We start from the raw sequence: 56,112 nt of genomic DNA on the forward strand, positions 1-56,112 counted from the left end.
TGGGGCGACCGTGCCCGGCGTAGGGATCAAGCCTGACCGCCCGAAGCCGGGCACGATCGCCCCAGCCCCACCGCAACCGCCCCACAAAAACAAGTGGGAGTGAGCCGACAGCAAGTGGGAACAAGAACGGGCGTGGGTCGGTTGTACCGAGCGTCGGTGTGATCCAGTGTCCCCGGGCCTCACCTAATTTGCCTTCGCGGAATACCGTCCGGCTGGAGCCGCGTCGCGCCACTCGCCGAGAGGCGACCTGCACACCGACACCCACGCACCGCCCCCGGCCCCGTCAACGGGCCGGGGGCGGTGTGCTGTTTCCCGAGTTCTGTCGGCCCGCCTGTCCGACCGCGCCCCGCTGCCCTAAGGTCAGGGGGAAGGATCAAGGGCGGAGGTGACGAGCGTGGGTCTGCGGGACGTGTTGTTGGGCTGGCCGGTGTACCGGCAGCTCACGGGCACCGATCCGCTGGGCCGGGGCGCGGCGGCGCAGTCCGCTCGTTCGGCCGGGCTCACTGCGCGCACCGAGGACGCCGACCGGGTGGCCCGCTCCGTCTGCCCGTACTGTGCGGTCGGTTGTGGGCAGCGGGTCTTCGTCTCCGACAACCGGGTGACCCAGATCGAGGGCGACCCGGACAGCCCCATCTCCCGTGGTCGGCTCTGCCCGAAGGGGTCGGCGAGCAAGAGTCTGGTGACCAGTCCGCTGCGGCAGACGACGGTGCGGTATCGGCGGCCGTACGCCACCGAGTGGGAGGACCTGGACCTCGACACGGCGCTGGACATGATCGCCGACCGGATTCTCGCCGCGCGTGCCGAGACCTGGGAGGACGTCGACGCCGAGGGTCGCCCGCTGAACCGTACGTTGGGCATCTCCAGCCTCGGCGGGGCGACGCTGGACAACGAGGAGAACTACCTCATCAAGAAGTTGTTCACCGCGATGGGGGCACTTCAGATCGAGAACCAGGCGCGGATTTGACACTCCGCCACCGTCCCCGGTCTGGGGGCCAGCTTCGGTCGCGGCGGCGCGACGGTTTTCCAACAGGACGTGGCGAACGCTGACGTCATCGTCATCCAGGGCTCGAACATGGCCGAGGCCCACCCGGTGGGCTTCCAGTGGGTGATGGAGGCGCGTAAGCGCGGGGCGAAGGTGTTCCATGTCGATCCCCGGTTCACCCGGACCAGCGCGTCGGCTGACACGTACCTGCCGATCCGGGCGGGCTCGGACATCGCGTTGCTCGGTGGGGTGGTCAACTACATCCTGAGCAACGAGTTGGACTTCCGGGAGTACGTGCTGGCGTACACAAACGCGGCGACGATCGTCAGCGAGGACTACGTCGACGCCGAGGACGCCGACGGTCTGTTCTCCGGGTTCGATCCGGAGACCGGCAGCTACGTGCAGGACAGCTGGCAGTACGCCGGGCACGAGCGGGATTCCGGCAGCGGCCACACGGCGACGGAGCGGGACACGGCCGCCGGGTTGCGGCACGAGTCGCATGGTGCGCCGATCGCCGGGCAGGTCGAGCGGGACGACACGTTGCAGCATCCGCGCTGCGTGTACCAGATCCTCAAGCGGCACTTCGCCCGCTACACGCCGGAGATGGTGGAGCGGGTCTGTGGTCTGCCGCAGGAGAAGTTCCTGGAGTTGGCCCGCGCGTGGACGCAGAATTCGGGTCGGGAGCGGACCGGTTGCCTGATCTACTCGGTGGGCTGGACGCAGCACAGCGTCGGCGTGCAGTACATCCGTACCGGCGCGATCATCCAGTTGTTGCTGGGTAACGTGGGTCGCCCCGGTGGTGGGGTGTTGGCGCTGCGTGGGCATGCCAGCATCCAGGGGTCCACCGACATCCCGACCCTGTTCAACCTGCTGCCGGGCTATCTGCCGATGCCGCACCACGCCCAACATCCGACCTTCGACGACTGGGTGGACGCCATCCGGCACCCCGGCCAGAAGGGTTTCTGGGGCAATGCGCGGGCGTACGCGGCGAGTCTGCTCAAGGCGTACTGGGGGGACGCGGCGACCCCGGACAACGACTTCTGTTACGGCTATCTGCCTCGGATGACCGGTGACCACGGCACCTATCAGCAGGTCCTGGACATGATCGACGGGAAGATCAAGGGCTATTTCCTGCTCGGTCAGAACCCGGCGGTCGGTTCGGCGCACGGTCGGGCGCAGCGGCTCGGCATGGCGAATCTGGACTGGCTTGTGGTCCGGGACCTGTTCATGATCGAGAGTGCGACGTTCTGGCAGCGTGGCCCCGAGGTGGCCACCGGTGAGATCGTGCCGCAGGAGTGCCGTACCGAGGTGTTCTTCCTGCCGGCGGCCTCGCATGTGGAGAAGGAGGGCACCTTCACCCAGACGCAGCGGTTGGTGCAGTGGCGGGAGAAGGCCGTGGACCCGCCGGGTGACGCCCGTTCGGAGTTGTGGTTCTTCTACCACCTGGGCCGCAGGCTGCGGGAGAAGCTGGCCGGGTCGGCGTTGCCGCGCGACCGGGCGCTGCTGGACCTGGCCTGGGACTATCCCACCCACGGTCCGCACGACGAGCCGGACGCCGAGGCGGTGCTGCGGGAGATCAACGGGTACGAGGTGGCGACCGGCCGTCCCCTCGCCAGCTTCGCCGAGGCCCGTGACGACGGTACGACCGCGGTGGGCTGCTGGATCTACGCCGGGGTGTACGCCGACGGGGTGAACCAGGCGGCGCGTCGGCGGCCCGGTCGTGAGCAGGACTGGGTGGCGGCCGAGTGGGGTTGGGCGTGGCCGGCGAACCGGCGCATGCTCTACAACCGGGCGTCGGCCGATCCGCAGGGCCGGCCGTGGAGCGAACGTAAACGGTACGTGTGGTGGGACGAGTCGGCGGGCCGGTGGACCGGTTACGACGTGCCGGATTTCGAGGTGACGAAGGCGCCGACGTACCGGCCGCCGGAGGGTGCCACGGGTCCGGCCGCGTTGGCCGGCGACGATCCGTTCGTCATGCAGTCCGACGGCAAGGGCTGGTTGTTCGCGCCCAGTGGCGTGGTCGACGGCCCGCTGCCCACGCATTACGAGCCGGCCGAGTCGCCGGTGCGCAACTCGTTCTACGGTCAGCAGGACAACCCGACCCGCAAGACGTACCGGCATCCGGTGAACTCGATAAATCCGAGTCCGCCGCAGGAACACAGCCAGGTGTTCCCGTACGTGTTCACGGTCAGCCGGTTGACCGAGCATCACACCGCCGGCGGGATGAGCCGTACGGTGGCGCCGTTGGCGGAGTTGCAGCCGGAGATGTTCGTCGAGGTGTCCCCGGCGTTGGCGGCGGTGGCCGGGCTGACTCATCTCGGCTGGGCGCACCTGATCAGCGCCCGTGCGGTGATCGAGGCGAAGGTGCTGGTCACCGACCGGCTGGTGCCGTTGCGGGTGGACGGTCGGGTGATTCACCAGCTGTGGTTGCCGTACCACTTCGGGTTCGAGGGGTTGGTGACCGGCGACTCGGCCAACGACCTGTTCGGCATCACCCTGGACCCGAACGTGCTGATCCAGGAAAGCAAGATCGGCACCTGTGACGTGCGGCCGGGGCGCCGCCCCACCGGGCCGGCGTTGCGGGACCTGGTGGACGATTACCGCACCCGGGCCGGCATCGTGGCCGGTGCCGTGCCGCCGGCGGTCACCCCCGGCGTGCCGATCGACAAACCTGGCGAGACAGCGGGCGAGCGGGAAACCGGCGCTGACGAAAGAGGGGACCGGTGATGGTCGACACGGATGACCGGTCGACGCCACGGGACCCGGCGACGGGTGCCGGTTGGGTCGACGCGCCGCCACGGATGGGGTTCTTCACCGACACCAGCGTCTGCATCGGCTGCAAGGCGTGCGAGGTGGCCTGCAAGGAGTGGAACGGCGTACCCACCTCCGGGCTGGACCTGCTCGGCATGTCGTACGACAACACCGGGGCGTTGACCGCGAACTCGTGGCGGCACGTCGCGTTCATCGAGCAACCCCGGCCGGCCGCCGCATCGGAGCAGGCCGACACCACCACCCAGTTCCTGGGAATGCCGCAGTCCGGGCCGCCGGGGCGTACCGGCACGGCCGAGGGGCGCAGCGATTTCCGCTGGCTGATGATGTCGGACGTGTGCAAGCACTGCACCCGGGCCGGTTGCCTGGACGTCTGCCCGACCGGGGCGCTGTTCCGCACCGAGTTCGGCACCGTGGTGGTGCAGGAGGACATCTGCAACGGCTGCGGCTACTGCGTGTCGGCCTGCCCGTACGGGGTCATCGACCGGCGGGTCGACGACGGCCGGGTGTGGAAGTGCACCCTGTGCTACGACCGGATCGGTGCGGGCATGACGCCGGCCTGCGCGCAGGCCTGCCCCACCGAGTCGATCCAGTACGGCCCGCTCGACGAGTTGCGGGAGCGGGCCGCCGCCCGGGTCGCCACCCTGCACGAGCGGGGGGTGCCCGAGGCCCGGCTCTACGGCCACGACCCCAGCGACGGCGTCGGTGGTGACGGTGCGTTCTTCCTCCTGCTCGACGAGCCGGAGGTGTACGGTCTGCCGCCCGACCCGCAGGTGCCCACCCACGACCTGCCGAAGATGTGGAAACGTGCGGGGGTGGCGGCGCTGGCCATGGCGGCGGGCGCGGTCGTGGCGTTCCTCGGAGGGAAACGGTGAGCAGTCAGCAACCGCCGGTGGGGGAGCGGTTCCGCCGGTCCCGCCAGCGGCGCGACGCCGGGTTGGCGGTGCCGCCGGCCGAGTTCAGCTCCTACTACGGGCGGCCCATCCTCAAACCGCCGGTGTGGACCTGGGAGATCGCCGCCTACCTGTTCACCGGCGGGGTGGCCGCCGGTTCGTCGCTGCTGGCCGCCGGTGGGCAGTTGACCGGCCGGCCGGCGATGCGGCGTGCCGGGCGGGTCGCCGCGTTGGCTGCCGTGACCGCCAGCGCCGGGCTGCTGGTCAAGGATCTGGGTCGGCCGGAGCGCTTCCACCACATGCTGCGGGTGGCCAAGCCGACCTCCCCGATGTCGGTGGGGACGTGGATCCTCGCCGCCTACGGGCCGGCCGCCGGGCTGGCCGCGATCGCCGAGGCGGCGCCCCTGCTGCCGCGCCGGGGTCCGCTGGGGCTGGTCCGCCGGGTGTTGCCGCCGGTGGGGCGGGTCGCCGGGTTGGCGGCGGCGGCGACCGCGCCGGCTCTGGGCACGTACACGGGGGTGTTGCTGGCCGACACGGCCGTGCCGTCGTGGCATGAGGCGTACCCCCATCTGCCTGTGGTGTTCGCGGGCAGCGCGTTGGCCAGCGGCGCCGGTGTGGGTCTGATCGCCGTGCCACCGGCGCAGGCGGGGCCGGCCCGGCGGATGGCGGTGGCCGGTGCCGCGCTGGAGTTGTACGGCGCGCATCAGGTGGAGAGCCGGCTCGGGCTGCTCAGCGAGCCGTACCGGACCGGTCGCGCCGGTCAGCTGTTGCGGGCCGGGCGGACGTTGACCGCCGTCGGGGTGGCCGGTGCGGTGCTGGGTGGTCGCAGCCGGGTGGTGGCGGCGTTGTCCGGTGCGGCGTTGCTGGCGGCGTCGGTGGCCACCCGGTTCGGGGTGTTCCGTGCCGGTGTCGCCTCCGCCCGCGACCCCCGGTACACGGTGCTGCCGCAGCGGGAGCGGCTTGCGCGGCGGCGCGCCGCCGCGACCCCGTAGCGTCAGCGTTCGGCCACCTCCCGGCCTGATCACCAGCTGGCTGTGATCAAATGCTGGGTGGAGGCGTTCAGGTGGCTGGTGCCCCTCCCGGTCTTCAAAACCGGTGTGGTCCGGGACCCGGGCCAGGCGGGTTCGATTCCCGTCCGTCTCCGCCAACGCTGCCGAGGAGATGACCCGATGGGCGACGGTTGCGCCGACCCACGGCGTCGGGTGCCGCGCACCGACGCGCTGCTGGCCGAGCCCCGGTTGGCCGCGGCCGTCGTCAGCCTGGGCCGGGACCGGGTGAAGGCCGCCGTGCGGCAGGCCCAGGACCGGGCCCGCCGCGGCGAGATCGACCCCGATCAGGTACGCGACGCCGCCCTGGCCGCGTTGCCGCCGGCCGCGCCGCGTGCCGTGCTCAACGCCACCGGGGTGGTGCTGCACACCAACCTGGGTCGGGCCGCGTTGTCGGACGCGGCGGTGACCGCGATGGTCGCCGCCGCCGGGCACACCGACGTCGAACTGGACCTTCAGACCGGGCGGCGGGCCCGCCGTGGCCGTGACGCGCTGGACGCCCTGGCCGCCGCCGTGCCGCAGGCCGAGGCGGTGCACGTGGTGAACAACGGTGCCGCCGCCCTGGTCCTGGCGGCCACCGCGTTGGCCGCCGGCGCCGAGATCGTGGTCAGCCGAGGTGAACTGGTGGAGATCGGTGACGGGTTCCGGCTACCCGACCTGATCGTCAGCACCGGGGCGCGGCTGCGGGAGGTCGGCACCACCAACCGGAGCACCCTTGCCGACTACGCCGACGCGATCGGCCCGGACACCGGGTTCGTGCTGAAGGTGCACCCGTCGAACTTTCAGGTCAGCGGCTTCACCTCGGCGGTGCCGGTGCGACGGTTGGCCGACCTCGGGGTGCCGGTGGTCGTCGACATCGGCTCCGGGCTGCTCGCTCCCGATGCGTTGCTGCCCGACGAGCCGGACGCGGCGAGCACCCTGACCGCCGGGGCGGCGCTTGTCACCGCCAGCGGCGACAAGCTGCTCGGTGGGCCGCAGGCCGGGCTGCTGCTCGGCCGCGCCGAGCTGGTGGATCGGCTGCGCCGCCATCCGCTGGCCCGGGCGTTGCGGGTGGACAAACTGACCCTGGCGGCGCTGGCGGCCACCCTCGGTGATCCGGCCACACCCACCCGGGCCGCGCTGCACACCGACCCGGCGAGTCTGCGGGAGCGCACCGAGCGGCTGCGCGAGGCCATCGCGGCCGACGGGCACAAGGTCGAGGTGGTGCCGTCGGTGGCGGTCGTCGGTGGCGGCGGCGCTCCCGGGGTGGAGTTGGACTCGTGGGCGTTGAGCCTGCCGGAGCACTACGCCCGTCCGCTGCGCACCGGCGAGCCGCCGGTGCTGGGTCGGGTCACGCACGGGCGGCTGCTGCTGGACCTGCGGTGCGTGCCGCCGCACGCCGACGACGCCATACGCGCCGCCGTGCTGGCCGTGCCGGGAGAACACTGACCATGCTGGTGGTGGCCACCGCCGGGCACGTCGACCACGGCAAGTCCACCCTGGTGCGGGCACTGACCGGGATGGAACCGGACCGGTGGGCGGAGGAACGCCGCCGGGGCATGACCATCGACCTCGGGTTCGCCTGGACGACGCTGCCCTCCGGCGCCACTGTCGCGTTCGTCGACGTGCCGGGACACGAACGGTTCGTACCGAACATGCTCGCCGGTGTCGGTCCGGTGCCCGCCGCCATGGTGGTGGTCGCCGCCGACGAGGGCTGGATGCCGCAGTCCGCGGAGCACCTGGCCGCGTTGGACGCGCTCGGGGTCGCGTACGGGCTGCTGGTGGTGACCCGCGCGGACCTGGCCGACCCGGGGCCGGTCCTGGAGCGCGCCGGTGCGCACCTGGCGGCGACCTCGCTGCGCGACGTGGAGGCGGTGGCGGTCAGCGCGGTCACCGGTGCCGGGCTGCCGCAGGTGCAGGCGGCGCTGGACCGGCTGGCCGCCCGGCTGCCCACCGCACCGACCGACGGCCCGGTACGGCTCTGGGTGGACCGCAGCTTCACCATGCGCGGCAGCGGCACCGTGGTCACCGGCACCCTGGGCGCCGGTGAGCTGCGGGTCGGCACCGAACTGGTGGTGGCCGGCAGCGGCGAGCCGGTGCGGGTACGTGGCCTGCACCGGCTCGGTCAGCCGTGCGAGCAGGTGGGGCCGGTCGCCCGGGTGGCGGTCAACCTGCGCGGGATGCCCCGGGACCGGATCGCCCGGGGCGACGCCCTGCTCACCCCCGACGGGTTCGCCGGCACCGACCTGATCGACGTGCGGCTGGCCGGTGATCCGGCGGCCGACCTGCCCGCAACACTGACCCTGCACATCGGGTCGGCGGCGGTGCCGGTGCGGGTACGCCCCCTGGGTGTCGACACCCTGCGGCTGCGGCTGGCCCGGCCGCTGCCGCTGCTCATCGGTGACCGGGCGTTGCTGCGTGACCCCGGCCGCCATCACGTGGCCGGTGGACTCACCGTGCTGGACGTCGCGCCGCCGCCGCTGCGTCGCCGTGGTGCCGCGGCGGCCCGGGCAGCCGTGTTGGCGAGCATGGACGGCCGTCCCGACCTGGCCGGCGAGCTACGCCGTCGGGGCCTGATGCGCGCCGCCGACCTGCGTCGGGCGGGGGTGCCGGTGACCGGGTCACCGGTGTGCGGGGACTGGTTGGTCGACCCGGAGCACTGGCGGCAGCTGGGTCGCCGCCTCGCCGACGCGGTCGCCGAGCATGCCCGCCGGCATCCGCTGGAGCCGGGGGCGCCGGTGGAGGTGCTGCGTCAGCGGCTGGAGCTGCCGGACCGGGCGCTGGTGGAGGCGCTGGTGCGGGAGCCGCTGCGGTTGGTGGCCGGCCGGGTCGGCACCGCCGACACCGACGCGGTGCCCGAGCCGGTGGCTCGCGCGTTGGCGCTGCTGCACGAGGAGTTGACGACCCGACCGTTCCGCGCACCCGAAGCCGACCGGCTCGCCGCCGTCGGGCTGGGCACCCGCGAGATCGGTGCCGCGGTACGCGCCGGTGTGCTGCTGCGGCTGACCGGCAACGTGCTGCTGCCCTCGGATGCGCCGCAGCAGGCCGTACGGGTGCTGGCCACCCTGCCGCAACCGTTCACGCTCAGCGCGGCCCGGCAGGCCCTGGACACCACCCGTCGGGTGGCGGTGCCGCTGCTGGAGTTGCTGGACCGGCAGGGCGCCACCCGTCGGCTGCCCGACGACACCCGGATGGTGGTGGACAGTTGAGTTGGCGGCATCCGTCGGCCGGCGGGCCGGTGCAGCGCCTACCGTGACGGCATGGACCCGAGCGCGGTCTGGCGGGACCGGCAGCACCGGTGGCGGATCGAGGCGTACCGGGCACCGGATCTGCGGTTCGCCATCTTCGCCACGAACGGCACCACCGAGTCGGCGCCGCTGTGGCTGTTCGGCATGTCCGCGTTGGCCCGCTGGCTGATGAGCCACAAGATCTCCCTCGACGACCTGGAGACCGACTGAGCTCATCGCCCGGTCGAGGGACCTGCGGCGAAATGCCCACAACCGCCCGGTGTGCGCCTTTACCGTGCCAGCTGTGAAGGACCGAGGTATCCGCAAGCTGTTCGCGGTGCTGGCCGGCCTGGCGGTGATCTACTTCGGCACGACCGGCCGTTCCCCGGAGGAGGGCAGTGGGCTCTCCGGTGGGCTGGTGGTGCTGGCGTTGCTCGCGTCGCTGCTGGTGTGGCACCTGACCAAGCCCGGCGGCAACGCCGCCAAGTGAGTGTCGGTGGGCTCAGCCGGCGGCGACACTGCGGGTGATCTGCCCCGCCGACTCCTCGCCGAGGGCCACCCGCACCAGCGCCGAGGCCAACCGGCCGAACTCGCCCTCGTCGACCAGACCGGCCAGCCGGTCCGTGGCGGCCGGCAGACCGAGCCGCTTGGCCCCGGCGACCGCGCGTCGGTCGGCGTACGGTCGCAGTTGCGGCCAGACCGTCTGCACCTCGCGCAGGAAGATGTCCGCGCCGGTGGGGCCGATGCCGGGGAACTCGACGAGCAGGCGGCGCAGCTGGTCCTGGTCACCGTCGGCCTGCCGGCGCAGCCGCCGCAGGTCACCGTGCCAGCGGTCCAGGCAGAGCCGGGCGCCGGTGCCGAGCATCGTCGCGGTCCGCTCGTCGTAGCGGCGGTAGTGGCCACGACCGAGCGCGTCGACCCGCTGCTGCCAGCTCGCCGCCTCCATCGCCGCCGGGGTGCGGTATCCGGCGGCGAACAGTTCCCGGGTGGCGGCCACCGCCACCTGTGCCCTGATCCGGGTACTGAGCAGCGTCACCAGCACCAGCAGTTGATAGAGCGGTGCAGGCCGGTCGGCGAGGGAGATCCCCGCCTCCTCGGCGTACGTGCGGCGAGTCAGCAGGGCCCGCGCGACAGCCCGTTGGTCACCCATCGCAGGGAGATACCCGCTGCGCGGCCAAGCAGTCCCGGGCCGCAGCGCCGGCTACGGAATGCGGTCGACGGCGATGGGTAAGCCGCTCGTGGACGTGGTCGACTGTCGCGTCCCGCCACTTGGCGAAGGGAGACGACCATGACGAACCCGCAGCAGCAGGAGTTGCGCCGCAACGCCCTGGGCGCCACCAGTCAGGACAGCAAGGGACCGGCTCCGACCGGTCATCCGCGTAACCGTGGCACCTCGCGGGCCGACGCCGGACGTCCGGTGCCCCGGGGACAGGTGTCGCCGTACGGGCCGACCGGGCAGCCGGTCGCGCAGGACGAGAGCGACCGGGACTAACCTCCGGTCGCCGTTGACGGCCGCAGCCGGTTCCAGGTGGCTGCGGCCGTCAGCCCGTACGCGAGGTGCGGCAGCAGGTCGGCGAGCCAGTCGCTGCGCCGCCAGGTCCGCGGGTCGGTGACGCCGAGCAGGGTCAGCGTCCCGTCGGCGAGGGTCATCGCCCCGCCGCCGAGCAGCGCCGCGGCCCGCAGCACGGGTTGCCGCCGACCCCGTGTCAACGCCGCGAAGCCGACGGCGGCGGCCACGCCGAGCCCGTACCCCATCAACGCGCCGAGACCGGAGAGCCGGTTCTCGGCCCGTCGTGGTGACCCGAGGTCCAGGTGAGCCACGTCGGCCACCCGACCAGCGCTCTCCTGCGGGCTCTGGCTGGCCGGTCGGGCCCGTACCGTCATGTCCACGTAGGTGGCGACGTTGAGGGCGGTGGTGCCCACCGCCCCCGCGATCAGCCCGTCGGTGAGCGCGCTGCGGCTCACTTCGGGTCACCCGGTTCACGGTTGCCCTTCGGGCCGTAGGTGCGCTCGCCCCGGGCGATGCCGCGCTGACCCCGTTCGTCCTGCAGGATCCGGTTGGCGGCCTCGTCGGCCCGTTCGTCCGTGACGCCCCGACCGGAGTTGTCGAGGGCGTTGCGCAGGCGGGCGCGTTGCTTGTCGTAGGCGTTACTACCAGGCCTCGGTCCAGGCATCGCTGTCTCCTCTGGTGCTCGCCGGTCACGTACGCGCCCCGTCTACCCGCCTGGAGGGGGGCCAACCCCGTCCCCCCGGACCACCGCGACCGGGCAGTGGCTGTGGTGCAGCATCGACCGGCTCACCGACCCCAGCAGCAACCCGGTCAGCTCGCCGCGCCCCTGACCGCCCACCACCAGCAGTTGCGCCGTACGGGAGGCCTCGGTGAGCACCTTCGGGGCGCGTCCCCGCACCGATTCACGGCGAATCGTCACGTCCGGGTAGCGGTCGTTCAGCCCGGTGATGGACTCCGCGAGTGCCCGCTGCTCCTCGGCCTGCAGCTGCGACTCGTCGTACACCAGGGGTTGCATGTCGCCCGGGCCGGTCGAGGCGGGATGCCGGTAGGCGTGGGTCGCCACCACCGTGGCGCCGCGGAACGCCGCGGTCTGCACCGCGAACTCCACGGCCCGCCGCGACACGTCGGAGCCGTCGACCCCGACCACGATCGGTCCCTGCGGGTCGGCGGCACCGCGGGCCACCAGGACCGGGCAGCGGGCGTGCGCGGCGACGGTCACCGCGACCGAGCCGACCACCAGGGCGGTGAAGCCACCCAGCCCACGGTCGCCGAGGACCACCAGCGCCGCGTCGTCGGAGGCCTGCAGCAGGACGGCTGTCGGCGCACCGTCGACGATCTCACCGGTCACCCGTAGGCCCGGCGCGGTGGTCTGCGCCTCGTCGACGGCGGCGGTGACGAGTTGGTGGGCCTGACCGCGCAGCCCTCCGTCGGCCGGGCCCTCGGTGCCCGGGGTGAAGGGGGAGTGCAGCGACGGCCAGATGAAGGCGTGCACCACCCGCAACGGTCGATGCCTGCGCGCCGCCTCCGCCGCGGCGAGCCGTACCGCGGCGAGTGCCGCCTCGGAGCCGTCCACGCCGACCACCACCGCCGAGTCCACCGCCACCCCCGTCTGCCGGTTTGCGTCAGTATCGCGGGCCGCCGCAGGTCAGCGGGGCTATACCGGCCAGGGGACCGATGTCGGTACGCTGACCCCGACCGCCGGGGGAGGGAGCGTCGTCGATGGTGGAGCCCGACCAGCCGAGCACGGCACGGATGATCGACTTCTGGCTCGGCGGGACGCACCACTACCCGGTCGACGTGGCCGCGGCACACGCCTTCGAGCAGGCGTACGGGCCGTGCGCGCCGGTTTTCCGGGCGCTGCGGGCCTTCCTCGGCCGGGCCGTACGCGCGATCACCGCGACCGGTGTGGACAGCTTCCTGGTCTTCGGCGCGGGGGTGCCGACGATGGGCAACGTGCACGAGGTGGCTCCGGAGGCGACAGTGCTCTACACCGACGTGGACCCGGTCACCATCCGCCTCGGGCAACGCCTGCTGGCCGGCAGCGACCGCGCTGGCTACGGCTACGGTGACGCCACCGACATCGGCACGATCGATCCGGCGTTGCTGCACCGCTTCGTGCCGGGCTGGGGTCGACGGCCGGTGGGTGTGGTGTTCCTCGGTCTGGCCGCCTTTCTCGACGACGAGACCCTCGCCCGTACGCTCGACGAGTTGTACCGGGCGTCGGCTGTGGGCAGTCACCTGGCCATCGACTTCGACACCGAGGAACTGGCCGGCCACCCCGAGGCGCTGGCCATGATGGGGCCGGCGTTCCGGATGCGGTCACCGGCGGCGTTCGCGCCGCTGCTGGGGCGGTGGACGCCCACATCGGAGGGAATCGTCGCGGTGTCGCACTGGCGGCCGGACGGGGCGCCGGAGGAGGTGCCGGACGCCTTCCACGGCGTGGTGGCGGTGCGGTCGGCCGGGTGACCCGGGGTCGCCCCACCTCCGTATGATGCTTGCCCCAGGGCAAGTATTTTTCGGAGGATGGTCATGGCGGATGCGCTCACGGGGATCTCCCGCGCCCTGCGCGAGGCCCCGCCCGACCGGGTGGTCGAGGCCGCCGACCAGGCCATTCGTTCCGTACTCGGTGCCTTGGGCACCGCCGTGTTCGTCGCCGACTACCGGATCAACGGTCTGTGGCCGGTGCTCGACGCCCGCCAGCCGCAGGTCGCCGGTCAGGCGGTGCAGAGCATGGTGCAGCGCTGCTTCAGCAGTCAGCAGTCGGTGCGCGGCAGTGAGCCGCAGGGCCGCTGCCGGCTCTACCTGCCGCTGACGGTGTGGGGGGAGCGGCTGGGTGTGCTGATGGTCGAGTTGCCGCAGGCCCCGTCGGAGGAGATCGTCGCCGCGGCGACGGACATCGCCGGTGAGGTGGCCATGGCGTTGCGCGCCGCGGACCGGGAGACCGACAGGTACCGGCGGGCCCGCCGCCGGGAGCGGCTGAGCATGGCGGCCGAGTTGCAGTGGGAGTTGCTGCCCGGACGCGGCATCAGCCACGAGGCCTTCCAGGTGGCGGGCCAGCTCGAACCGGCGTACACGGTCAGCGGTGACCACTTCGACTGGTCGTTGAACGACGACCGGCTGACCGTGACCGTGCTCAACGGCGACACCATCGGGCTCGCCGCGGCCTTGCTGACCGCGGTGACGGTCAACGCGATGCGCAACGCCCGCCGCTCCGGCGGCGGACTCGTGGAACAGGCCGAACTGGCCTCCGACACGGTCTACTACCAGCATCGTGGGCACCGGCACGTGGCCACCGTGCTGCTCGAACTGGACTGCACGACCGGGCGGGTGCGGGCCGTCGACGCGGGCTCGCCGCACCTGATGCGGTTGCGGGGTGGCGCGGTCACCCGCCTGGTGCTGGAGCAGCAGTTGCCGTTGGGCATGTTCGCCGAGACCCGGTACGACCTTCAGGAGTTCGACCTGGATCCGGGGGACCGGTTGTTCGTCGTCTCCGACGGTGTGTGGGGGGCCGATCCGAGCGGCAAGGAGGCGTACGGCCAGCGGGCGATGGCCCGGTCCATGCGGGCCACGCGGTTGCAGCCGCCGAGCGAGGCGGTCGGTACGGTGATGCGCGAGTTGCAGGCCTTCCACGCCGACGCCGACCTGCGCGACGACGCGGTGGTGGTGTGCCTGGACTGGCACGGCGGGGGCGACCGGGCGGACGGTTGACGAGTAGGCAGCAACCCACACCCCACAGCATTCATCCTAGGACGCTCTACGCATGGTGACCACCATCACCTCGACACCAGACATCCCACCTGGCGCTGCTGCAAGGCGGGTCCCGCACCGAGGCCCGATATAGTGGCAGCGCATTCCGCCGGTTCGCGATCTTCGACAGCGGACGGCAGGGCCAGGGACGATCCCGGATCGGGATCACAGGGGGAGTCGGCGTCAGCCGACGGGACAGCGCGTACGACCGCCGGCGGACCAGGGGCCCGCGGCGGACCGGCGTGCCGCGAAGGAGGTTCGGTGTCGCGTCGGCCCGCTCGAACGGAGCCACCCCAGGGCGCCGACGCCGGTGGAGAGCACCGCGTACTGACCGTGCCGAACGTGATCAGCTTCGTGCGGCTGGCCGGTGTCCCGTTGTTCCTCTACCTGTTCCTCGTCGCCCGCGCGGACGTGGCCGCGGTCGTGGTGCTGGCCGTCGGCGGCACCAGCGACTGGGTCGACGGTTGGATCGCCCGTCGCCTGCGCCAGGTCAGCCGCCTCGGTGAGCTGCTCGACCCGCTCGCCGACCGGCTGTACATCCTCGCCGTCCTGATCGCCTTCACCGCCCGGGACGTGGTGCCCTGGCAGTTCACCGCGGCCCTGCTGGCCCGGGAGGCGCTGCTGCTGGTGTCGCTGGCGGTGCTGCGCCGGCACGGCTACGGTCCGCCGCCGGTGCACTACGTCGGTAAGACCGCCACGTTCCTGCTGCTCGCGGCCTTTCCGCTGCTGCTGCTGGCCGCGACGGTGTCGGCCACCACGGCGGTCGCGCACCCGATGGGCTGGGCCCTGGCCTGGTGGGGTCTGGTGCTCTACTGGGTGGCCGGCGCGTTCTACGTGATCCAGGCCCGCCAGCTGGTGCGGGCGGTACGGGGACGGGGAGAGGCATGAGCGAGCGCGTGGGTGACGACGACGAGCGTCGCGGCGTACGGACCTTCACTCCGGACTTCCTGACCGAGTTGTTCCGTAACCCGTTGGATCCGGGTTACGCCGACGCGGCGCAGGCGCGGGCGCGTCGCGGGCGATCGCCTCGACCCGGCTGGACGGTGAGTCCGGTGAGCCTGGTGTTGATCGTGCTGCTGGGTTTTCTCTGCGCGGTGGCGTACCGGCAGACCACGGCCGAGGAGTCGGGGCGGGCGCAGGCCCGCTCGGGTCTGGTGGCGCAGATCAAGCAGCGGCAGGCCGACACGGACGCGATGTCGGAGCGCGCCGACCAGCTGCGCGATGAGGTGAACCGGCAGCGGGAGGCGCAGCTGAGCGGTTCGCAGGCGTCGCGGCTGCGCAATCTTGCGGCAAGCACCGGTCTCGGTCGGGTGCGCGGTGACGGTGTGGTGGTCCGGTTGGAGGACGGCCCGAGTGGTCAGGATGGCCTCGGTGGGGCCAACGTCGGCCCGTCGCAGGTGCTCTACAGCGACCTTCAGGGGGTGGCCAACGACCTGTGGGGTGCGGGGGCGGAGGCGATCGCGATCAACGGGCAGCGGTTGACGGCGACCTCGACGATCCGCAACGCGGGTCAGGCGATCCTGGTGGACTTCCGGCCGGTGACCGGGCCGTACGAGGTGTCGGCGATCGGTCCGAGGTCGATGCGTGAGCGGTACGAGGCCAGTCGGAGCGCATTGACGATGCGCAAGGTGGCGCAGGACACCGGGTTGTCGTTCGGTGTGCGGCAGGTCGATGACCTCACGTTGCCGGCGGCGCCGGAGCCGCGGCTACGCTACGCGGAGCCTGCGGTGAGTCCGAGTGTGTCGCCGTCGGGTAGCGGGTCCCCCAGTCCCTCCGGAGGTGGTCGATGATCGCGGTGCTGGCTCTGCTGGCCGGTGTGGTGCTCGGTCTGTGGTTGGATCCCACGGTGCCGGCGGCGTTGCAGCCGTACCTGCCGATCGCGGTGGTGGCGGCGCTGGACGCGGTGTTCGGTGGGGTCCGGGCGAAGTTGGACCGCATCTTCGATGACAAGCAGTTCGTGGTGTCGTTCATCTCCAACGTGCTGGTGGCGGCGTTGATCGTGTATCTGGGTGACCAGTTGGGTGTGGGTGGGCAGTTGTCCACCGGTGTGGTGGTCGTGTTGGGTGTGCGTATCTTCGGAAACGTGGCGGCGATCCGCCGGCACCTGTTCCGGGCGTAGGTTTGTGGCGTGACTGACGAGCACACCGAGACGGGTACGGGGTGGCCGCAGCCGGCGGGTCCGGTGCGGCCGGATGGTCCGGCGGGTGAGCCGGATCCGCGGCCGGAGGCGCCGGATCCGGACGAGCTGAGTCCGTTGTCGCCGCAGGGGCGCCCGCCGCAGGACGATGCGCCGGCCAAGGGTGGGGACGAGTCGGCGGCGGGGTCGTTCGCGGCGGCGGTGGCGGCGGGTTGGCGGCGGTTCGGTTCCGCGACGGTGATGATCAGCGTGTTGCTGGTGTTGTTGGGGTTCACGCTGGCGGTGCAGTTGAAGACCACGTCGACGGATTCGTCGTTGGCGGCGGCGCGCCAGGAGGACCTGGTGCGGATTCTGTACGACCTGGAGGCGCGGGACGTTCGGCTGCGGCAGGACATCTCGACGTTGGAGGAGAGTCAGCGGCAGTTGCGTTCGGGTGAGCAGGGGCGTCAGGCGGCGTTGCAGGAGGCGACGCGGCGGGCGGACGAGTTGGGGATTCTGGCGGGTACGTTGCCGGCGCGGGGTCCGGGTCTGGCGGTGCGGTTCCAGGCGGGTGCGAAGCCGATTTCGGCGATCCGGGTGTTGGATGCGGTGCAGGAGTTGCGGGGTGCCGGCGCGGAGGCGATGCAGATTTCCGGTGGTGACCGGGCGTCGGTGCGGATCGTGGCGTCGACGTACTTCCTGGACGGGGAGAACGGCTCGTTGATCGTGGATGGGCGTCCGTTGTCGGGTCCGTTCACGATCACGGTGATCGGTGATCCGGCGACGATGCGTACGGGGTTGAACATTCCCGGTGGGGTGGTGGCGTCGGTGGCGCAGGACGGCGGTAACGTGATCGTTGAGGATCGTGAGGTTGCCGAGGTTTCGGCGCTGCACGTGCCCAGAACACTGGAACACGCCCGTCCGGTCGGTTAGGCCTGGTGGGCCGGCATCGGTGAGGTCCGGTGTCGCGATGGATGAGGACGCTGGTGATTCCTGAGGATCTGCGTTACACCGCTGAGCATGAGTGGGTGGCGGCCGCTGACGGCGGGGCCGTGCGGGTCGGCATCACTCATTTCGCGCAGGATGCTCTCGGCGACATCGTGTACGTGCAGTTGCCGGAGGCCGGTGCGGTGGTGGCGGCCGGTGAGCCGTTGGGTGAGATCGAGTCGACCAAGAGCGTGTCGGAGTTGTACGCCCCGGTGGCGGGTACGGTGTCGGCGCGTAACGAGGTGTTGGCCGACACGCCCGAGGTGATCAACACGGATCCGTACGGGTCGGGTTGGTTGGTGGAGATCGCTGTGGCGGATCCGGCGGCGGTCGACGGGCTGCTCACCGCGGACGCGTATCGCGAGTTGACGGAGAGCTGAGCGTTTTGCTGTGTCGGCGCGTTGGTGTCTGTGCCGCGCGTCCGGTTGCCCTGTTTTTCGGCGCTGGCTAGGCTCGCCCAGTCGACCGAGAACCCATTTGTTGAGCGTCGCGGACAGCCTTTCGAGGCACGGAGAGCCAGCCGCCGGGGGGATGTGCGCCCCGGCGGCCAGACCCGCCGTCACCCGACGCCGACCGAAACAGATCCGTGAGGTGGTCCCATGACTCGCCCAGGCGACGAGTTCCCCCCGCTCGACGTCACGTCGACGCTCAATCTCGGTTCGCTCGAAGAAGCGTTGGAGGGGCCGGACACCGATGTGGTGCCGAGCCGGATGTCCGGTTCGTTGCCGCCGGGGATGGCGCTGCTGGTGGTTCGTCGGGGTCCGAACGCGGGTGCGCGGTTCCTGCTGGATCACGATGTGACGACCAGTGGCCGGCACCCGGACAGTGACATTTTTCTCGACGATGTGACGGTGTCGCGTCGGCATGCGGAGTTCCACCGTGATGGTGGGACGTTCACGGTGCGGGACGTGGGCAGTTTGAACGGCACGTACGTGAACCGGGAGCGGGTCGAGGCGGCGACGTTGACCAACGGTGACGAGGTGCAGATCGGCAAGTTCCGGGTGGTGTTCATCGCCGGTCCGCGCCCTGAGGGCGAGGCCGGCCGGGGGTGAACGAGCCTGCGGCCTCGACGCCGTCCGGGGCGGGTCGCGCCCAGCCGTTGATGAGCATCGGCGAGGTGCTGGCCCAGCTGCGGGTGGATTTTCCCGACGTGACCATTTCGAAGCTGCGGTTCCTTGAGGCCGAGGGCCTGGTGGAGCCGCAGCGCACGGCGGCGGGTTACCGGAAGTACGGCTGGGACGATGTTGCGCGGTTGCGGTTCGTGTTGACCGCGCAGCGGGATCAGTATCTGCCGTTGCGGGTGATTCGTGAGCAGTTGGCGGGGTGGGAAGCCACGGGTGAGGTGCCGGAGCGGTCCCGGCCGGCGTTGGTGGCGGTGGGTCCCGATGGTGAGGTGCCGGGGCGGGGCGCTGGTCCGGAGTCGGCTCAGGTGCGGCTGGGTCGCTCGGAGTTGGTGTCGCGCAGCGGGATCGACGAGTCGACGTTGGGGGAGTTGGAGCGGCTCGGGCTGGTGGTGTCGGATCCGCCGGGTTGGTACGACGGCGATGCGTTGATCATCGCGAAGGCGGTGGCGGGGCTTTCGGCGTACGGGTTCCAGCCGCGGCATCTGCGGGGTTATCGGACGGCGGCTGACCGGGAGGTCGGTTTGTTCGCGCAGTTGGTGGCGCCGTTGGTGCGGCAGAGTGATCCGGCGGCGCGGGCGCGGGCGGCGGAGACGGCGCGGGAGCTGGTGGGCTTGTCGCAGCAGTTGCATGCGGCGCTGGTGCGGGTGGGGTTGCGCTCGACGTTGGGGCGCTGAGGCGGCTGTGTGTGGTCGGATCTGCCCGGCCGTGCGTGGCGTAGGCTTGCGGGGGTAACCCCTCTTCTGGCGCGGTTGTTGGTGCGGGAAGCGCATGGGACGGCCGTGTCGCGGTCCGTGTACCGTGCAGAGAAGGGCGCGGTGCGGCGTAGGTGACAACGACACGGAGGCGGCGGTGCGCGAGCTGAGCGTGGTCGGGGTTCGGGTTGAGTTGCCCAGTAACCAGCCGATCGTCCTGCTCAGGGAGGTCGAGGGGGACCGCTATCTGCCGATCTGGATCGGCGCGGTGGAGGCGACGGCGATCGCTTACGAGCAGCAGGGTGTCAAGCCGGCCCGGCCGTTGACTCACGATCTTCTGCGGGATGTGTTGGCGGCGTTGAAGGCGCCGTTGCGGGCGGTGGAGATCACTGAGCTGAAGGAGAACGTGTTCTTCGCTGATCTGTTGATCGGTGACGGGCTGCGGGTCTCGGCGCGGCCCAGTGATTCGATCGCTTTGGCGTTGCGGGTCGGTGCGCCGATTCGTTGTGCCGAGCAGGTCCTCAGTGAGGCGGGGATCGTGATCCCTGACGAGCAGGAGGACGAGGTGGAGAAGTTCCGGGAGTTCCTGGAGCAGGTGCGTCCGGAGGATTTCGCCGGCTGAGCTGGTGGGCCCGGGTCGCGGGCTGGTTGCTGCTCGCCCCACACTGGCGGTCACTGTCGGTGAGGGTGATGCTCGTCGCTGTCGATGCGCGGCGTGTCGCGATGGTTTCTCCGTGGTAACGCTCGACGGTCGCTATAGGGTTGCCCGTGTCGAGGGGTGCGCGTCTCAGAGACGACGTGTCACCGCACTGACGGGGAGGTTGTCCAGATGCACGAGCCGCGGGATTCCGATCCGGTGAGCGGGCTGGACGAGTCGGGTGGGACACCCGGGTCGGCGACTGACAGTGACGGTGCGGTGGGGTACCGGGGTGTGACGGCGTGCCACGCGGTGGGCATCAGTTACCGGCAGTTGGACTACTGGGCGCGTACGGCGTTGGTGGTGCCGAGTGTGCGGGATGCGTCGGGTTCGGGGACGCAGCGGTTGTACTCGTTCCGCGACCTGGTGGTGTTGAAGGTCGTGAAGCGGTTGTTGGACGCCGGGGTGTCGTTGCAGAACATCCGTAAGGCGATCGAGGCGTTGCGTTCGCGTGGTGTGGCGGATCTGGCGGGCATCACGCTGATCTCCGATGGGACGACGGTGTACGAGTGTCGGTCTCCGGAGGAGGTGGTCGACCTGTTGCAGGGCGGCCAGGGGGTGTTCGGCATCGCGATCGGTGGTGCGTTCAAGGAGATCCAGGGGTCGTTGTCGCATCTGCCGGCGGAGCCGGCGGGGGTGGCGGTGGAGCCGGACGAGCCGCAGGAGCCGGCGGTGGGTGACGAGTTGGCGGCGCGTCGGGCGCGGCGTCGGGCGGGCTGACTGCTCGGTCGGTCGGCTGAGTCGCGACCGTCATGTGGTGGTGCCACCCGTGGGTGTGCCGGTGAGGGTTTCCATTCTTTGGTTTTTTCTCGATCACGTTGAGTGTTGTTCTGGTCGCCGGTGTCGGTCCGGTGTGGTGGGTCGCGGGCCGGCGGGTCGGTTTGTCGGTGCTGGCCAGTGCCGGTGGTCGGGGTGTGGGCCCAGTGGACGGTGACCGCTTTGCGTGTCCGTCCGATGACGACCAGTTTTCGGCGGTCACTCTTCGTGATTCTGTGTTGTCGGTCAGCTGACAGGTTGGTTCTGACGTGGGCGGCGCGGCACGCTATCGTCCGTCACGGTCTGCATGGCGTCGCTGTCGTAGCGTCGCGGCACGGTCGATGTCGGCAGATCGTCGTCGGTGCGCGTCGACGCGCCCACCCCTGCTGGACGGACGGAAGGAATGACCTGTGACGGTTACCGAGGAGCCCACGCCGGTTTCGCATTTCGAGCGCATCGGTGGGACCGGTTCGGTCAAGGCCGCTGTCGAGTTGTTCTACGACCGGGTGCTGGCCGACCCGGAGTTGGCCGGCTACTTCACCGAGGTGGACATGGCCGGGCAGCGTCGGCACATGGCGCAGATGTTGACCGTGGTGCTGGGTGGCCCGAACGAGTACCGGGGTCGTGATCTGGCCACGGCGCATCAGCCGTTGCAGATTCCGGTGGCGCACTACCAGCAGGTGGGCGGGCATCTGACGGCGGTGTTGACGCAGTTGAACGTGCCGGGTGACGTGATCACCGATGTGCAGGCGGTGTTGGCGCAGGTGCAGGACCAGGTGGTGGCCGGCGGGCGTCAGGCGGACGCCTGAGCGTGGACGTTTCCCGACTCAAGCGCAGCTGGTCGGCGGTTGCCGCGCACGGTGACCAGGTGCCGCTGTACTTCTATTCGACGCTGTTCCTGACCCATCCGCAGACCCGGCAGATGTTCCCGACGAACATGGCGGGTCAGCGGGATCGGCTGGTCGCCGCGCTCGGTCACATCGTGTCGCAGGTGGATCAGGTCGACCGGCTGGCCGGTTACCTGCAGGAGCTGGGCGCCGACCACCGCAAGTTCGCGGTGCGGGCGGAGCACTATCCGGCGGTCGGTCAGGCGTTGCTGGCGACGTTGCGGCATTTCCTCGCCGAGGCGTGGACCGACGAGCTGGCGCAGGACTGGTCGGCGGCGTACGGGCTGGTGGCGAAGGTGATGACGGAGGCCGCGCAGGCCGCCGAGGCGGTGCAGCCACCGTGGTGGGTGGCGGAGGTGGTCGGTCATGAGCGGCGGGGTTTCGACGTGGCGGTGCTGACGGTACGACCGCAGTACCTGTTGCCGTTCACGCCGGGCCAGTCGATCGGGCTGTCGCATCCGGCGTTGCGGTCGTGGCGGTACTACTCGCCGGCGAATGCTCCCCGCGCGGACGGCACGCTGGAGTTGCATGTGCGGGCCGTGCCGGGTGGTGCGGTGTCGTCGCGGCTGGTGTACGGGTGCGCGGTGGGTGACCAGGTGCATCTGGCGGCGCCGGTGGGGGACGGGTTGACGTTGTCCTCGGCCGGGTCGGCGAATCTGTTGCTGCTGGCGGCCGGTACCGGCTGGGCGCCGTTGAAGGCGTTGGTGGAGCAGGTGGCGGCCGAGGAGTCGCCGCGCCGCGTGGACCTGTACGTCGGGTTCCGTTCCCCCGGCGAGTGTTACGACGCCGAGGGGCTCGACAAGCTGGCGGCGTCGTATCCGTGGTTGACGGTGACGCAGGTGGCCGGGGTGGACCTGCAGCGGCCGGGTGAGTTCGTCTATCCGGTGGACCGGGCGTTGGCCGACGGTGACTGGCGGTCCCGGCACGTGTACGTGTGTGGTTCCGATGACGTGGTGGCGTTGACGGTGGCGGCGTTGACCCGGGCGGGTTATCACCGGGGGCAGCTGCACCACGAGGATCCGGGTCAGCGGTGGTACGGCCCGGCGTGGCGGTCGGCGGTGTCGACGTCGCCCGTCCCTGATGAGCGCGGAGGTGCCCGGTGAGTGAGTCTCGCAGTCGTGTCGGGGTGGCGGTGCCCCTCGGCCGGTACGACGGCACCGATTCCGTCGGTGGGGTGCCGGTGCGGATCACCGCGGACCGGGTCCGGCGGTGGGAGTTCGGTTCGTCGTCGTTCGCGCGGCGCGGCTACGACCAGGCCGACGTGGACCGGTTCCGGATGCAGGTGGCCGACGAGTTGGATCTGCTGGCCACCCAGGTGGCGAACCTGCGCGCCGAGAACGAGCGGTTGGGTGACCACGTGGAGTTGCACCGGCACGGGGTGATTCCGAGCGCGGAGCCGACGGCGTCGTTGCCGGCGACCAAGGAGGTGAATCTGCTGTCGGCGGCGCAGCGGGAGGCCGAGCAGATCATCGCGCAGGCGCACGACTATGCGCGGCGGGTCGCCGAGTACGCCCGCACCCAGTACGAGAGTTACGTGCGGGCGGCGGTGGAGCAGGCCCGCCAGGAGGCGGAGCGGGCGGTGCAGGATTACCGGGCGTCGGCCGGGGCGTCGTTCGACGACGGGGTGGCGGCGCGGGAGGCGTTGCGGATCTACGGCGAGATGATGATCTCGCACATGCGGGCGGCGGCGCGGCACCTCGACGACGGCAGTGCCCAGTTGGCGCGCACGATGGAGCGCATCGGCGCGCCGGCGGTGCCGGCGGGTGCGGTGCCGCGTCACCAGCAGCCCTGACCGTCCTCGCCGGCGCGCCTGGCTGGTCGGGGGCCTGCCGGCTGGGGCAGCATGGGTCGGGTGGCAGACGTGATCGAGCCGGTGGCGGGGCTGGTGGCCGGTGGTGAGGTGGTGGTGCTCAGCGGCGCCGGCCTGTCCACCGAGTCGGGCATTCCGGACTATCGGGGGCCGAGTGGGGTGGCCCGCCGGCACACCCCGATGACGTATCAGATGTTCGTGGGTGACGCGCAGGCCCGCCGCCGCTACTGGGCCCGCAGTCACCTGGGATGGCGGTTGATGGCGCAGGCGGCGCCGAACGACGGTCACCGGGCGGTGGCCCGGCTGCAGCACGGCGGCCTGGTGACCGGGGTGATCACCCAGAACGTCGACGGGCTGCACACCGCGGCGGGCAGCCGTGACGTGGTGGAGTTGCACGGTCGGCTCGACCAGGTGGTCTGCCTGGGCTGTGGGCAGCGCACGTCGCGGCAGGAGTTGGACGGGCGGCTGCGCCTGCTGAACCCGGATTTTACCGGCCGGGCCGCCGCGATCAACCCCGACGGTGACGTGGAACTCGACGACACCGAGGTGGCCGGTTTCCGTACGGTCGACTGCCGCAGCTGCGGTGGGATGCTCAAGCCCGACGTGGTGTTCTTCGGTGAGACGGTGCCGGCCGGGCGGGTGCGGGACTGTTTCGCGATGGTGGCCGGCGCCCGGTTGCTGCTGGTGCTGGGGTCGTCGTTGACGGTGTTGTCGGGGCGTCGGTTCGTCACCGCGGCGGCCCGGCACGGGGTGCCGGTGGTGATCGTCAACCAGGGGGCGACGCGGGGCGACGCACATGCCTTGCTGCGGGTGGACGCGCCGTTGGGGCAGGTGTTGCCGGCCCTGGCGCAGCGGCTGCTGACCGCCGGTGCGCAGCCGCCGGCAGTCGACGCGGTGACGCCGGCCGCCGGCTGAGCGGGGCACCCGACGGCACCTGCGAGGCGGGTCGGCCGGGGGTTCGGTGTGGGCCCGCGGGGGCGCTGGTAGCGTTGATCGTGCCGGTAGCACCCACGTGGGAGAGACCGTCCTGGCGTAGCCGGGTCGGCGCCGAAGGGGCAAATCCTCCCCGGAACCTCTCAGGCAAAAGGACCGCGTGGTGTCAGGCACTGTGGAGCGCCTGTGGGTGTGACAGAGGGGGAGGGCCGACCTGTCGACCCCCACCTTCGCGGGAGCGCCACCCATGACCGCAGAGCTGTTCGCCGACCGTCACATCGGTCCCGGCCCGGACGATGAGCGCCGGATGTTGGAAACCGTCGGGTACGCGTCGATCGACGAGTTGATGGACGCGGCGATCCCGGAGGTGATCCGCTGGCACGGCCGGTTGGATCTGCCGGAGCCGGCCGGCGAGCACGAGGCCCTGGCCGAGTTGCGGGCCCTGGCCGCCGAGAACACCGTCGCCGTGTCGATGATCGGGTTGGGTTACCACGGTACGCACACCCCGGCGGTGATCCGCCGTAACGTGCTGGAGAACCCGGCCTGGTACACCGCGTACACGCCGTACCAGCCGGAGATCAGTCAGGGCCGGTTGGAGGCGCTGCTGAACTTCCAGACCATGGTGTCGGATCTGACCGGCCTGGCGACCGCCAACGCGTCGATGCTGGATGAGGGCACGGCTGCGGCGGAGGCGATGACCCTGGCCCGGCGGGCGTCGAAGAGTTCCAGCGCGGTGTACGTGGTCGACGCCGACACGCTGCCGCAGACCCTCGCGGTGATCACCGGCCGGGCGCAGCCGCTCGGCATCGAGGTGCGGGTCGTCGACGTGGACCGTGACGAGTTGCCGGCGGAGTTCTTCGGTCTGCACCTGCAGTATCCGGGCGCCTCGGGAACCGTACGTGATCATGCCCGGTTGGTGGCGGCCGCGCACGGCGTCGGCGCGTTGGTGACCGTCGCGGCGGACCTGCTGGCGTTGACGCTGCTGCGTCCGCCGGGGGAGATCGGTGTCGACATCGCCGCGGGCACCACCCAACGCTTCGGGGTGCCGATGGGCTTCGGTGGCCCGCACGCCGGATATCTGGCGGTGCGGCGGGGTCTGGAGCGGATGCTGCCGGGCCGGCTGGTCGGGGTGTCGCGGGACACGGCCGGGCAGTCGGCGTACCGGTTGGCGTTGCAGACCCGCGAACAGCACATTCGGCGGGAGAAGGCGACAAGCAACATCTGCACCGCGCAGGTGTTGCTGGCGGTGATGGCCAGCATGTACGCCGTCTACCACGGCCCGGACGGGCTGCGGCGCATCGCGACGCGTACCCATGAGATGGCGGCCCGGCTCGCGGCCGGCCTGCGCGCCGGTGGCGTCGACGTGGCCGACGTGCCGTTCTTCGACACCGTCACCGCGACCGTGCCGGGGCGCGCCGCCGAGGTGGTGGCCGCCGCGGCGGCCCGCAACGTCAACCTGCGGCTGGTCGACGCCGACCGGGTGGGGATCTCCTGCGACGAGACCACCACGGCGGTGCACCTGGCGGCGGTGTGGGCGGCGTTCGGCGTCGACGGCGTCGACGGTGACGTGGACGCGGCCCTGCCGGGCGCGTTGGCCCGTACGTCGGAGTTCCTGACCCACCCGGTGTTCCGCAGCCACCACTCGGAGACGGCGATGCTGCGGTACCTGCGTCGCCTCGCCGACCTGGACTACGCCCTGGACCGGGGCATGATCCCGTTGGGTTCGTGCACCATGAAACTCAACGCGACCACCGAGATGGAGCCGATCAGCTGGGCGCAGTTCGCGCACCTGCATCCGTTCGCGCCGGCCGACCAGACCACCGGCTACCGCACGATGATCACCCAGTTGGAGGGGTGGCTGGCGAAGGTGACCGGCTACGACGCGGTAAGTGTGCAGCCCAACGCCGGCTCACAGGGGGAGTTGGCGGGTCTGCTGGCGATCCGCGCCTACCACCGCTCCCGCGGTGAGGGGCACCGCACCGTGTGTCTGATCCCGTCGTCGGCGCACGGCACCAACGCCGCCAGCGCGGTGATGGCCGGCATGCGGGTGGTGGTGGTCGGCTGTGACGCCGACGGCAACGTCGACCTGGTCGACCTGGACGCGAAGATCGAGGCGCACGCCGACACCCTGGCGGCGATCATGGTGACGTATCCGTCGACGCACGGGGTGTACGAGACGGGCATCGCGTCGCTGTGCGCGAAGGTCCACGACGCCGGCGGTCAGGTGTACGTCGACGGGGCGAACCTCAACGCGCTTGTCGGCTTCGCCAAGCCGGGCCGGTTCGGGGCGGACGTGTCGCACCTGAACCTGCACAAGACGTTCTGCATTCCGCACGGCGGCGGTGGGCCGGGGGTCGGTCCGGTGGCGGTACGCGCGCATCTGGCGCCGTTCCTGCCCGGTGATCCGGTCGGCGAGCAGGTCGATGGCCGGCCGGCGATCTCGGCCGCCCGGTACGGGTCGGCGGGCATCCTGCCGATCCCGTGGGTGTACCTGCGGATGATGGGCGCGCACGGGCTGGCCCGGGCCACCGGGGTGGCGGTGCTGGCGGCCAACTACGTGGCGGCGCGGCTGCGCGGGCACTTCCCGGTGCTGTACGCCGGCAACAAGGGGCTGGTGGCCCACGAGTGCATCCTGGATCTGCGGCCGGTGACGAAGGCGACCGGGGTCAGTGTCGACGACGTGGCCAAGCGGCTCATCGACTACGGGTTCCACGCGCCGACCATGTCGTTCCCGGTGGCCGGGACGTTGATGGTGGAGCCGACGGAGAGCGAGGATCTGGCCGAACTGGACCGGTTCTGCGACGCGATGATCGCCATCCGGGCGGAGATCGACGCGGTGGCGGCGGGGCAGTGGCCAGCCGACGACAATCCGCTGGTCAACGCGCCGCACACCGCGGCGATGGTCTCCGGCGACCAGTGGCCGCACGCGTACCCGCGGTCAGTGGGCGGCTATCCGGCCGGGGTGGACCGGGTGGCGAAGTACTGGCCGCCGGTGCGGCGGGTCGACGGCGGCTACGGCGACCGGAATCTGGTGTGTTCGTGCCCGGCACCGCAGGCGTACGAGGACTGAGCGGCAGGGTGTGCGCCGGGGCCGCTGCGGTGCCGCCCCGGTGGTACGCCGACCTGCGGTGACCAGCGCCGTAGTGGGGAGCTAGCCTGAGGCGACGCGGGAAAGGTCGTGACGGATCGTGGTCGGGTCAGGCGGCGAGGGCGTGGCGGGCTGGTCCGCGGTGGGGTGCGATGCTGCTGCCGTCGGGAAGCAACTCGCCGGTGTCCTCGAAAACGATGACGCCGTTGCAGAGCAGGCTCCAGCCCTGCTCAGGAAAACCGGCGATGGCCTTGGCGGCTTCCCGGTCGGTGGCGTCGGCGGAGGGGCAGGTGGGTTGGTGCTGGCACATCGGGTTCTCCGGACTGTGGGGGCACTGTGTCATGGTTCACATGACCAGTGACGCACAGTACCAAGCGGAAGCGCGCGGCATCGAGCAGATGTCCGCGCGGCACGTGGGAAATCCACTGAACGGATGAGCATCCATCGGTCAGACGTCATGGAAGCGCTCCCACGAATGGTGGTCGCGCCACCCGCCGCCCCCACCGCCTGCCACGGCCGCCTCATCGAACGCGCCCGCTGGCAGTGGCGACCCACCGACGGCGGTGACCCCGCCACCGCAATCCAGGACTTCCTCACCGCCCACGACCTGCACCTGCACGACCTCGCCCGCCCCGCACCCCGCCACAACCATCACCACGAGCAGCTGTGCGGCGCCGCCCTCTACGTCTCCGCCACCGCCGGCGCCCTGATGGTCGGCGGCGACCCCGGCCCACCCAGCCCCGCCGACCTGCCCGACGTCGCCGTCGTCATCTACGGCCACACCGACACCCCACCACCCCCGCCACCGACCACCAGCGGCTGGTCGCGGGGACCCTGGACCGAAAGCTGGAGCCCACAGCAACACGCCGCCGCCGTAGAAGCCGTCCGCCACGCCATCAGCCGCGGCCAGGTCTACCAGGTCAACCTCGTCGGCCACGCCGCCGCCCCGTACACCGGCGACCCGCTGCCCGCCCTGGCCCGCCTCGGCCGACTCCCCGGCGCCCGCTACGGCGGCGTCCTGTCCGGCCCCGACTGGGCCATCGGCTGCGCCAGCCCGGAAACCCTCATCGAGGTCCGCGACGGCACCCTCACCACCCGCCCCATCAAAGGCACCCGCCCCGCCACCGCCGCCGGCCGCGCCGACCTGCTCGCCTCCAGCAAGGAACGCGCCGAACACATCATGATCGTCGACCTGGAACGCAACGACCTGGCCCGCATCGCCGCCACCGGCAGCGTCGGCGTCGACGACCTGTTCGCCGTACGCCGATGGTGTGACCTGTGGCAGGCCGAATCCACCATCCGCGCCCAGGCCGCCGACGGCCTCGGCCTGGCCGACCTGCTCCGCGCCGTCTGCCCCGGCGGATCCGTCACCGGCGCCCCGAAACTCGCCGCCCTGCACCACATCGCCGCCCTGGAACCCGTCGGCCGCGGCGCCAGCATGGGCGGCCTCGGCTGGGTCGCCCCCGGCCACATCGACCTCGGCCTGACCATCCGCACCGCCGCCGTCGACCACCACACCGTGCACGTGTGGGCCGGCGGCGGCATCACCTGGGACAGCGACCCCGACGCCGAAGTCGCCGAAGCAGCAGCCAAAACCCGCCCCGTACGCGCCGCCCTGCAATGATCCGCAACCAGACACACCTGGCACACCGACCACCGACTAGCCTTTCCGACATGACCATGCGGGACATCCGAATCATCGGCGACCCGGTGCTACGCACCCCCAGCGAACCGATCACCAGCTTCGACGCCGAACTACGCGCCCTGGTCACCGACCTGATGGACACCCTGCTCGGCAAACCCGGCCGCGCCGGCGTCGCCGCCCCGCAGATCGGCGTCAACGCCCAGGTCTTCGTCTACGACGCCGACGGCCACCGCGGCCACATGATCAACCCCACCCTCGACCTGTCCGACGAACTACAGGACGACGACGAAGGCTGCCTGTCCATCCCCGGCCTCTACTTCCCGACCCCCCGCGCCCTGCACGCCACCGCCCACGGCTTCGACCAACACGGCGAACCCCTCACCATCGCCGGCAGCGGCTTCCTCGCCCGCGCCCTGCAACACGAAACCGACCACCTGCACGGCCGCCTCTACGTCGACACCCTGCGCGGCGACGTCCGCCGCCGCGCACTACGCGAGATCCGCGCCGGACGCTACGACTCACCCCGCCGCTGACGCCACCCACCGCTCCCGGGTGATCTCGTACTCCACCTCACCCTGCTCCGCACCCGGCAACGGATCCGACCACGACTGGTGGAACGTGCGCACATACCGCATCCCCACCGCCGCCATCGTCGCCCGCGACGCCACATTCACCGCCATCGTCTCGGCGAAGATCCGCCCCAACCCCAGATCCACGAAACCGTGCCGGATCAACTCCCGGGCCCCCTCGCTGGCCAACCCCCGCCGCCACCACCGGCGCGCCAACCGGTACCCCAACTCCGCCTGCCCGGCCACCGGCCCCTGATCGGCACGCTGCGGCGGCTCCAACAGCCACCAGCCGACGAACTCACCCTCCACCAGACCCGCCCAGAACCCCAACCCCGGCGCCTGCCCGGCCACCGCCAACCGCCGCCGATGCACCTCACGCACCTGCTCGGCCGACCGCACCGGCCCCAGAAACCGCATCACCTGCGCATCGGCGTCCAACTCGATCTCACCGGGCAGATGCTCATCCGCCAACGGCACCAACACCAACCGGGCCGTACGCAACGTCGCCTGAGTCATCCGCGCATTCTGCCCACCGGCCACCCACCCAAGCGACCCGAAAACCCGCCTCAGCAGCCGACCGCGGCCAGATCGAACTCCCCGTACTGCGCCACCCGACGGAAACCCAACCGCTCGTACAACCGCACCGCGACACCGTTGTCGGCCTTCACGTTCAACGTCACCTGCTCCACCTCGGCCCGCAGCAACCCACACAACCGGGCCACCACCGCCGAGGCCAACCCACGACCACGCCACGCCGGATGAGTGGTCACATTGCCCAACGCCGCCACCCCGAACGCGGGGGAGTACACGTGCACCCCCGCCACCGCCACCAACACACCACCGGCCCACACACCCACATACCGGCCCGTGTCCACCATCCGGGCATCGAACCAGTTCCCCGGATACGCCACCGCGTACAACTCCCGCAACGCCGGCACATGCTCACGGCCCAGCACCTCACCGGCCGCCGCCACACCCGCCAACCGATCCGGCCGCGTCAACGCCATCTTCAGATGCGCACCCGCCGACACCACCCGAAACGCCCCCGCCAACCCCACCTCCACACCGGGGGACAGGTGCGCCCACAACCGCGCCGGCAACACCGGCGCCAACTCACCCAGCAACGCCGCCGACTCCGCGACCCCCTCCGGCCGCGTCAACGCCAGCAACGTCGGCGGCCGCATCCCGTGATACAGCAACGCCACCGACTCACCCCGCCGAAACCACGACGTGTACGGCCAGAAGAACTCGTCCAGATCACCCAGCTCGTAGGCGTGCAGTTGAGGATCCCGACCCAACAGCCCCGCCAACACCGACCGATCATGTTCCGCACGCACCGGCATCAACCGATGATCACACGACAGCCGCAGCCCACCCTCAACCGGCCAGCCACTGGTCATAACCCAGCTTCGCCACCAACGCCAGCACCACCACCAGCAACACCACCCGCACGAACCCGGCACCCCGCCGCAACGCCATCCGCGCCCCGACCATCGCCCCCACGATGTTGCACACCGCCATCGCCGCGCCGAGCAACCACCACACGTTCCCCGTCACCGCGAACACCGCCAACGCCCCCGCGTTCGTACCCGCGTTCACCACCTTCGCCATCGCCGAACCGTGCAGGAAATCCGCACCCACCAACGCCGTGAACGCCAACACCAGAAACGTGCCCGTACCCGGCCCGATCAACCCGTCATAGGCGGCGATACCCACCCCCGCCACCAACACCGCCACCACGACCCGAGTCCGCGTACGCCGATGCGGCGCCGCCGCCACCCCCAACCGCGGCCGCAACAACACGAACAACGCCACCACCAGCAACACCACAAGCACCACCGGCCGGTACGCCGACGGCGGCACCGCACCCGCCAACGCCGCACCCACCCCGGCACACACCACCGCCACCGCCGCCGCCGGCCCCGCCACCGCCCAATCGATCTTCGTACGGCGGGCGAACGTCAACGCCGCCGTCGTCGTACCCGCGATCGCCGCCAACTTGTTCGTCCCCAACGCGGTGGCCGGCGGCATACCCGGCGCCGCCACCAGCAACGCCGGCAACAACAACAAACCCCCACCACCGACCACCGCATCAACCCACCCGGCCATCGCGGCAGCCGTCAACAGGATCGCGACGGTCGAAGGATCAAGCTCCACGCGCCGCATTCTGCCCACCACGACCCCGCTGACGTGGGCATCTGTGGTCAGCCTCACCGGCCCCGCAACCGCCGCACCCAGATCCCCACCCCACCCACGGCCAGGAAAAGCAGCATCGAACAGAACAGACCCCGCATCATCCACGAAACTGTGCCACCCACCGTCGCTAAGGTGACAGCGTGCGCCTGGCCACGTTCAACCTGCTGCACGGACGATCACTGACCGACGGACTGGTCGACCCCCACCGCCTCGCCGCCGCCGTCACCGCCCTCGACGCCGACGTACTCGCCCTGCAGGAAGTCGACCGCGACCAGTCCCGCAGCGGCAACCTGGACCTCACCGCCATCGCCGCCCAAGCCCTGCACGCCGACGAACACCGCTTCGCCGCCGCCGTCGTCGGCACCCCCGGCATAGCCTTCCGCCCCCTCACCCACGACGACGACGGACACGGCGAACCCTGCTACGGCGTCGGCCTGATCTCCCGCCACCCCGTCACCACCTGGCAGGTCACCCGCCTGAAACCCGCACCCGTACGCTCCCCGGTCTACGCACCCGGACCCGGCGGCGGCGGACTCATCCTGCTCCGCGACGAACCCCGCGTCGTCCTCGCCGCCGTCCTGGACACCCCCCACGGACCGCTCACCGTCGCCGCCACCCACCTGTCCTTCGTCCCCGGCTGGAACATCCTCCAACTCCGCCAGGTCATCCGTGCCCTGCGCACCCTGCCCGCACCACGGATCCTGCTCGGCGACCTCAACCTGCCCGCCTGGGCCACCCGCCTGGCCACCGGCTGGCACCTGCTCGGCCGCCGACCCACCTACCCGGCCGGAGCACCCCGCGTCCAACTCGACCACGCCCTGGCCGACCGGCGCGGCTTCACCCACCTGCCCCCGGTCACCGCCGTACACACACCCCTGTCGACCATCTCCGACCACCGGCCCCTGCTGGTCGATCTCGGCTGACCACACCGGTCTTGACTGCACCCACCGCGTCATCGACAGTTGGCAATCCGACAAGGATTCGACCGACTCGACAGCGGGGTGAGGACGCATGGAACTGGCCCAGGTCGTACACACGGCCGTGGCAGCCGCAGCGGACCGGATCGCCGCCACCGGCACCGGCCACCACACCGACACCACCGCCGACCACCTCTACCGCAGCATCGCCAGCAGACTCCACACCACCGTCATCGGCACCCACCTGCTGCGGGAACTGGAAAACCAGCCGACGGACCCCACCGCCCGCCGAGACACCACCCGCGCCGTCACCGCCGAAGCGGAAGCCGACCCGCAGTTCGCCGCCGAACTCCACCACCTCGTCGACCAACTCACCCGCGACCTACCACCCGCCTACCGCCCCCACCACGAACCACCACCACACCGCCAGCCCAACGCCGTCGTCATCCTCCTGATCGCCGCCGTCGCCGCCGTCCTGCTGACAATCAACGGCATCATCCTGGTCAACCTGGTCCTGCCCCACGCCGGCCTCACCGAAAGCGCCCGACTCAACAAACTCGCCGGCACCTGGACCAGCGGCGAACCACCCCACGACGACCGCATCACCATCCGCCGTAACGGCACCTTCGCCATCACCGACCCCAACTGGTCCTGCCCCGGCCGAGTCACCTCACCGGCCCGCTCCCGCTACGTCCTGGAAATGGACTGCGGGATCTTCCGCACCTCCTTCGACGGCAAGCTCAACCTGCTCGGCGACAAACTCACCCTCACCGCACCCGGATCACCCGAGACCACCGTCCTCACCCGCGAATAGGCCCCCGCTCAACCCACCGCCGCACGCAGCAAGCCGACAAGCGCCCGGTTCGTGCGGTTGGCGCGCACCGCCTCCCGCTGAGCACCCGCTGTCACCTCGATGTACGTCTGCGACGACGCCAACGACGCGTGCCCCAACAACCGCATGATCTCCGCCGCCCCCGCGCCGTCCTCCGCCAACCGTGTCGCGAAGGTGTGCCGCAACGCGTGCAGCCGCGCGCCCCGCGGCACCCGATCACCGATCCCGGCCCGCCGGTAACAGGACTCCACCAGATACTGCAACCCACCCCGGCGCAGCGGCTCACCCTGCCGATCCACCAGCAACGGCGAGTCCGGTCGCACCGTACGCGTACCGAAGCGACGCACCCGACTGTCCAGGTAGGCCGACAACACCTCGTCCAGGCCCGGCTCCACCGGCAACACCCGAGGCCGCCCACCCTTGCCGGCCACCTCCACCCGACGCTCACCGGGCCGCCCCGACAGCGAACCGACCCGCAGCGCCAACAACTCCGACAACCGCAACCCCGCACACAGCGCCAACGCCAACACCGCCACATCCCGCTCCGGCCACGGATCACGCTGCCGCCCCTCACCCCGCGCCGCCGAGGCCAGCAACTGCTCCGGAGTGTCCTCACCACGCAGCGGCTTGGGCTGGGGGAGCGGCATGCGCGGGCGACCCACCGCCGGCATCGGATTGCCCGGCACCACCTGCTCGGCCACCAGGAACGTGAAGAAGCTGTTCCAGGTCGACCAGGCGCGACCGACCGAGGCGGCGGCCCGGTCGGCGGCGAAGCCGGCGAACGCCGTCCGCAGCAGGCCGGGGGAGAGCGCATCGATCCGAAGATCGGCAAGGGGGAGGGGAGGGGTGGTCAATTCCGCGGCGAGCGTCGCGACCCCGATCAGATCCCGCCGGTACGCCGCCTGGGTGTGCGGTGAGGGCTTACGGGTGGCCCGCGCGGTCAGGAACCCTTCGATCAACTCGATGACCAGAACACCCGATTTGTCATGCATAAGGCATATTATGCATGTTTTTCGGGTTGTCGGCCAGTCCAGGGGAGCGCGCTTGACGATCACGCATGACCGGCGGCTCCTGGCGGGTTCGTGCTGTTCCGGCCGCACCTCGAGGACGCCGGCCGGGTCGGGTGGCCTGGGTGGGCGGGGAAGAGCTGACAGCGTTCCCTTGGCGCGGGGTGGTGGCGCCGCATCGCCGTCGGGGCTTACCGCCGGGTGATCGACCGGATCAACCTGCGGGTAGGCCGGGCGGGCCACTGGGATTTCGGTCGGCACGGCGCGGCACCGGGTGCATGGCGGCGTCCTGCGGCCTGCATGGTGCCGCTCGCGCGCCTGTGGTGGGCCGCCCGTAGCCAGATGGTCGCCCGCCGGGTGAAGCTGTTGGCGCCCCGGACGAGGTGAGGTTGGTCAAAGGCATCGTGAGCGGGGTGCAGTCCGGCTGGGCCGGCAACGCCGCCGCTCGCCCGCGGAAGAGCCCTCTTCTCGCTCTACTTTACATAATGTCAATTATCGAATCTCGGTCTGGAGTTCCGGTGGGGCTCGTCTGCGCGCAGGATCTGCGATGAAGGGCTCGCTGTCACCTCGACGCCTGCGATTGCTGAGCCACGTCCCACACAGGCACAGGCACAGGCACAGGCGCGGCAGTCGTACATGCCTGCCGGCACGCGCCGTGGCGGCCGGCGTACGCGAATCAACCCCTGTGGGTCCGGCCCCTTCCCCGGAGCCACAGGGGTTGTTCAGGTGCTAATCGGTGATTCGGGTGTTCCGGGAGGTGCCGGGTAGGCCGCCGCTGTTGGTTTCGAAGGCCGGCACGGGCGTGCTGATGAATGAGGTCCCGTCGGCGGTGCTGGCGGTGACGGTCGCGGGCTTGTTCGGCGGGATGGTGGTGCTGCCGAAGCCGGATGCGTCCAGGGCGACCGGGCTCGGGGTGTCGCCCAGGGCGGTGACGGCTGCGGTGGCTGCTCCCGGTGGGGCTACCAGGTTGACCCGGTCCGTCCGGGCATCCTTGCCCTCGGCGCGCATCCGCCAGGCGATGGGGCGTTGCTCGGCGCCGTCGGCGGGCAGCAGCAGCCGTAGGTCGGTTCGCCAGCCGGTGGTGTCGCCGTGCATGGCGTAGGCGATCACTCCGCCGTCCGTGGGCTGGATGGTGAACAGTGCGGCGGGTTTGTCGTTGATGGTGCCGCACCAGCGCACGCGGATCGTGACGTCCTGGGCTGACAGTCGACTGTCTCGCAACGCGTGACTGATGAACCCGGCGAGGACGGCTCGGTCCACGACGGTGCCTCGGGTGTGGCGGACAGCGGCAGTGAGCATCTCGTCGGTCGGCTCCTGGCGGTCGGTGTTCGACCCGCTCCACCCGCCGTACACGGGACCTTCGTAGATGAGGGTGTCGCCGTTGGTGACCCGGGCGGTGAGTGCGGGCCCGCCGATCAGATCGGTGGGTGGCAGCGAGGTGACACCGATGCCCGTACCGACAGATGAGGAGAGCTGGTGGCTTTCGACGACGCCCGTTGAGGAATAGCCGGAGAACCCGTTGATCGTCACGGAGGAACCCGCGGGGCCGATGACCACTGCGGCGCCCCCGTTCGTCGGGTCGCTTTCCATCCAGATCGCCACTGGAGTGTCGGCGGGTTCGTTGCCGCCCTGTTGCATCTGTTCCGGTTCGGCTCCGGGTGGGCCGCTGAACCAGACAAGCGTCGCGTCGGTGAACAGGCCCATGCGCAGCGGGACGTGGAGCAGCGCGATTCGGCGACCGGGTATGTCGTCGGCGTACACGATCCGGATGTTGTTGCGGTCGGTGACCCTCCACCATTCCCCCGGATTCTGCAGGTCGGCAACCTGTCTGAGCAGGCCGTCCGTCCAGGCGCGGTCGGCGGCAAGGGCGCCGCGTGCGGGGCCGTCCGCGAGCGGTGACGGCGACGAGGCGACGGCGATGCCGGGCACCCAGCCTGGGAGGGGAATCAGGTTGGTCTGAATGGCGACGGCGGCGGCCAGGAAAGCGGCGATCGCACCGGTACGGATCCGTCGTGCGCGGCGGTGCCCTGCCTCGGTTCGGGTGAATCCTGGCCAGGGATCCGCCGTCACCGCGATGGTGTCAGCCTCGGTGCGGAGGGCTTCCCGGAGTCTTGTTTCCACGTTCTCGGTCATGCTGGGTCCTCCTGGAGGCTGGTCTCGGTGATGGTGGACGGCGGCTCCAGGTCGGCTCGTAGCCGGGCCAGTCCTCGTGATGCCTGGCTCTTGACCGTTCCGGTTGAACAGTCGAGCAGTCGGGCGACGTCGGCCTCGCTCAGGTCCTCGAAGTACCGCAGGACGAGCACGGCGCGCATTCGTGGCGGGAGGCGGCGCAGCGCCGCCAGCAGTTGATGCCGGTTTTCCGCGTGCTGGTAGGCGTCGGGGGTGGCGATGGTGTCGGCGTCGAGGAGTGGGACCTCGATTGTTCGGCGTCGGCGTCGCCACGACACCGCGGTGTTGATCATCGTGCGGCGGACGTATGCGCCGGGGGCGTCCTTGCGGAGAATCCGACTCCACCGCCGGTGGGTTTTCTCCAGCGCTGACTGGACCAGGTCTTCGGCGGCGCCCCGGTCGCCGGTGAGCAGATATGCCGTTCGGGTCAACGGCCCCCACTGCTGCGACACGAACTCGCGGAATCGTTCCTCGTCGTCATCCGGCATGACGTGCCCATATCGTCCACCGTTCTGCTGTTCGCATGGAAGGTAGACGCTTCCTGGCGGGGGCAGGTTGAGCGGCGGCGGCGAGTTTTACGGGCGGTGGCCGTTGACTGCCGTGAGTAGTTCGCTGAACATGACCGCGTACGTGTCGCTGAGGTGGGTGGCGAGTTCGTGCGGCAGGATGTCGGTGGTCCAGAGCAGGGTTGCCGTGCCGTCGTCGTCGGTGAGCACCCGCATCTCGGCCTGGTGGTGCTCTGCCCCGGGGAAACCGGGTATGGCGTAAACGGCCCGCTTCCGTTGCGGATCGACGGTCACGTTTCGTTCCCAGAGTTCGGTGCCGTCGATGAGGGTGACGACCCGGTGGTCGTCCTTGCGACGTTCGCTGACGCAGGCGGAGAAGATGTGGACCTCGGCGCGGGTGTAGCGGTCGAGGAAGTCCCATGCCACGTCTGCCGGCACCGTCAGCGTCGCTTCGTGGTGAATGGTGCCCATGCGCTCCCGCCTGTTCTGTCGGTTACGCCGTCACTCTGGCAGTTGCCGTGCAGGACAGGCAAGGATGTCGATGGGTGCAGTTGGTCCACCACTCCCCTCGCCTGCCGGCTCCGGGCATTGTGAGCTGGTCGTCGTGTTCGTCGGGCGGTGGGAGCGGTGGACGGGGGCAAGATCGTGGCACCCGTAGACTCGGGTCATGTCCGAGATCTCGCCGACTCCGCGGTTTCGTCAGCGTGCGGCGAAGATGGGTGAGCTGGTGGCCCGGCAGATCCTGGAGGACATCGTCGAGCAGGGGCTCTCCCCCGGTGCGGCGTTGCCGACCGAGGCGCAGATGTTGCAGGCGTACGGGGTCAGTCGTGGCACGTTGCGGGAGGCGCTGCGGATCCTGGAGCACAACGGTCTGCTGCGGGTGCGGCCGGGTCGTGGTGGTGGGCCGATCGTCGGGGCGGTGGATCCGCACACGTTCGGTCGGACGATGGCGTTGTTCATGCAGATGGGCCGGACCCGCTTCGGTGAGCTGGTCGAGGCGCGCGTGATCATGGAGCCGTTGATGGCGCGGCTGGCTGCGGAGCGTCGTGATGCGGCGCGGTTGCGGGAGTTGGCCGAGTCGATGCGGGAGCACAGCACGTTGGAGGAGCGTGACGAGGCCAGTTATCTGGCGGTCATGCAGCGGTTCCATGGTGTGGTGGCGGGGTTGTCGGGCAACGGGGTGCTGGATCTGTTCGGTCGGGCGTTGAAGGAGATCTACACCGAGCGGGTGGTGGCGGCGGAGCGTCGTCCGGAGCGGTGGGAGGACGTGCGGCGTGAGCATCAGGCGGTGGCTGCGGCGATCGCGGACGGGGACGGGGCGGAGGCGGAGCGGCTGATGCGGGCGCACATGCTGGCCCTGGCCGACCACCTCGAACGTGACTATGCGGGGTTGCACGACGAGGTGGTCGGCTGGTGGTGAGGTCGGGTCAGGACAGGGCGCTGGAGAGTACGGGTCGTACCGGTGTCTGGTCCTGGTCGACGCGCCAGGTGGTGTCCTGGTCGCGCCAGTCGGTGCCGATGGTGGTGACCTCGGGCATGACTTCGCGGGCGAACAGGGTGAGGTGGTCGCGTACCTCGTTGCTTGTCATGTCGCCGGCGTGGTTCATCAGGATGAGGTGTCCGGCGCCGGTCTCTTTGTAGAGTCGGTGGATTTGTGCGGTGACCTGGTCGGGGGTGCCGACGAGGAGGATGCCGGCGTCGATGAGGTCTTCGTAGCTCATGCGGCGGACGGCGCCGAGGCGGCCGCGTAGGGCGGCGACGGCGGCGGCGGGTGGGAAGTAGCCGGGTGGGCTGGCGGCGCCGAGGCGGAGTTTGCCGGGCTTGAGGTAGTACATGAGTTTGCGGCCGATCTCGCGGGCCTTGGCTTCGGTGGAGGCGACGTGGCACAGGGCCATGTAGGCGAAGCGGTCGGGGCCGGGTTCGGGTTGGCCGTCGGCGACGGCGGTGCGGCGGTAGAGCCGGAACGAGGTGGCGGTGTCCTCGTAGGTGCCGAGCAGGTTGCACAGGGTGTAGCCGTGTCGGGCGGTCCATTCGACCAGGCGGGTGGAGGTGCCGCTGATCCAGATCGGTGGGTGGGGTTGCTGGTACGGGCGGGGCCAGACGCTGACGTAGCGGTAGTGGTAGTGGCGGCCTTCCCAGGAGAAGACGTCGCCGTGGGTCCACGCCTTCTTGATGAGGTCGTGGGCTTCGATGAACATGTCCAGGTTGTGGACGGGGTTCTGGTTGGAGGGGAAGGTTTCGCCCTGGACGCCGCGGACGAAGCCGCAGTCGATGCGTCCGCCGCTGACCGAGTCGAGGTAGGCGATCTCCTCGGCGACGCGGATGGGGCTTTCCCGGTGCGGTAGTGGGGTGCCCAGGACCAGGACGCGGCCGCGTCGGGTGCGGTGCAGCACGGAGGCGGCGCTGAGGGTGGCGGACACCTGAAGGGTGGAGGCGGACTGGTGGTGTTCGTTGACCATGAGGTCGAAGCCGAGTTCGTCGGCGAGTTCGTACTCGTCGAGGTAGCGCTGGTAGAGCTGGTGGCCGATTGTCGGGTCGTAGTACTGGTTGGGCATGAAGTACTTGAGTCCCCGGTTTGCCTCTTCCGCCTCGGGTGGCACGTCGGGGTAGGGCATTTCGGTGAAGTGGTAGAGCCTCACGGGGTCTCTCCGTTCAGGAAGGACCGGACGATCCGGTGGAACTCGTCGGGACGTTCCAGGTACGGGTAGTGGCCGGCGTCGGGGATTTCGACGTAGTGGGCTGCGGGCAGCAGGTCGGCCAGGGCGGCGCTGTGTCGGGGTGGTACGAGTCGGTTGTGGCTGCCGGCGAGGACCAGGGTGGGCATGGTGGCCAGGTGCAGCCAGCGGCGTAGTCGTGGGTCGTGCAGGAAGGGTTTCCAGGCGTAGCGGGACAGGGCGGCCCAGTCGGTGAAGGCCCGTTCGTATTCGCTGTCGGTCAGGCCGGTGGGGAATCCGGGCATCCGCAGGTCGTGGCAGGCGGTGGGGTTGGCCCAGCCGAGTTCGACGATTTCGGTGGGGTCGAGCAGCAGGATGTCGGCGAAGTCGGGTTCGGTGGGTCCGCCGAGTTTGACGCCGTACGGGGAGACGAGCAGCAGTGAGGCGAAGCGGTGGGGTGCGCGTACCGCCATCTCCAGGGCGATCCAGCCGCCGAAGCCGGCGCCGGCCAGGTGTACGGGGGCGGGTGGCAGGTCGGCGAGGGTGTCGGTGAGGTGGTGTTGGGCGAGGTCGGCGACACTGTCCCAGTCTTCGGCGGTGGTGTCCAGGGTGGTGCCGAAGCCGGGGTGGCGGGGTACGACGACGGTGTGGTCGTCGGCGAGTCGGCTGAGGGCACCGACGGGTCCGGGGAGCACGTCGGCGTCGTGCAGGAACAGCAGGGTGCTCATGGTGTGCTCCCCTGGTCGAAGAAGGTCAGCAGCAGGTCGGCGACGGCGTCGGGTTGGTCGAGGTTGGGTGCGTGTCGGGCGTCCATGCGGTGGACGTGGATGTGTGGTGCCAGGTTGTCGAAGTGGTGGCCCCAGTCGGGTTCGAGCAGGTCGTCGCGGGTGGCTTCGACGACGAGTACGGGCACGGGGCTGTCGCGCAGTGGGGTGGGCCAGTCGTCGCGGACTTCTGGTTTGGGCAGGTTGGGGTGGCGTAGGCGGGGTGCCAGGCAGGCGGTGACGTGGCCGGGTTTGCGGGTGTTGGCGTAGCGCAGGGCGACGGTGTCCTCGAAGCCGGCGTAGTCGTCGGTCATGAGGGCGACCAGGCGGCGCATGTCGTTTTCGGTGCCGTCGAAGTTGCCGAGTTCGGTGACGCCTTTGCTGGAGCGCCAGGGGCCGCCGGTGCCGCAGATGCTGACGGCGGACAGGGCGGGTAGTTCGGGGGTGGGGGTGGCGAGGGCGCGCAGCAGCAGGGAGCCGCCGAAGGACTGGCCGGCGAAGTGTGCGGCGTCGATGTCGAGGGCGGCGCAGAAGGCGGCGAGGTGGGCGGTGCGGAAGGCGTACGGTGAGCGGTCGAGGTAGACGACCTTGTCGGTGTCGCCGTAGCCGAGCAGGTCGGGTGCGAGGACCCGGTAGTGCTGGGCGAGCAGGGGCATGACGGCGGACCAGCTGCCGATGGCGTCGCCGCCGAAGGCACCGTCGTGGATGAGTACGACGGTGCCTCGTGGTTGTCCGGGTGGGGTGCTTTCCCAGTAGCGGGTGGTGAATCCGCCGGCGTTGACGGTGTGCGGGCGTGGTGGGGCCATCGTTGCGGTCTCCGGGGGTGGGTTGGGGCTGTCAGCGGGGGTCGGGCTGGAAGCTGCCGTAGCGTCCGCCGAGGTAGATCAGGGGTGGTGCGTCGGTCTGTGCGCGGGCGTGCAGGACCTCGCCGCACAGGATGAAGTGGTCGCCGCCCTGGTGGACGGTGGTGGTGCGGCATTCGAGGACGGCGGTGGTGCCGGTGGCGAGGGTGGGCACTGTGGTGTGGCCGGCGATCACGGCGGCGGCGAGTTCGTCGAGGTTGCGGCTGCGGGTGGCGAAGGCTTGTGCCCAGGTGGCGCGGTCGGCGGCGAGGTAGTTGATGCTGAATCGGCCGGCTTGTTCGGCCAGTGTGGCGAGGCCGGTTTTCTGGTCGATGGCGACCATGGCCATGGGGGGTTCGCCGGACAGTGAGGTGGCGGAGGTGCAGGTGAGGCCGGTGACGCCGGCGGGGCCGCCGGGCACGAGGATGATCGCCACCGGTGCGGGTACCTGCCGGAAGGCGGCCCGGAAGCGGGCGGTTTCGACGAGGCGGTCGGGGCCGGTGTGGGTCATCGGGGTGCTCCGGTCTGGTTGAGCCAGAGGTGGTGTACGTCGGCTCGGTGGGTGAGGTGGTCGGCTGCTGCTTGTCCGCCGATGACGGCTGCGGAGGCGACCCAGTCGGCGGTGGCGCCGGTGGCGGCGTGGACGGTGGCCTGGGTGATGTCGGAGGTGGCGGGGCGTCCGGTGCGGGGGTCGATGAGGTGGTGGGCGTCGGTGCCCCAGCGGCGTTTGGCGGTGCCGCTGGTGGCGACGCCGCCGTCGCGCACGTGCAGGGTTTCGCCGTGGGGTAGTGCGACGGGCCAGCCGTCGCCGTCGGGGCCGGGTCCGCGGCAGGCCACGTCTCCCCCGATGCTGGCGGCGCTGTTGGGGCCGAGCCAGGTGACGATGTCGTCGGCCCAGGCGCCTTTGGCGAGGGCGCCGATGTCGAGGCTGTGGCCGGGGGCCAGGCGGGCGGTGTGGCCGCGTAGTTCCAGGATGTCGGCCAGGGGTGGCACGGCCGTGACCGTGTCGGCCACCACGGAGGTCGCGGGGGTGCCGGTGGCCCAGGATCGGCGGTAGCCGGCGGCGAGGAGTTGGGGCAGTACGGCGATGTTGACCAGGCCGGTGCTGGCGGTGGCGACGGTGAGGGCGTGCCGCAGCATGGCGTGCAGTGGGTCGGAGATGGGGTGCCAGTGTCCGGCGGCGGCGTTGAGTGCGCTCAGTTCGCTGTCGGGGCGGAAGCGGGAGAAGCGGCGGTCCAGGGCGTGGAGTCGTCGTTGGACCTCGGTGAACGGGGTGGCCGGTGGTCCGTAGCTGGCCAGGGTCACCTGGCAGGTGAACATCTGGCTGGTGTGCTGATGCAGGGTGGGTCGCTGTCGGGCGGGTGCGAGGCTCATGCCGTCTCCCTTCACCACGTTTAACATGCTAAACATGATGATGTTTTAGCGGCAAGGGTCTGTCCGTACCCGCTTCACCCGCCCGACAGGCCGACTGGCCTGGGCTTCAGTCGCCCGTGACGGCCCGGCCCAGCACCTCCCGGGCGCTGCGGGCGACCGCCGCGTCGATCATCCGACCGTCGGCGGAGACCGCCACAGCGGAGCCGTCGCGTTCCGCGGCGGTCAACCGGTCGACGATGTCGCGGGCCGCGGCGACCTCCTCGGGCGTCGGCGAGAACACCCGGTTGACCACGGGCACCTGGGCGGGATGAATCGCGGTGCGACCGCGGTAACCCTGCCGCAGCAGCAGCCGGCTGGTGGCCTCCAGCCGCTCCGGGTCCCGCAGGGCCGTCTCCGTCGGGCCCACCGGCGGGGCGATCCGGGCCACCGCGCAGGCCAGCACGACCCGGGAGCGCAGCGGCCACAGTTCCATCTTGTCCGGGCCGGGTTGCAGGCACAGTTCGGCCGCCAGGTCGGCCTCGCCGAGGCCGAGGCGCACCACCCGGGGGGCGGCGGCCACGGCCTCGGCGCGCAGGACACCTTCTGCCGTCTCCAGCAGGGCGAACACCGCCAGCTGACCGGCCGGCAGATCGTGCTGCCGTTCGGCTTCGCCGAGCAGCCGGTGCACCTCGGTCACCGACTCGACGTCGGCCTTCGGCACGACCACACCGGTCAGGTGCGGCCCGGCCACCGCGGCGATGTCGGCGGCCGGGGTGTCGGCGTTGATGCGTACCCACCACTGGGGGCCGGCGGCCGGGTCGGTGAGGAACGCGCCGAGCGCGCTGCGGGCGGCGGCCTTGTGGGCCGCCGCGACCGCGTCTTCGAGGTCGAGGATGCAGGCGTCGGCGCCCCGGGTCGCGGCCCGCGCCAACTTGTCCGGCTGGTCCGCCGGCACGTACAGGTAGCTACGGGCGGCGGCCGGCGGTGTTCCCAGGGCGGTCACGGCCGGGTCGGCCGGGCCAGGTAGCGGCCGCGGGGCTGGCCGACCACGTTGCCGGCGCGCAGGATCTGCTCACCGCGCAGGAAGGTGTCGGTGACCTTCGCGGTCAACTCCATGCCCTCGAACGGGGTGTACTCCTGCGTCGACAGCGAGTCCTGCGCCCGCACCGTCCAGGTGTGGTTCGGGTCGACGAGGCAGAAGTCCGCGTCCAGCCCCTCGGCGATGGCGCCCTTGGTGGCCAACCCGAAACGCCGCGCGGGCGCCCACGAGGTCAGCTCGGCGACCCGACCGTAGGACAGGCCCCGCTTGACGCCTTCGCTGATCAGGCCGGGCAGCAGGTACTCGGCGCCACCGAAGCCGGACTTGGCGACGAAGATGTCGTCCTTCGGCTCACCGAACTTGACCTCGGCGCGGCAGCAGGCGTGGTCGCTGACCACCCAGTCGATCGCGCCGTCGAGCATGTGACCCCACAGGGCCTCGACGTCCTCGCGGGGCCGAAGCGGCGGGTTGACCTTGCCGCCGAGGCCGTAGGCGGTGTCGATGTCGGCCAGCAGGTGACCGATGGTCACCTCGCGGCGGAAGTCGACGTGCGGGAACGCCTGCGCCATCCGCAGCGCCGCGTCGACCGCCTTGGCGGAGGTCAGGTGCAGCAGGTTGATGGTGGGCAGGCCGGTCTCGTGGGCCAGGTAGGCGGCGATGGTGACCGCCAGGCCCTCGGAGTGCGGCGGCCGGGAAGCGCTGTAGGCGGCGAGCCCCTTGAGGCTGCCGTCCTCCTCGACCAGCCGGGTGTACGCCCGCATGATCTCCGCGGTCTCGCAGTGCAGCGACAGCGAGATCTCGTCGGCCAACTCCGGGAACTGTTCCCGGGCGGCCTGCACGCCCCGCATGACGAACTCGAAGTGGGCGTAGTCGTACCGGGCGTCCGGCGGGATCATCAGGAAGGAACTCTGGTCGGCCGAGCGGCCGTGCAGCCCGTGACCACCGTAGAACATGAAGATCTTGAACGAGGTGACGCCGTGGTCACGGATCAGCTCGGGGATCTCGTCGATGTGTTCGGTGGTCATCGGGGCCACGTGGAAGGCGAAGTCGACGTAGGACTTCTGGTCGGTGGCGCGGTGCACCTCGGGGAAGAACTCGCGGTACGGTCCACCGCGGTTGAGGTAGTACTGCCCGGTACGGATGTAGTTGAGCGCGGAGGTGACACCGCCCTGCGCGCAGGCGCGGCTCTCGGTGGCGGCGTCCTCGGCCAGCGGGTGGTAGATGCCCCAGTGCTGGTGGGCGTCGACGACACCCGGGAAGGCGAGCTTGCCGCCGGCGTCCACGACGGACTTCGCGCCGGTGGGGTCGAGGTGGGGCGCGAGGGCGGCGATCCGGCCGTCGCGGACACCGATGTCCAGCGCCGCCGGCTCGGCCTGGTCATGCCGCACCACTCGGACGTTTGTCACTACGAGATCGAAGGGTTCCACGATGTGCTCCTGAGGTTGGCGGGCCGCGAGGCCGGTGTCAGTCGACGTCGGTGCGGAGGTGGGTCAGTGGGCGCAGCAGGTCGCTGACGTCGGTGACGTCGGCGAGGCCGAGCACGGTGGACACCACCTGGTCGGCGGTCTCCGGGGCGATGCGCCCGGCGACGTTGTCCCGGAACTTCATCGCCAGTTCGGCGTCGGACAGCGGTCGTTGCGGGCCGCCGCGGTTGGCCAGGACCTCCTCGCGCCACGTACGGCCGTCGTCGGTGCGTACGGTCACGATGGCCGGGAACTGGTACGGGAAGATCTTGTTGCACTCGTCGTCGGGAACCACGTCGACGCGGGCCATCAGCGCCCGGCGCTGCGGGTCACGGGCCAACTCGTCGGTGAAGTCACCCAGGCCGAGGCCCAGTCCCCCACCGCCGAGCAGCCCGGCGACGATCGCGTACGGCCCGCTGAACTGCGCCTGGTAGCCGGTGTCGGGGGCCCGTTTGGTGGCGATCGGTTCCCCGATGGTGCGGATCACCGCTGCGGGTACCCGCAGTTCGATGTGGGTGATCCGGTCCACCGGCACGCCCCGGGCGCGCAGCGCCAGACCGGCGTCGATGGCGGCGTGGGTGAAGTGGTTGGCCGGGTACGGCTTGAAGAAGATGTCCGGCACCGACCAGCGTTCACCGAGTCCGTCGGTGATCTGGTCGTGGTCGGCTTCCCCGCGCAGGAAGGCGGTGTAGAAACCGAACCGGCCCTCCAGCACGGTGGGTGGCCCGGTGAAGCCGCGGCGGACCAGGTCGGCGGCGGTGACGGCGCTGTGCGCGGCCCAGCCGCAGTGCAGCCGCTTGACCGTGCCGCCGGTGCGGTTGGCCTCGATCAGCCCGGCGGCCATCGAGGCGGTCACCCCGAGCACGTCGGTGAGCTGCTTCTCGTCGAGTCCGAGCAGCATGCCGGCGGCGACGGCACCGCCCATCGCACCGCAGATGGAGGTGGCGTGCTGGCCGTGTTCGAAGAACACCGAGTTGTTCAGGACCGGGTCGAAACCGGCCATGCCCAGCCGTACGGTCGTCTCGATGCCGACCGCGACTGCGTTGGTCAGGGCGGTGCCGTCGGCGCCGGCGGCCTGCGCGGCGGCCAGGGCGGCCGGGACCACCGCGGCGCTGGGGTGCAGCACCGAGGGCAGGTGGGTGTCGTCGTAGTCCAGCGAGTGGGCGAGCACGCCGTTGCCGAACGCTGCCTGCGCGGCGGGTACCGCATCGGGGAGGCCGACGACGTGTGCCTGGCCGCGTCCACCCAGGTCGGCGACGTAGTCCAGGGCGGCGCGGCTGGTGGGCAGCCGGTGCGCGGCCACGCACAGCCCGAGGATGTCCAGGACGCGTTGGCGCACACTGGCGGCGAGCCGGTCGGGCAGAGCGGTGGCGCTGGTGCCGGCGGCGAAGGCGGCGAGGTGCTGGGCGAGGGTCTGCTCAGCCATTGGCGATCACCGCCAGCGGGCGCACCGGCGAGCCGGTGGCGCCGAAGATGGCCAGCGGCGAGAGCACGAACAGGAACTCGTGGACGGCGTCGGCGGCCAGTTCCTCAAGCGCCATCGTCTCGATGATGTAGACCCCGCGTTCGACGAGCAGCACCCGGTGCGCCGGGAGGACGCTGTGCCCGGCACCCGGCCGCAGGCACTCGAAGGCGATGGTGTCGGCGCCGACGGCGTGTGCGCCGGCGTCGGCGAGCCAGGTGGCGCCGGCCGCACCGACGCCCGGCACGCCGCTGGCGTGCCCGACGTAGCGGGTGCGGTCCTCGTGGTCGAACAGGCGTCCCCAGCCGCTGCGGATCAGCACCACGTCACCGGGGCGGACCGGGGTGCCCTGCCGTTGCGCCGCGGCCGACAGGTCCTGCGGGGTGATCTCGTATCCGGGCGGGCAGCCGTCAGGCTGACCCAGGGCCGCCGGGACGTCGAGCAGCACACCCCGGCGGAGGATCGGGGCGATGGTGTGCGCGCCCAGTTCGGCGAAGCGTCCACCGCGGCCGGCGACGGTGGCGTCGGAGCCGTCGACCAGCCGGCCGTCCTGGGAGACGTGGGCGAAGGCGTCGATGTGGGTGCCGACGTGGGTGCCCATGGTGATGATGTCGTTGGCGGCGGAACCACCGTCGGCGCGCACGTTGTCGCCGTGCCGGCGGGGCAGGGCGTGCCAGAACGGCGGGTGGTTCGGCGACTGCGGCATACCGATGGTCAGCCGGCGGCCCAGGTCGTAGGTCCGCACTCCGGCGCCGACGGCGGCCAGGAGCGCCTGCGTCCCGGTCACCGGGCTGGTTGCGGCGGTGGTGCTCGTTGTGGTCACGACAATCCTTACCTTCTGTGGTGGCGGCCGTCAGGCCACGATCTCCCGGGCGCGCAGCTCGGCGACGGCCTCGGGGGTGCAGCCGAGTTCGTTGACGAGGAGGTCGTCGGTGTCGGCCCCGAGGGGGCGACCGGTGAAGCGGATCCGGCCCGGGTTCTCCGACATGCGCCACATCACGTTGTGCATCAGCACCTCGCCGAGGTCGGCGTCGGGCACCTTGACCACCATCTCGGCGGCCTGGACGTGTTCGTCGGTGACGATGTCGCGGGCGGTGTAGACGGGTGCGACGGCCGCGCCGGCCTCTTCGAAGGCGCGCATGACCTCGTCGCGGGTGCGTTCGGCGATCCAGCCGCCCACGTAGTCGTCGAGCAGGTCGGCGTGCGCGGCGCGTTCACGTCCGGAGGCGAACCACGGTTCGTCGATGACCTCGGGGTGCCCGACGAGCCGCAGTACCCGTTCGGCGATGGTCTGGGCGCTTGTGGACACCGCGACCCAGTCGCCGTCCCTGGTGCGGTAGGTGTTGCGGGGGGCGTTGTTGGTGGACCGGTTGCCGTGCCGGTGGCCGATGACACCGAGCTGGTCGTAGACGGTGGGGCCGGGGCCGACCGCCGTCATGATCGGTTCGAGGAGGCTGAGGTCGACGACCTGGCCCTTGCCGCCGTTGCGGGTGCGGGCCCACAGCGCCACCATGGTGGCCGAGGAGGCGGCGATGCCGCAGATGCTGTCGGCCAGGCCGAACGCCGGCAGGGTGGGTGGGCCGTCGGCCTCGCCGGTCAGGTGGGCGAAGCCGCTCATCGCCTCGGCGAGGGTGCCGAAACCGGGCCGGTGCGCGTAGGGGCCCTTCTGGCCGAAGCCGGAGATGCGCACGACGACCAGGCCGGGGTTGAGCTCCTGGAGCTGTTGCGGGCTGATCCCCCACCGTTCCAGGGTGCCCGGGCGGAAGTTCTCGACCAGCACGTCGGCGGTGGCGGCGAGGCGACGCAGCAGGTCGGCGCCTTCCGGAGTGGACAGCTTCAGGCCGATCGTCCGCTTGTTGCGGGAGATCTCCTTCCACCACAGCGGAACGCCGTTCTTGGCGTGACCGTGGCCGCGCATGCTGTCCCCGGCGACGGGGTGTTCGACCTTGATGACGTCGGCACCGAAGTCGCCGAGGATCTGGCAGCACAGCGGGCCCGCCAGGATCGTCGAGGCGTCGATGACGCGGAGTCCGGTCAGCGGTCCGTCGTGCACTGGGCCTCCCCTATCCATTTCGTTCGCTTCAAGCGAACGGTGTTTCGCTCAGCAGAATAGTCCGCGATCAGGTACGGGGTCAACGCGGCCTCTCACCCCTGGCCCGGTCGACGCCAGGTCGACCGGCCCCGCAGCACCACCGCCGCGAGCAGCGCAGACACGGCGGCCACGAACGCGCCGGTACGTGCCGAGAACGTGTCACCCAGCCAGCCGTGCAGCATCGCCGCACCCGGCCGGATGCCGAGAAAACACATCGACCACAGGGCCATCACCCGGCCGCGTACCGCGTCGGCCAGGCCCTGCTGCATGGTGGCGTTGACGTCGCTGACCGCGAGCAGGTAACCGGCGCCACCGACGGCGATGCCGACGGTGGCGACCACCGGTCCGGGACTGACCGCCAGCACCACCATCCCGGCGCCCAGGGCGAGCACCCCCCACGCACCCGTACGGCCACTGCCCATCGTGCGGCGCAGCTTGCCGACCCAGCCGGCGATCAACGCCGAACCGATGCCGAAGAAGGTGATGAAGATGCCCACCAGCAGCTCACCGCCGCCGAAACCCTCGGCGAACAGCGGCGACAGCGTGTTGATCGGTTCCATCGCCAGCCCGATCAGGGCCACCGCCACCAGGCAGCGCAGCAACACCGGACGGCGACGCACATAGGCCAGGCCGTCGAAGACGCCGAGCCCGCCGCTGCGGCGGGCCCCCTCGGCGGGCCGGGGCAGCCGTACGCCGGCCAACGCCACCGCGAACACCAGGAAGCTGGCGGCGTTGACGGCGAACGCGGTACCGGCGCCCGCGACCGCGTAGGTGGCCGCACCGGCGACCGGGCCGATGGCGCGGGACAGGTTGAAGGTCAACGAGTGCAGGGCGATCGCCTGGGCGACGTCGGCGCGGCCGACGATGTTGGGCACCAGCGCCTGCGCGGCCGGACCGGTGACCGCCTGACCCACCCCGGACAGTCCGACGAAGGTGAGCAGCAGCCACGGGTTCAACGCGTCCAGGAACGCCAGCACCGCGAGCACGGCGGCGGCGGTACCGCCCAACGTCTGCCCCACGATGATCAGCAGCCGCCGGTCGGCCCGGTCGGCCACCGCCCCGATCACCGGGGCGAGGACCAACTGCATGGCGAACTGCAGGGCGGTGACCAGACCCACCATGAACGCCGAACGGGTCAGCGCGAAGATGGTCAGGATCGCCGCGACGTTCTGGAACCACGTACCGGTGTTGGACGCCAGCGACCCGAAGAAGTACGGACCGAAGCGGCGGTCCCGCAGCAACGCGAGACCGCCGCGTCCCACCTCGTCGTCGGCTGGCACGTCGGCCGGTGCATCGGCCGGGCGGTCAGCCTGACGCACCAGCGCCTCCCATTCCGTACCCCTGCGGGATACCGCCGGCCAGCGAGGTCCACACCGACTTGGGGCGCAGGTAGAGCCGGGCCGCCTCGGTGCCGTTCTCCCGGCCGTAACCGGACAGGCCGACCCCACCGAACGGCACCAGGTCCGACAACACCCGGTACGTGTTGATCCACACCGTGCCGGCGCGTACCTGCCCGGCGAAACGGTGCGCCCGGGCGATGTCGGCGGTCCAGACACCGGCGGCGAGACCGAACTGGGTGTCGTCGGCCAGCCGCAGCGCCTCGGCGTCGTCGCGGAACGACGACACCGCCAGCACCGGCCCGAAGACCTCCTCGCGCAACACGCGGGCGCCCTCGTCGAGCCGGTCGAACACCGTCGGCGGCACGTAGAAGCCGTCCCGCAGCCGCTCGTCGTCGGGCAGCGCGGCCTGCGCGACCAGCCGGCCGGCGCCGCGGGTCTCGGCGATGAACGCCGCCGTCTTGTCCCGCTGCGCCGCGGTGATCTGCGGGCCGAGGTCGGTCCGCTCGTCGAACGGGTCACCCACCTGCAACGTGCGCACCCGCGCGGCCACCCGGTCGAGGACCTCGTCGTAGATGGACTCGTGCAACACCAGCCGCGAACCGGCGATGCACATCTGACCGCAGGAGGCGAATACCCCCAGCACCACGGCGTCGACCGCCCGGTCCAGGTCGGCGTCGGGGAAGACGACCTGCGGCGACTTGCCGCCCAACTCCAACGCGATCGGGGTCAGGTTCTCCGCCGCCGCGCGGGCGATCGCCTTTCCGGTGTCGTGGTGCCCGGTGAACACGATCAGGTCGACGCCCGGATGCGACACCAGTGTCGCACCGGTCTCCCGGCCGCCCGGCAGCACCTGCACCAACCCCTGCGGAATGCCCGCCTCGGCCAGCAGCTCACCCAACCGCAGGGCGGTCAACGGCGTCTCCTCGGCCGGCTTGAGCAGACAGGCGTTGCCGAAGGCGAGCGCCGGGGCGATCTTCTTGGCGGCGAAGAAGAACGGCACGTTCCACGGGATGACCCCGGCGACCACACCGTGCGGCTCCGGCACCGTGTACGTGTGGTACTCGGGCCCGACCGGGATGGTCTCCCCGCGTACCTGCTCCGCCCAGCCCGCGTAGTAGCGGAAGCTGCCGGCCGCCCGACGTACCTCACGCCGGGTGTCGCTGAGGATCTTGCCGGTGTTGCGGGTCTCGGTCTCGGCCAGGTCGTCGACCTGGGCCTCGATGAGGTCGGCGATCGCGTGCAGAACCCGCGCCCGCTCACTGCCGGTACGCCGGGCCCAGGCCGGCTGGGCGGCGCGGGCTGCCCGGACGGCGGCGTCCACGTCGGCCGGCGCGGTCGGTGCGACGCGGGCCAGGACCTGCGCGTCGATGGGCGAGACGACATCAACCATCGGTGTTCCCTTCGTCAGCCGGGGTGCGCGCCCGGCGTCCCGGATCCATCGACCCGGTGAGGTGTTCGGGCACCCAGACGTCCAGCACGGCCGGCACCCGGTCACGCTCGACGGCGGTGCGGGCCCGGTCCAGGGCGGCGGCCAGGTCGGCCGCGGCGACCACCCGTTCGCCGTAGCAGCCCTGGGATCGGGCGTGGGCCGCGAAGTCCGGCGACGGGGTGAGGTGGCCGCCGAGCACGGTGGGTTCGGTGACCGCCAGACCGCCCGGGTAGTGCGCGGCAAGCGTGGTCGTGCCGGTGCGGTAGCCGCCGTTGTTGACCACCACGGTGACCACCGGGGCGTCGCACTGCTGCTGCAACCACAGGCACGAGTCCGGGGAGCCGAACAGGTACGAGCCGTCCCCGGTCACCGCCACCGCGTGCGCGCCGCCGGCGGCGATGCTGGCGCCGGTCGCCGCCGCCACCGACCAGCCGAGGCTGGACCCGCCCTTCTCGAACAGGGTGCCCGGCTTCGTCCGGCTGACCGTGGCGGTGTCGAACACCTCCCAGGTCAGCAGGTCGTCGGGGCGCAGATGCCGGTCCAGCGCCGCGGCGATCAGAGCCGGAGTGGGTACGCCGCTCGCCGCCGCCCCGCCGTCGGTCGCCCGCCGCGCCCTGGCAGCGGGCGGGTGTTGCCGGCGTCGCCGGATGCTGTCGGCGTCACCCGGACCGGCCGAGCCCACCTCGGCGAGCACCGCGGCCAGGAACGCCGCCGGATCGGCGGTGGTACGGGCGTCGGCACGCAGTTCGTAGAGCGGTACCCGGCTCTCGATCGGGTCGGGTCCCACCCAGCCGATCCACGCGTCGTCGCGCGGCCGTTCCACGGCGGGCATCCACGGCACCGGATGGTCCAGCACGACGATGACGTCGAACTGGTCCAGCGGATCGGTGGTGTGCCACGGGTTGTCGTCCGGCAGGTTCATCCGGTAGCGGGAGGCGCGCACCTGCACACCGAGGGTGTCGGCCAGGTCGGCCAGCAGCGCGACGGCCTGCGGGTTCACGCCGACCCGGTCGGTGACGACGACCGGCCGCCGGGCGGTGGTCAGTCGGCGGGCCACCTCGCTGACCACGTCGGGGTCGCCGGGGCCGAGCCGCGGAATGCCGAGCCTCTGGGCGCTGGGAGTCGGGCCGTCGGCCGGCACCGGGTGCCGGCCCACCTCCTCGGGCATCGCCAGGTAGACGGGGCCGGGTCGGGGGGCGAGCGCGACCTGCAGGCCGCGCGCCACCACCAGGCCGGCGTCGTCGAGGGCGGACAGCTTGTAGTCCCACTTGACGTACTGCCGGACGATCGAGCCCTGGTCCCAGCGCTGCTGCTTCCAGAACACCGGTGAGGTGCGTGCCTCGGCGCGGGTGGGCGGATAACCCGACATGATCATGATGGGGTGGTCGCCCCACATCGCGTTGTGGATGGCGCCGCCGTGGTGCAGCAGACCGAGGTCGGCGTGGGCCGCGGTCATGGCGGGTCGCCCGGTGACCATGGTTTCGCCCATCGCGGCGGTGAGCGCCACGTGCTCGTGCGGGCAGGTGATGAGTTCCGGGGTCGGCCGGCCGTGGTAGCGGGCCTGCGCGTTGGCTTCCTGGAACGACGTCAGCTCGGAACCGCTGTTGAACCACAGCCGCTGCACGCCGCTGGCCGCCGCCGCTGCCAGCACCGCCGCCGCGGCGCTGGCAGCGGCCGGGCCGCTGGTCACAGGTTCCTCGCGCGATCGAGGTAGTCCTTGTAGATCAGCTTCTCGATCGGTGCCGCGGACTTGACCAGGCCGGCCTTGATCAGGCTCTCCTGGCCGGACAGCCAGGTCTGCTCGTTCATCTGCAGGACCTTGTCCGGGCCGGCGGCCAGCCAGCTCTCCACCAGCAGCGGCAGCTCGGCGCGGGCCTGGGCCGGGTTGGCCTCCGGGTTGTACTTGCGCAGGTCTTCGATGACCTGGTCCCAGTTCTCTTCCTTGCTGGCGTACTCGATGGCCTTGAGCACACCGGCGAGGAACTTCACCGGCATCTCGCTGTCCGACTCGATCATCTTGAGGCTGGTGTTGTACGAGTCCGACGGCATCGGGGCGAAGTCGTCGGTGCTGAAGAAGACGACCTCGCCGATGTCCTTCTGGATGGTGGCGCGGTCGGTGTTGACGCAGATCCAGGCGTCGACCTCGCCCTTGCGGGCCAGCTCGTACGCGGCGGTGCCGACACCGGTGACCGGACGCTTCACCGTCTTCGGGTCGACGCCGGCGTTGATCAGCATGACGTCGAGCAGGTTCTCGGTGGCGCCACCGGTGGAGACGATGCCGCAGGTGCGCCCGGCCAGCTGGGCCGGGTTGCGGATCGCCTTGTCGGGCATGGAGACGACCTCGAACTGCGACTTCTGCCGCAGGCTGGCGATGCTGACCAGCGGGGCCTGCTCGTTGGCCACCGCGATGACCGCGTTGATGCCGTTGGCCCGGGTCAGGTCGGCCGAGCCACCGAGCACCGCCTGGATGGCGGTGGCGGTGCCCTGGCCACCCTTGATCTCCATATCCAGGCCGTACTCGGCGAAGTAGCCGCGCTCCTTGGCGACCATGGTCTCCACGTAGCTCAGCGTCAGGCTGGACGCGGCCATGTACGTGCCGGAGATGCTGCCGTCGGCGTTGACCTTGTTGTCGTCGCTGCCGCAGCCGCTGAGCAGCAGGGTCATGCCGCCGGCGCTGGGCAGCAGCAGCCCTGCGGTGGCGCCGAGCCGGAGGAACGAGCGCCGCGAGACCGGCGCGCCGATGGAACGGTCATTTTTCACGAGAAGCTCCCGGTGCCGAGGAAGTTGCTGGTTGGGGGGTGAGGGGGATGAAGGCAAGGAGAGGTCCGCCCGCGCCGCGTCGCGGCGCCGACCGTGGATCTGCGTGGGGGTGAGAGAGGGTACGGCCCGTCAGGGCGTGCGTCGCGGCTGCACCGACTCGTGCCAGGGAATCAGCAGGCGACGGGCGCCGGTGACGATGCTGTAGAGGGTGAAGCCGAACAACGCCATGATCAGGATCGCGCCGAACAGCTTGTCGACCTGGAGGCCGTTCTGCAGGTTGACCGCGTACCGGCCGAGACCCTTGTCGCCGCCGAGGTACTCACCGACGATCGCGCCGATGGTGGCCTGCACGACCGCCAGTTCCATGCCGGCCAGGATGAAGGGCATCGTGTACGGCAGGTCGGCGCGCCAGAACCGCTCCCAGCGCGACGCCTTCAACGTCGTCATCAGGTCGTGCATGGAGCCGGGCACCGAGCGGATGCCGAACGAGGTGTTGATCAGCAGCGGGAAGAAGGCCAGCAGGGCCGCCATGACCACCTTGGACGACGGACCGAAGCCGAGCCAGAGGATGAACAGCGGCACCAGCGCGACCTTCGGCACCACCTGGGTGCCGACGATGAACGGCCGGGCGATCCGGTCGAACAGCGGTGACTTGCCGATCAGCAGGCCGAGTCCGACGCCCAGCACGATCGCCAGCGCCAGGCCCATCATGACCTCGTAGAAGGTCGTCCAGATGTGGGTCTGCCACACGAACGGGTCGGTGATCTGCTCGATGAACGAGCTGAACACCGCCTCCGGTGGCGGCAGCACGAACCGGGACAGGTCCGTGATCTCGACGTAGAGCTTCCAGGCCAGCAGGAACAACGCGATCAGCAGTGGGCTGGTGTAGAAGGACAGCCAGCGGTTGTTGCGCAGTCGCTGCGACCAGGTCGGTGGCGGGGGCCGCAGGAGCTGTCCGGAGGGCGATGTCGGCGCCGAGGGGCGCTGGTCTGTAGTGGTCACGTGCGACACCTCGAGTACGGGTCAGGCCGAGACGGCGGGTCGGGCTTCGGTGTCCTGCACCTCGCCGATCTGACGACGCAGTTCGGCGGTGAGGTGGCGGAACTCGGCGGACTCGGTCATGTCGATGGTCCGCGGCCGGGGCAGCGTCACCTCGGTGATGGAGTGGATGTGGCCGGGCTTGGTCCCCAGCATCACGATCCGGTCGGCCAGGAACACCGCCTCGGAGACGGAGTGGGTCACGAAGACGACCGTCTTGCGGTTCTCCAGCCAGATGCGCTGCAACTCCACGTTCATCATGTCGCGGGTCTGCGCGTCCAGGGCGCCGAAGGGTTCGTCCATCAGCAACACCTGCGGGTCGTGCGCGAGCGCACGGGCGATGGAGACCCGCTGCCGCATGCCGCCGGAGAGTTGGTGCGGGAGCTTGTTCTCCGCCTCGGGCAGCCCGACGAGGGTCAGCATCTCGCGGACCTTCTCGGTGCGCTCCCGCCGACCCATGCCGGCCATCTCCAGCGGCAGGGCGACGTTGGCGCCGGTCGTGCGCCACGGCATCAGCGTCGCCTCCTGGAAGACGAAGCCCAGCGGCCGGTCGGCGCGCTCCGGTCGGTCGCCGTGGTCGAGGCGGACCCGCCCGACGGTGGGGCTCTCCAACTGACCGATGATCCGTAGCAGGGTGGTCTTGCCGCAGCCGGAGGGGCCGAGCAGCACGACGAACTCGCCGTCGGCGATGTCGAGCGAGACGTCGCTCAGCGCGAGCATCGACTGCCCGCCAGCGCCGGCGAAAACCTTGCTGACGCCCTCCACTTTGATCGCACTCATGGCCACCCCTGT

56 protein-coding genes, 1 tRNA gene, 1 pseudogene and 1 riboswitch are annotated in these 56,112 nt (G+C 70.9%); of the genes and pseudogenes, 30 read left to right on the forward strand and 28 right to left on the reverse strand.

Annotated features, from left to right (window positions below; all coding sequences use genetic code 11):
* Positions 1–394: 394 nt before the first annotated feature.
* The 8 genes and pseudogenes from fdh to C1A38_RS01525 all read left to right on the forward strand — a co-directional run.
* A pseudogene (gene fdh, locus C1A38_RS01495) lies at positions 395–3,602 on the forward strand (formate dehydrogenase); the annotation flags it as partial.
* A 106-nt stretch (positions 3,603–3,708) separates the two neighbouring features.
* Positions 3,709–4,626 carry a 4Fe-4S dicluster domain-containing protein gene (locus C1A38_RS01500; RefSeq protein WP_102656036.1) on the forward strand — a complete coding sequence of 306 codons (918 nt, stop codon included), beginning with the start codon at positions 3,709–3,711 and terminating at the stop codon, positions 4,624–4,626.
* Positions 4,623–5,636, forward strand: coding sequence for an NrfD/PsrC family molybdoenzyme membrane anchor subunit (gene nrfD / locus C1A38_RS01505; protein WP_102656037.1), 1,014 nt, complete (start codon positions 4,623–4,625; stop codon positions 5,634–5,636). Before C1A38_RS01500 ends, nrfD begins: the two co-directional genes overlap by 4 nt.
* A 59-nt stretch (positions 5,637–5,695) precedes the next feature.
* A tRNA-Sec gene (locus C1A38_RS31035) sits at positions 5,696–5,791 on the forward strand.
* A gap of 22 nt (positions 5,792–5,813) precedes the next feature.
* On the forward strand, positions 5,814–7,118 hold the full coding sequence (gene selA, locus C1A38_RS01510; protein WP_102656038.1) for an L-seryl-tRNA(Sec) selenium transferase: 1,305 nt from the start codon (positions 5,814–5,816) through the stop codon (positions 7,116–7,118).
* Between the two features lie 2 nt (positions 7,119–7,120).
* Positions 7,121–8,878 carry a selenocysteine-specific translation elongation factor gene (gene selB, locus C1A38_RS01515; RefSeq protein WP_102656039.1) on the forward strand — a complete coding sequence of 586 codons (1,758 nt, stop codon included), beginning with the start codon at positions 7,121–7,123 and terminating at the stop codon, positions 8,876–8,878.
* Between the two features lie 51 nt (positions 8,879–8,929).
* Entirely contained in the window at positions 8,930–9,127 is a 198-nt protein-coding gene (locus tag C1A38_RS01520; RefSeq protein ID WP_013733930.1) for a hypothetical protein, read from the forward strand.
* 73 nt (positions 9,128–9,200) lie between these two features.
* Positions 9,201–9,386 carry a hypothetical protein gene (locus C1A38_RS01525; protein ID WP_102656040.1) on the forward strand — a complete coding sequence of 62 codons (186 nt, stop codon included), beginning with the start codon at positions 9,201–9,203 and terminating at the stop codon, positions 9,384–9,386.
* A 12-nt stretch (positions 9,387–9,398) separates the two neighbouring features.
* Here the strand turns inward: C1A38_RS01525 and C1A38_RS01530 are convergent, their stop codons facing one another.
* Positions 9,399–10,046 carry a hypothetical protein gene (locus C1A38_RS01530; RefSeq protein ID WP_102656041.1) on the reverse strand — a complete coding sequence of 216 codons (648 nt, stop codon included), beginning with the start codon at positions 10,044–10,046 and terminating at the stop codon, positions 9,399–9,401.
* A gap of 138 nt (positions 10,047–10,184) precedes the next feature.
* Between C1A38_RS01530 and C1A38_RS01535 the strand changes: the two genes are divergently transcribed.
* Complete coding sequence (locus tag C1A38_RS01535; RefSeq protein ID WP_102656042.1) at positions 10,185–10,388, forward strand: hypothetical protein; 204 nt, start codon at positions 10,185–10,187, stop codon at positions 10,386–10,388.
* Here C1A38_RS01535 and C1A38_RS01540 read toward each other — a convergent pair.
* The 3 genes from C1A38_RS01540 to C1A38_RS01550 are packed head-to-tail and all read right to left on the reverse strand — an operon-like array spanning position 10,385 to position 12,003.
* Entirely contained in the window at positions 10,385–10,861 is a 477-nt protein-coding gene (locus C1A38_RS01540) for a hypothetical protein (protein ID WP_102656043.1), read from the reverse strand. The genes C1A38_RS01535 and C1A38_RS01540 overlap by 4 nt on opposite strands.
* Entirely contained in the window at positions 10,858–11,070 is a 213-nt protein-coding gene (locus C1A38_RS01545) for a hypothetical protein (RefSeq protein WP_013733925.1), read from the reverse strand. The genes C1A38_RS01540 and C1A38_RS01545 overlap by 4 nt, the downstream gene beginning before the upstream one ends.
* 42 nt (positions 11,071–11,112) lie before the next feature.
* Positions 11,113–12,003 (reverse strand): universal stress protein, encoded by an 891-nt coding sequence (locus C1A38_RS01550; protein ID WP_102656150.1) that lies wholly within the window; start codon positions 12,001–12,003, stop codon positions 11,113–11,115.
* Between the two features lie 122 nt (positions 12,004–12,125).
* Here C1A38_RS01550 and C1A38_RS01555 point away from each other — a divergent pair, with 122 nt between their 5' ends.
* From C1A38_RS01555 to gcvP, 16 genes are all read left to right on the forward strand, one after another.
* Positions 12,126–12,872 (forward strand): SAM-dependent methyltransferase, encoded by a 747-nt coding sequence (locus C1A38_RS01555; protein ID WP_102656044.1) that lies wholly within the window; start codon positions 12,126–12,128, stop codon positions 12,870–12,872.
* 63 nt (positions 12,873–12,935) lie between these two features.
* Complete coding sequence (locus C1A38_RS01560; RefSeq protein WP_102656151.1) at positions 12,936–14,114, forward strand: PP2C family protein-serine/threonine phosphatase; 1,179 nt, start codon at positions 12,936–12,938, stop codon at positions 14,112–14,114.
* Between the two features lie 300 nt (positions 14,115–14,414).
* Complete coding sequence (gene clsA, locus C1A38_RS01565; protein ID WP_102656045.1) at positions 14,415–15,041, forward strand: cardiolipin synthase ClsA; 627 nt, start codon at positions 14,415–14,417, stop codon at positions 15,039–15,041.
* Complete coding sequence (locus C1A38_RS01570) at positions 15,038–15,943, forward strand: DUF881 domain-containing protein (RefSeq protein WP_102656046.1); 906 nt, start codon at positions 15,038–15,040, stop codon at positions 15,941–15,943. Before clsA ends, C1A38_RS01570 begins: the two co-directional genes overlap by 4 nt.
* Positions 15,940–16,272, forward strand: coding sequence for a small basic family protein (locus tag C1A38_RS01575; RefSeq protein WP_013733919.1), 333 nt, complete (start codon positions 15,940–15,942; stop codon positions 16,270–16,272). Before C1A38_RS01570 ends, C1A38_RS01575 begins: the two co-directional genes overlap by 4 nt.
* Before the next feature lie 9 nt (positions 16,273–16,281).
* Complete coding sequence (locus C1A38_RS01580) at positions 16,282–17,202, forward strand: DUF881 domain-containing protein (RefSeq protein ID WP_102656047.1); 921 nt, start codon at positions 16,282–16,284, stop codon at positions 17,200–17,202.
* 53 nt (positions 17,203–17,255) lie between these two features.
* Positions 17,256–17,636 (forward strand): glycine cleavage system protein GcvH, encoded by a 381-nt coding sequence (gene gcvH / locus C1A38_RS01585; RefSeq protein WP_102656048.1) that lies wholly within the window; start codon positions 17,256–17,258, stop codon positions 17,634–17,636.
* A gap of 219 nt (positions 17,637–17,855) precedes the next feature.
* Positions 17,856–18,308: an oxoglutarate dehydrogenase inhibitor Odhl gene (gene odhI, locus C1A38_RS01590; RefSeq protein ID WP_013733916.1), complete on the forward strand. Its 453-nt coding sequence runs from the start codon at positions 17,856–17,858 to the stop codon at positions 18,306–18,308.
* 50 nt (positions 18,309–18,358) lie between these two features.
* The gene (gene ftsR / locus C1A38_RS01595) at positions 18,359–19,054 is read left to right on the forward strand and encodes a transcriptional regulator FtsR (protein ID WP_199180050.1); all 696 of its coding nucleotides are present in this window, start codon (positions 18,359–18,361) and stop codon (positions 19,052–19,054) included.
* 175 nt (positions 19,055–19,229) lie between these two features.
* On the forward strand, positions 19,230–19,694 hold the full coding sequence (locus tag C1A38_RS01600; protein WP_102656050.1) for a bifunctional nuclease family protein: 465 nt from the start codon (positions 19,230–19,232) through the stop codon (positions 19,692–19,694).
* Positions 19,695–19,901: 207 nt separating this feature from the next.
* Positions 19,902–20,489, forward strand: coding sequence for a MerR family transcriptional regulator (locus C1A38_RS01605; RefSeq protein ID WP_102656051.1), 588 nt, complete (start codon positions 19,902–19,904; stop codon positions 20,487–20,489).
* 446 nt (positions 20,490–20,935) lie between these two features.
* Positions 20,936–21,334 carry a group I truncated hemoglobin gene (locus C1A38_RS01610; protein WP_102656052.1) on the forward strand — a complete coding sequence of 133 codons (399 nt, stop codon included), beginning with the start codon at positions 20,936–20,938 and terminating at the stop codon, positions 21,332–21,334.
* A gap of 2 nt (positions 21,335–21,336) precedes the next feature.
* Positions 21,337–22,515 (forward strand): globin domain-containing protein, encoded by a 1,179-nt coding sequence (locus tag C1A38_RS01615; protein WP_102656053.1) that lies wholly within the window; start codon positions 21,337–21,339, stop codon positions 22,513–22,515.
* Positions 22,512–23,204 (forward strand): DivIVA domain-containing protein, encoded by a 693-nt coding sequence (locus C1A38_RS01620; protein WP_233196557.1) that lies wholly within the window; start codon positions 22,512–22,514, stop codon positions 23,202–23,204. Before C1A38_RS01615 ends, C1A38_RS01620 begins: the two co-directional genes overlap by 4 nt.
* A gap of 51 nt (positions 23,205–23,255) precedes the next feature.
* Entirely contained in the window at positions 23,256–24,137 is an 882-nt protein-coding gene (locus tag C1A38_RS01625; protein ID WP_102656054.1) for an NAD-dependent protein deacetylase, read from the forward strand.
* An 88-nt stretch (positions 24,138–24,225) separates the two neighbouring features.
* Positions 24,226–24,324: riboswitch (glycine riboswitch) on the forward strand.
* 78 nt (positions 24,325–24,402) lie between these two features.
* Entirely contained in the window at positions 24,403–27,225 is a 2,823-nt protein-coding gene (gcvP, locus tag C1A38_RS01630; RefSeq protein ID WP_102656055.1) for an aminomethyl-transferring glycine dehydrogenase, read from the forward strand.
* Between the two features lie 127 nt (positions 27,226–27,352).
* Here the strand turns inward: gcvP and C1A38_RS01635 are convergent, their stop codons facing one another.
* Entirely contained in the window at positions 27,353–27,553 is a 201-nt protein-coding gene (locus C1A38_RS01635; RefSeq protein ID WP_102656056.1) for a DUF5999 family protein, read from the reverse strand.
* 123 nt (positions 27,554–27,676) lie between these two features.
* Here C1A38_RS01635 and C1A38_RS01640 point away from each other — a divergent pair, with 123 nt between their 5' ends.
* Both C1A38_RS01640 and def read left to right on the forward strand, forming a co-directional pair.
* On the forward strand, positions 27,677–28,867 hold the full coding sequence (locus C1A38_RS01640) for a chorismate-binding protein (RefSeq protein WP_102656057.1): 1,191 nt from the start codon (positions 27,677–27,679) through the stop codon (positions 28,865–28,867).
* 50 nt (positions 28,868–28,917) lie between these two features.
* A complete protein-coding gene (def, locus tag C1A38_RS01645) occupies positions 28,918–29,421 on the forward strand; it encodes a peptide deformylase (protein ID WP_102656058.1) in 504 nt (167 codons plus the stop codon).
* On the opposite strand, the gene C1A38_RS01650 is transcribed toward def, so the two are convergent.
* From C1A38_RS01650 to C1A38_RS01660, 3 genes are read right to left on the reverse strand one after another with little or no spacing between them, the layout of a single operon-like run.
* Positions 29,407–29,973 (reverse strand): GNAT family N-acetyltransferase, encoded by a 567-nt coding sequence (locus tag C1A38_RS01650; protein WP_102656059.1) that lies wholly within the window; start codon positions 29,971–29,973, stop codon positions 29,407–29,409. The genes def and C1A38_RS01650 overlap by 15 nt on opposite strands.
* A 50-nt stretch (positions 29,974–30,023) precedes the next feature.
* A complete protein-coding gene (locus C1A38_RS01655) occupies positions 30,024–30,800 on the reverse strand; it encodes a GNAT family N-acetyltransferase (RefSeq protein ID WP_102656060.1) in 777 nt (258 codons plus the stop codon).
* A gap of 34 nt (positions 30,801–30,834) precedes the next feature.
* A complete protein-coding gene (locus C1A38_RS01660) occupies positions 30,835–31,614 on the reverse strand; it encodes a TSUP family transporter (protein ID WP_286045875.1) in 780 nt (259 codons plus the stop codon).
* A gap of 179 nt (positions 31,615–31,793) precedes the next feature.
* On the opposite strand from C1A38_RS01660, the gene C1A38_RS01665 reads away from it, so the two are divergent.
* Entirely contained in the window at positions 31,794–32,576 is a 783-nt protein-coding gene (locus tag C1A38_RS01665; protein WP_102656062.1) for an endonuclease/exonuclease/phosphatase family protein, read from the forward strand.
* Positions 32,577–32,664: 88 nt separating this feature from the next.
* Entirely contained in the window at positions 32,665–33,384 is a 720-nt protein-coding gene (locus C1A38_RS01670; RefSeq protein WP_102656063.1) for a hypothetical protein, read from the forward strand.
* 8 nt (positions 33,385–33,392) lie between these two features.
* Here the strand turns inward: C1A38_RS01670 and C1A38_RS01675 are convergent, their stop codons facing one another.
* From C1A38_RS01675 to C1A38_RS01690, 4 genes are all read right to left on the reverse strand, one after another.
* Complete coding sequence (locus C1A38_RS01675; protein WP_102656064.1) at positions 33,393–34,394, reverse strand: tyrosine-type recombinase/integrase; 1,002 nt, start codon at positions 34,392–34,394, stop codon at positions 33,393–33,395.
* Between the two features lie 744 nt (positions 34,395–35,138).
* The gene (locus C1A38_RS01680; protein ID WP_102656065.1) at positions 35,139–36,542 is read right to left on the reverse strand and encodes a hypothetical protein; all 1,404 of its coding nucleotides are present in this window, start codon (positions 36,540–36,542) and stop codon (positions 35,139–35,141) included.
* Positions 36,539–37,066 carry a SigE family RNA polymerase sigma factor gene (locus C1A38_RS01685; protein WP_102656066.1) on the reverse strand — a complete coding sequence of 176 codons (528 nt, stop codon included), beginning with the start codon at positions 37,064–37,066 and terminating at the stop codon, positions 36,539–36,541. Before C1A38_RS01685 ends, C1A38_RS01680 begins: the two co-directional genes overlap by 4 nt.
* 87 nt (positions 37,067–37,153) lie before the next feature.
* A complete protein-coding gene (locus C1A38_RS01690; protein WP_102656067.1) occupies positions 37,154–37,555 on the reverse strand; it encodes an SRPBCC family protein in 402 nt (133 codons plus the stop codon).
* 196 nt (positions 37,556–37,751) lie between these two features.
* On the opposite strand from C1A38_RS01690, the gene C1A38_RS01695 reads away from it, so the two are divergent.
* The gene (locus tag C1A38_RS01695) at positions 37,752–38,504 is read left to right on the forward strand and encodes a FadR/GntR family transcriptional regulator (protein ID WP_102656068.1); all 753 of its coding nucleotides are present in this window, start codon (positions 37,752–37,754) and stop codon (positions 38,502–38,504) included.
* Positions 38,505–38,511: 7 nt separating this feature from the next.
* Here C1A38_RS01695 and C1A38_RS01700 read toward each other — a convergent pair whose 3' ends face one another.
* From C1A38_RS01700 to C1A38_RS01775, 16 genes are all read right to left on the reverse strand, one after another.
* Complete coding sequence (locus C1A38_RS01700) at positions 38,512–39,723, reverse strand: LLM class flavin-dependent oxidoreductase (RefSeq protein WP_102656069.1); 1,212 nt, start codon at positions 39,721–39,723, stop codon at positions 38,512–38,514.
* The gene (locus C1A38_RS01705; protein ID WP_102656070.1) at positions 39,720–40,466 is read right to left on the reverse strand and encodes an alpha/beta fold hydrolase; all 747 of its coding nucleotides are present in this window, start codon (positions 40,464–40,466) and stop codon (positions 39,720–39,722) included. Before C1A38_RS01705 ends, C1A38_RS01700 begins: the two co-directional genes overlap by 4 nt.
* The gene (locus C1A38_RS01710) at positions 40,463–41,308 is read right to left on the reverse strand and encodes an alpha/beta fold hydrolase (RefSeq protein ID WP_102656071.1); all 846 of its coding nucleotides are present in this window, start codon (positions 41,306–41,308) and stop codon (positions 40,463–40,465) included. Before C1A38_RS01710 ends, C1A38_RS01705 begins: the two co-directional genes overlap by 4 nt.
* Positions 41,309–41,339: 31 nt before the next feature.
* Positions 41,340–41,855: a flavin reductase family protein gene (locus C1A38_RS01715; protein WP_102656072.1), complete on the reverse strand. Its 516-nt coding sequence runs from the start codon at positions 41,853–41,855 to the stop codon at positions 41,340–41,342.
* The gene (locus C1A38_RS01720) at positions 41,852–42,718 is read right to left on the reverse strand and encodes an FAD:protein FMN transferase (RefSeq protein ID WP_158244824.1); all 867 of its coding nucleotides are present in this window, start codon (positions 42,716–42,718) and stop codon (positions 41,852–41,854) included. The genes C1A38_RS01715 and C1A38_RS01720 overlap by 4 nt, the downstream gene beginning before the upstream one ends.
* A 106-nt stretch (positions 42,719–42,824) precedes the next feature.
* A complete protein-coding gene (locus tag C1A38_RS01725) occupies positions 42,825–43,700 on the reverse strand; it encodes an HpcH/HpaI aldolase/citrate lyase family protein (RefSeq protein ID WP_102656074.1) in 876 nt (291 codons plus the stop codon).
* Positions 43,697–45,163: a dihydroorotase gene (locus C1A38_RS01730; protein WP_102656075.1), complete on the reverse strand. Its 1,467-nt coding sequence runs from the start codon at positions 45,161–45,163 to the stop codon at positions 43,697–43,699. Before C1A38_RS01730 ends, C1A38_RS01725 begins: the two co-directional genes overlap by 4 nt.
* A 37-nt stretch (positions 45,164–45,200) precedes the next feature.
* Positions 45,201–46,625, reverse strand: a complete 1,425-nt coding sequence (locus tag C1A38_RS01735) for an MmgE/PrpD family protein (protein ID WP_102656076.1) — start codon at positions 46,623–46,625, stop codon at positions 45,201–45,203.
* Positions 46,618–47,484, reverse strand: coding sequence for a cyclase family protein (locus tag C1A38_RS01740; RefSeq protein ID WP_199180045.1), 867 nt, complete (start codon positions 47,482–47,484; stop codon positions 46,618–46,620). Before C1A38_RS01740 ends, C1A38_RS01735 begins: the two co-directional genes overlap by 8 nt.
* A gap of 30 nt (positions 47,485–47,514) precedes the next feature.
* A complete protein-coding gene (locus C1A38_RS01745; RefSeq protein WP_102656077.1) occupies positions 47,515–48,714 on the reverse strand; it encodes a CaiB/BaiF CoA transferase family protein in 1,200 nt (399 codons plus the stop codon).
* A gap of 92 nt (positions 48,715–48,806) precedes the next feature.
* Positions 48,807–50,072 (reverse strand): MFS transporter, encoded by a 1,266-nt coding sequence (locus tag C1A38_RS01750; RefSeq protein WP_158244825.1) that lies wholly within the window; start codon positions 50,070–50,072, stop codon positions 48,807–48,809.
* A complete protein-coding gene (locus C1A38_RS01755) occupies positions 50,059–51,483 on the reverse strand; it encodes an aldehyde dehydrogenase family protein (protein ID WP_102656079.1) in 1,425 nt (474 codons plus the stop codon). The genes C1A38_RS01750 and C1A38_RS01755 overlap by 14 nt, the downstream gene beginning before the upstream one ends.
* On the reverse strand, positions 51,476–53,212 hold the full coding sequence (locus C1A38_RS01760) for a thiamine pyrophosphate-dependent enzyme (RefSeq protein WP_102656080.1): 1,737 nt from the start codon (positions 53,210–53,212) through the stop codon (positions 51,476–51,478). The genes C1A38_RS01755 and C1A38_RS01760 overlap by 8 nt, the downstream gene beginning before the upstream one ends.
* Positions 53,209–54,282, reverse strand: coding sequence for an ABC transporter substrate-binding protein (locus C1A38_RS01765; protein ID WP_102656081.1), 1,074 nt, complete (start codon positions 54,280–54,282; stop codon positions 53,209–53,211). Before C1A38_RS01765 ends, C1A38_RS01760 begins: the two co-directional genes overlap by 4 nt.
* 129 nt (positions 54,283–54,411) lie before the next feature.
* Positions 54,412–55,284, reverse strand: a complete 873-nt coding sequence (locus C1A38_RS01770) for an ABC transporter permease (protein WP_102656154.1) — start codon at positions 55,282–55,284, stop codon at positions 54,412–54,414.
* Between the two features lie 21 nt (positions 55,285–55,305).
* Positions 55,306–56,100 (reverse strand): ABC transporter ATP-binding protein, encoded by a 795-nt coding sequence (locus tag C1A38_RS01775; RefSeq protein ID WP_013733879.1) that lies wholly within the window; start codon positions 56,098–56,100, stop codon positions 55,306–55,308.
* Positions 56,101–56,112: the final 12 nt, after the last annotated feature.

It is taken from the genome of Verrucosispora sp. ts21 (assembly GCF_002879555.1).
Taxonomy (GTDB): Bacteria; Actinomycetota; Actinomycetes; order Mycobacteriales; family Micromonosporaceae; genus Micromonospora; species Micromonospora gifhornensis.

What these genes read in the sequence shown, in the direction of transcription:
- C1A38_RS01500 (WP_102656036.1), top strand. Translation starts at nt 3,709, where the DNA reads ATGGTCGACACGGATGACCGGTCGACGCCACGGGACCCGGCGACGGGT.
- selA (WP_102656038.1), top strand. Translation starts at nt 5,814, where the DNA reads ATGGGCGACGGTTGCGCCGACCCACGGCGTCGGGTGCCGCGCACCGAC.
- selB (WP_102656039.1), top strand. Translation starts at nt 7,121, where the DNA reads ATGCTGGTGGTGGCCACCGCCGGGCACGTCGACCACGGCAAGTCCACC.
- C1A38_RS01520 (WP_013733930.1), top strand. Translation starts at nt 8,930, where the DNA reads ATGGACCCGAGCGCGGTCTGGCGGGACCGGCAGCACCGGTGGCGGATC.
- C1A38_RS01530 (WP_102656041.1), bottom strand. Translation starts at nt 10,046, where the DNA reads ATGGGTGACCAACGGGCTGTCGCGCGGGCCCTGCTGACTCGCCGCACG.
- C1A38_RS01535 (WP_102656042.1), top strand. Translation starts at nt 10,185, where the DNA reads ATGACGAACCCGCAGCAGCAGGAGTTGCGCCGCAACGCCCTGGGCGCC.
- C1A38_RS01545 (WP_013733925.1), bottom strand. Translation starts at nt 11,070, where the DNA reads ATGCCTGGACCGAGGCCTGGTAGTAACGCCTACGACAAGCAACGCGCC.
- C1A38_RS01555 (WP_102656044.1), top strand. Translation starts at nt 12,126, where the DNA reads ATGGTGGAGCCCGACCAGCCGAGCACGGCACGGATGATCGACTTCTGG.
- C1A38_RS01560 (WP_102656151.1), top strand. Translation starts at nt 12,936, where the DNA reads ATGGCGGATGCGCTCACGGGGATCTCCCGCGCCCTGCGCGAGGCCCCG.
- C1A38_RS01570 (WP_102656046.1), top strand. Translation starts at nt 15,038, where the DNA reads ATGAGCGAGCGCGTGGGTGACGACGACGAGCGTCGCGGCGTACGGACC.
- C1A38_RS01575 (WP_013733919.1), top strand. Translation starts at nt 15,940, where the DNA reads ATGATCGCGGTGCTGGCTCTGCTGGCCGGTGTGGTGCTCGGTCTGTGG.
- odhI (WP_013733916.1), top strand. Translation starts at nt 17,856, where the DNA reads ATGACTCGCCCAGGCGACGAGTTCCCCCCGCTCGACGTCACGTCGACG.
- ftsR (WP_199180050.1), top strand. Translation starts at nt 18,359, where the DNA reads ATGAGCATCGGCGAGGTGCTGGCCCAGCTGCGGGTGGATTTTCCCGAC.
- C1A38_RS01605 (WP_102656051.1), top strand. Translation starts at nt 19,902, where the DNA reads ATGCACGAGCCGCGGGATTCCGATCCGGTGAGCGGGCTGGACGAGTCG.
- C1A38_RS01625 (WP_102656054.1), top strand. Translation starts at nt 23,256, where the DNA reads ATGGGTCGGGTGGCAGACGTGATCGAGCCGGTGGCGGGGCTGGTGGCC.
- gcvP (WP_102656055.1), top strand. Translation starts at nt 24,403, where the DNA reads ATGACCGCAGAGCTGTTCGCCGACCGTCACATCGGTCCCGGCCCGGAC.
- C1A38_RS01635 (WP_102656056.1), bottom strand. Translation starts at nt 27,553, where the DNA reads ATGTGCCAGCACCAACCCACCTGCCCCTCCGCCGACGCCACCGACCGG.
- C1A38_RS01640 (WP_102656057.1), top strand. Translation starts at nt 27,677, where the DNA reads ATGAGCATCCATCGGTCAGACGTCATGGAAGCGCTCCCACGAATGGTG.
- def (WP_102656058.1), top strand. Translation starts at nt 28,918, where the DNA reads ATGACCATGCGGGACATCCGAATCATCGGCGACCCGGTGCTACGCACC.
- C1A38_RS01650 (WP_102656059.1), bottom strand. Translation starts at nt 29,973, where the DNA reads ATGACTCAGGCGACGTTGCGTACGGCCCGGTTGGTGTTGGTGCCGTTG.
- C1A38_RS01655 (WP_102656060.1), bottom strand. Translation starts at nt 30,800, where the DNA reads ATGCCGGTGCGTGCGGAACATGATCGGTCGGTGTTGGCGGGGCTGTTG.
- C1A38_RS01670 (WP_102656063.1), top strand. Translation starts at nt 32,665, where the DNA reads ATGGAACTGGCCCAGGTCGTACACACGGCCGTGGCAGCCGCAGCGGAC.
- C1A38_RS01675 (WP_102656064.1), bottom strand. Translation starts at nt 34,394, where the DNA reads ATGCATGACAAATCGGGTGTTCTGGTCATCGAGTTGATCGAAGGGTTC.
- C1A38_RS01680 (WP_102656065.1), bottom strand. Translation starts at nt 36,542, where the DNA reads ATGACCGAGAACGTGGAAACAAGACTCCGGGAAGCCCTCCGCACCGAG.
- C1A38_RS01685 (WP_102656066.1), bottom strand. Translation starts at nt 37,066, where the DNA reads ATGCCGGATGACGACGAGGAACGATTCCGCGAGTTCGTGTCGCAGCAG.
- C1A38_RS01690 (WP_102656067.1), bottom strand. Translation starts at nt 37,555, where the DNA reads ATGGGCACCATTCACCACGAAGCGACGCTGACGGTGCCGGCAGACGTG.
- C1A38_RS01695 (WP_102656068.1), top strand. Translation starts at nt 37,752, where the DNA reads ATGTCCGAGATCTCGCCGACTCCGCGGTTTCGTCAGCGTGCGGCGAAG.
- C1A38_RS01705 (WP_102656070.1), bottom strand. Translation starts at nt 40,466, where the DNA reads ATGAGCACCCTGCTGTTCCTGCACGACGCCGACGTGCTCCCCGGACCC.
- C1A38_RS01710 (WP_102656071.1), bottom strand. Translation starts at nt 41,308, where the DNA reads ATGGCCCCACCACGCCCGCACACCGTCAACGCCGGCGGATTCACCACC.
- C1A38_RS01715 (WP_102656072.1), bottom strand. Translation starts at nt 41,855, where the DNA reads ATGACCCACACCGGCCCCGACCGCCTCGTCGAAACCGCCCGCTTCCGG.
- C1A38_RS01720 (WP_158244824.1), bottom strand. Translation starts at nt 42,718, where the DNA reads ATGAGCCTCGCACCCGCCCGACAGCGACCCACCCTGCATCAGCACACC.
- C1A38_RS01735 (WP_102656076.1), bottom strand. Translation starts at nt 46,625, where the DNA reads ATGGCTGAGCAGACCCTCGCCCAGCACCTCGCCGCCTTCGCCGCCGGC.
- C1A38_RS01755 (WP_102656079.1), bottom strand. Translation starts at nt 51,483, where the DNA reads ATGGTTGATGTCGTCTCGCCCATCGACGCGCAGGTCCTGGCCCGCGTC.
- C1A38_RS01775 (WP_013733879.1), bottom strand. Translation starts at nt 56,100, where the DNA reads ATGAGTGCGATCAAAGTGGAGGGCGTCAGCAAGGTTTTCGCCGGCGCT.